50 protein-coding genes, 1 tRNA gene, 1 pseudogene and 2 riboswitches are annotated in these 47,156 nt (G+C 58.5%); of the genes and pseudogenes, 35 read left to right on the top strand and 17 right to left on the bottom strand.

Features of this window, described 5'->3' with window-relative positions:
* The 10 genes and pseudogenes from K6T64_RS09075 to phnW all read left to right on the top strand — a co-directional run.
* Positions 1 to 185, top strand: a pseudogene (locus K6T64_RS09075) (UxaA family hydrolase); the annotation flags it as partial.
* Between the two features lie 75 nt (positions 186 to 260).
* Positions 261 to 1,334 (top strand): MFS transporter, encoded by a 1,074-nt coding sequence (locus K6T64_RS09070; RefSeq protein WP_288009726.1) that lies wholly within the window; start codon positions 261 to 263, stop codon positions 1,332 to 1,334.
* Positions 1,331 to 1,537, top strand: a complete 207-nt coding sequence (locus K6T64_RS09065; protein WP_288009724.1) for a hypothetical protein — start codon at positions 1,331 to 1,333, stop codon at positions 1,535 to 1,537. The genes K6T64_RS09070 and K6T64_RS09065 overlap by 4 nt, the downstream gene beginning before the upstream one ends.
* Before the next feature lie 193 nt (positions 1,538 to 1,730).
* The gene (locus K6T64_RS09060) at positions 1,731 to 2,498 is read left to right on the top strand and encodes a DeoR/GlpR family DNA-binding transcription regulator (protein WP_288009723.1); all 768 of its coding nucleotides are present in this window, start codon (positions 1,731 to 1,733) and stop codon (positions 2,496 to 2,498) included.
* Positions 2,499 to 2,736: 238 nt separating this feature from the next.
* Positions 2,737 to 3,849, top strand: coding sequence for a 2-aminoethylphosphonate ABC transporter substrate-binding protein (gene phnS / locus K6T64_RS09055; RefSeq protein WP_288009721.1), 1,113 nt, complete (start codon positions 2,737 to 2,739; stop codon positions 3,847 to 3,849).
* The gene (locus tag K6T64_RS09050) at positions 3,815 to 5,035 is read left to right on the top strand and encodes an ABC transporter ATP-binding protein (protein WP_288009719.1); all 1,221 of its coding nucleotides are present in this window, start codon (positions 3,815 to 3,817) and stop codon (positions 5,033 to 5,035) included. Before phnS ends, K6T64_RS09050 begins: the two co-directional genes overlap by 35 nt.
* Positions 5,022 to 6,764, top strand: a complete 1,743-nt coding sequence (locus K6T64_RS09045; protein ID WP_288009716.1) for a 2-aminoethylphosphonate ABC transporter permease subunit — start codon at positions 5,022 to 5,024, stop codon at positions 6,762 to 6,764. Before K6T64_RS09050 ends, K6T64_RS09045 begins: the two co-directional genes overlap by 14 nt.
* 55 nt (positions 6,765 to 6,819) lie before the next feature.
* A complete protein-coding gene (gene phnX / locus K6T64_RS09040) occupies positions 6,820 to 7,638 on the top strand; it encodes a phosphonoacetaldehyde hydrolase (RefSeq protein ID WP_288009715.1) in 819 nt (272 codons plus the stop codon).
* Complete coding sequence (gene pbfA, locus K6T64_RS09035) at positions 7,629 to 9,002, top strand: (R)-1-hydroxy-2-aminoethylphosphonate ammonia-lyase (RefSeq protein WP_288009714.1); 1,374 nt, start codon at positions 7,629 to 7,631, stop codon at positions 9,000 to 9,002. Before phnX ends, pbfA begins: the two co-directional genes overlap by 10 nt.
* Positions 8,986 to 10,119, top strand: coding sequence for a 2-aminoethylphosphonate--pyruvate transaminase (phnW, locus tag K6T64_RS09030; protein ID WP_170085355.1), 1,134 nt, complete (start codon positions 8,986 to 8,988; stop codon positions 10,117 to 10,119). The genes pbfA and phnW overlap by 17 nt, the downstream gene beginning before the upstream one ends.
* A gap of 34 nt (positions 10,120 to 10,153) precedes the next feature.
* On the opposite strand, the gene K6T64_RS09025 is transcribed toward phnW, so the two are convergent.
* Positions 10,154 to 11,050 carry a LysR substrate-binding domain-containing protein gene (locus K6T64_RS09025; protein ID WP_288009712.1) on the bottom strand — a complete coding sequence of 299 codons (897 nt, stop codon included), beginning with the start codon at positions 11,048 to 11,050 and terminating at the stop codon, positions 10,154 to 10,156.
* 141 nt (positions 11,051 to 11,191) lie between these two features.
* On the opposite strand from K6T64_RS09025, the gene K6T64_RS09020 reads away from it, so the two are divergent.
* On the top strand, positions 11,192 to 11,599 hold the full coding sequence (locus K6T64_RS09020; RefSeq protein WP_232059822.1) for a CidA/LrgA family protein: 408 nt from the start codon (positions 11,192 to 11,194) through the stop codon (positions 11,597 to 11,599).
* Positions 11,596 to 12,267 carry an LrgB family protein gene (locus K6T64_RS09015; RefSeq protein ID WP_170086836.1) on the top strand — a complete coding sequence of 224 codons (672 nt, stop codon included), beginning with the start codon at positions 11,596 to 11,598 and terminating at the stop codon, positions 12,265 to 12,267. The genes K6T64_RS09020 and K6T64_RS09015 overlap by 4 nt, the downstream gene beginning before the upstream one ends.
* A 150-nt stretch (positions 12,268 to 12,417) precedes the next feature.
* On the opposite strand, the gene K6T64_RS09010 is transcribed toward K6T64_RS09015, so the two are convergent.
* Positions 12,418 to 13,284 (bottom strand): cupredoxin domain-containing protein, encoded by an 867-nt coding sequence (locus tag K6T64_RS09010; protein ID WP_100667436.1) that lies wholly within the window; start codon positions 13,282 to 13,284, stop codon positions 12,418 to 12,420.
* Positions 13,285 to 13,544: 260 nt separating this feature from the next.
* On the opposite strand from K6T64_RS09010, the gene K6T64_RS09005 reads away from it, so the two are divergent.
* Positions 13,545 to 13,739 (top strand): hypothetical protein, encoded by a 195-nt coding sequence (locus tag K6T64_RS09005; protein ID WP_288009711.1) that lies wholly within the window; start codon positions 13,545 to 13,547, stop codon positions 13,737 to 13,739.
* 145 nt (positions 13,740 to 13,884) lie between these two features.
* Here the strand turns inward: K6T64_RS09005 and K6T64_RS09000 are convergent, their stop codons facing one another.
* The 7 genes from K6T64_RS09000 to K6T64_RS08970 all read right to left on the bottom strand — a co-directional run bounded on the left by K6T64_RS09000 (position 13,885) and on the right by K6T64_RS08970 (position 20,915).
* Positions 13,885 to 14,454, bottom strand: a complete 570-nt coding sequence (locus K6T64_RS09000) for an FAD-dependent oxidoreductase (RefSeq protein WP_100667438.1) — start codon at positions 14,452 to 14,454, stop codon at positions 13,885 to 13,887.
* 112 nt (positions 14,455 to 14,566) lie between these two features.
* Positions 14,567 to 15,049, bottom strand: coding sequence for an arsenate reductase (thioredoxin) (gene arsC / locus K6T64_RS08995; RefSeq protein ID WP_288009710.1), 483 nt, complete (start codon positions 15,047 to 15,049; stop codon positions 14,567 to 14,569).
* Between the two features lie 110 nt (positions 15,050 to 15,159).
* Positions 15,160 to 16,218 (bottom strand): ACR3 family arsenite efflux transporter, encoded by a 1,059-nt coding sequence (gene arsB / locus K6T64_RS08990; protein WP_288009708.1) that lies wholly within the window; start codon positions 16,216 to 16,218, stop codon positions 15,160 to 15,162.
* Between the two features lie 16 nt (positions 16,219 to 16,234).
* Positions 16,235 to 16,612 carry an ArsR/SmtB family transcription factor gene (locus tag K6T64_RS08985; RefSeq protein WP_288009707.1) on the bottom strand — a complete coding sequence of 126 codons (378 nt, stop codon included), beginning with the start codon at positions 16,610 to 16,612 and terminating at the stop codon, positions 16,235 to 16,237.
* Positions 16,613 to 16,812: 200 nt separating this feature from the next.
* Positions 16,813 to 17,880 (bottom strand): nitrilase-related carbon-nitrogen hydrolase, encoded by a 1,068-nt coding sequence (locus K6T64_RS08980; protein WP_288009706.1) that lies wholly within the window; start codon positions 17,878 to 17,880, stop codon positions 16,813 to 16,815.
* A gap of 126 nt (positions 17,881 to 18,006) precedes the next feature.
* Positions 18,007 to 19,554, bottom strand: a complete 1,548-nt coding sequence (gene wsfD, locus K6T64_RS08975; RefSeq protein WP_288009703.1) for a glycan biosynthesis hexose transferase WsfD — start codon at positions 19,552 to 19,554, stop codon at positions 18,007 to 18,009.
* 146 nt (positions 19,555 to 19,700) lie between these two features.
* Positions 19,701 to 20,915 (bottom strand): Glu/Leu/Phe/Val family dehydrogenase, encoded by a 1,215-nt coding sequence (locus K6T64_RS08970; protein WP_288009730.1) that lies wholly within the window; start codon positions 20,913 to 20,915, stop codon positions 19,701 to 19,703.
* Positions 20,916 to 21,185: 270 nt separating this feature from the next.
* Here K6T64_RS08970 and K6T64_RS08965 point away from each other — a divergent pair, with 270 nt between their 5' ends.
* From K6T64_RS08965 to K6T64_RS08950, 4 genes are all read left to right on the top strand, one after another.
* The gene (locus tag K6T64_RS08965; RefSeq protein ID WP_170085365.1) at positions 21,186 to 23,585 is read left to right on the top strand and encodes a bifunctional acetate--CoA ligase family protein/GNAT family N-acetyltransferase; all 2,400 of its coding nucleotides are present in this window, start codon (positions 21,186 to 21,188) and stop codon (positions 23,583 to 23,585) included.
* Between the two features lie 234 nt (positions 23,586 to 23,819).
* Positions 23,820 to 24,131, top strand: coding sequence for a hypothetical protein (locus K6T64_RS08960; protein WP_288009700.1), 312 nt, complete (start codon positions 23,820 to 23,822; stop codon positions 24,129 to 24,131).
* Positions 24,115 to 25,566 (top strand): FMN-binding glutamate synthase family protein, encoded by a 1,452-nt coding sequence (locus K6T64_RS08955; protein WP_288009698.1) that lies wholly within the window; start codon positions 24,115 to 24,117, stop codon positions 25,564 to 25,566. The genes K6T64_RS08960 and K6T64_RS08955 overlap by 17 nt, the downstream gene beginning before the upstream one ends.
* Before the next feature lie 21 nt (positions 25,567 to 25,587).
* Positions 25,588 to 25,962 carry a DUF423 domain-containing protein gene (locus K6T64_RS08950; protein WP_100667446.1) on the top strand — a complete coding sequence of 125 codons (375 nt, stop codon included), beginning with the start codon at positions 25,588 to 25,590 and terminating at the stop codon, positions 25,960 to 25,962.
* A gap of 91 nt (positions 25,963 to 26,053) precedes the next feature.
* Here the strand turns inward: K6T64_RS08950 and pdo are convergent, their stop codons facing one another.
* Positions 26,054 to 26,701, bottom strand: coding sequence for a protein disulfide oxidoreductase (gene pdo / locus K6T64_RS08945; protein ID WP_100667447.1), 648 nt, complete (start codon positions 26,699 to 26,701; stop codon positions 26,054 to 26,056).
* Between the two features lie 201 nt (positions 26,702 to 26,902).
* Here pdo and K6T64_RS08940 point away from each other — a divergent pair, with 201 nt between their 5' ends.
* The 9 genes from K6T64_RS08940 to K6T64_RS08900 all read left to right on the top strand — a co-directional run bounded on the left by K6T64_RS08940 (position 26,903) and on the right by K6T64_RS08900 (position 33,407).
* A complete protein-coding gene (locus K6T64_RS08940) occupies positions 26,903 to 28,405 on the top strand; it encodes a carboxypeptidase M32 (protein ID WP_288009695.1) in 1,503 nt (500 codons plus the stop codon).
* A 140-nt stretch (positions 28,406 to 28,545) separates the two neighbouring features.
* The gene (gene pssA, locus K6T64_RS08935; RefSeq protein ID WP_197945572.1) at positions 28,546 to 29,115 is read left to right on the top strand and encodes a CDP-diacylglycerol--serine O-phosphatidyltransferase; all 570 of its coding nucleotides are present in this window, start codon (positions 28,546 to 28,548) and stop codon (positions 29,113 to 29,115) included.
* Positions 29,116 to 29,144: 29 nt separating this feature from the next.
* On the top strand, positions 29,145 to 29,909 hold the full coding sequence (locus tag K6T64_RS08930) for an SDR family oxidoreductase (protein WP_288009693.1): 765 nt from the start codon (positions 29,145 to 29,147) through the stop codon (positions 29,907 to 29,909).
* A gap of 434 nt (positions 29,910 to 30,343) precedes the next feature.
* A riboswitch (cyclic di-AMP (ydaO/yuaA leader) is annotated at positions 30,344 to 30,477 on the top strand.
* On the top strand, positions 30,478 to 30,780 hold the full coding sequence (locus tag K6T64_RS08925) for a hypothetical protein (RefSeq protein ID WP_100667452.1): 303 nt from the start codon (positions 30,478 to 30,480) through the stop codon (positions 30,778 to 30,780). It abuts the riboswitch before it with no gap.
* 121 nt (positions 30,781 to 30,901) lie between these two features.
* The gene (locus K6T64_RS08920; RefSeq protein ID WP_288009690.1) at positions 30,902 to 31,762 is read left to right on the top strand and encodes a galactose-1-phosphate uridylyltransferase; all 861 of its coding nucleotides are present in this window, start codon (positions 30,902 to 30,904) and stop codon (positions 31,760 to 31,762) included.
* A 48-nt stretch (positions 31,763 to 31,810) separates the two neighbouring features.
* Positions 31,811 to 32,083 carry a metal-sensitive transcriptional regulator gene (locus K6T64_RS08915; protein ID WP_013075952.1) on the top strand — a complete coding sequence of 91 codons (273 nt, stop codon included), beginning with the start codon at positions 31,811 to 31,813 and terminating at the stop codon, positions 32,081 to 32,083.
* A 26-nt stretch (positions 32,084 to 32,109) separates the two neighbouring features.
* Positions 32,110 to 32,331 carry a heavy-metal-associated domain-containing protein gene (locus K6T64_RS08910; protein WP_170085371.1) on the top strand — a complete coding sequence of 74 codons (222 nt, stop codon included), beginning with the start codon at positions 32,110 to 32,112 and terminating at the stop codon, positions 32,329 to 32,331.
* A gap of 70 nt (positions 32,332 to 32,401) precedes the next feature.
* A complete protein-coding gene (locus K6T64_RS08905; RefSeq protein ID WP_288009688.1) occupies positions 32,402 to 33,109 on the top strand; it encodes a TVP38/TMEM64 family protein in 708 nt (235 codons plus the stop codon).
* Positions 33,110 to 33,251: 142 nt separating this feature from the next.
* Entirely contained in the window at positions 33,252 to 33,407 is a 156-nt protein-coding gene (locus tag K6T64_RS08900) for a hypothetical protein (RefSeq protein WP_157935417.1), read from the top strand.
* A 331-nt stretch (positions 33,408 to 33,738) separates the two neighbouring features.
* On the opposite strand, the gene K6T64_RS08895 is transcribed toward K6T64_RS08900, so the two are convergent.
* Complete coding sequence (locus K6T64_RS08895) at positions 33,739 to 34,221, bottom strand: hypothetical protein (protein ID WP_288009687.1); 483 nt, start codon at positions 34,219 to 34,221, stop codon at positions 33,739 to 33,741.
* A gap of 138 nt (positions 34,222 to 34,359) precedes the next feature.
* Between K6T64_RS08895 and K6T64_RS08890 the strand changes: the two genes are divergently transcribed.
* A complete protein-coding gene (locus K6T64_RS08890; RefSeq protein ID WP_157935418.1) occupies positions 34,360 to 34,515 on the top strand; it encodes a hypothetical protein in 156 nt (51 codons plus the stop codon).
* 139 nt (positions 34,516 to 34,654) lie between these two features.
* Here the strand turns inward: K6T64_RS08890 and K6T64_RS08885 are convergent, their stop codons facing one another.
* The 3 genes from K6T64_RS08885 to K6T64_RS08875 are packed head-to-tail and all read right to left on the bottom strand — an operon-like array spanning position 34,655 to position 37,217.
* Entirely contained in the window at positions 34,655 to 35,518 is an 864-nt protein-coding gene (locus K6T64_RS08885; protein ID WP_288009684.1) for a MetQ/NlpA family ABC transporter substrate-binding protein, read from the bottom strand.
* Positions 35,519 to 35,557: 39 nt separating this feature from the next.
* The gene (locus K6T64_RS08880; protein WP_288009682.1) at positions 35,558 to 36,211 is read right to left on the bottom strand and encodes a methionine ABC transporter permease; all 654 of its coding nucleotides are present in this window, start codon (positions 36,209 to 36,211) and stop codon (positions 35,558 to 35,560) included.
* Positions 36,189 to 37,217: a methionine ABC transporter ATP-binding protein gene (locus K6T64_RS08875; protein WP_288009680.1), complete on the bottom strand. Its 1,029-nt coding sequence runs from the start codon at positions 37,215 to 37,217 to the stop codon at positions 36,189 to 36,191. Before K6T64_RS08875 ends, K6T64_RS08880 begins: the two co-directional genes overlap by 23 nt.
* A gap of 60 nt (positions 37,218 to 37,277) precedes the next feature.
* A riboswitch (SAM riboswitch) is annotated at positions 37,278 to 37,400 on the bottom strand.
* A gap of 246 nt (positions 37,401 to 37,646) precedes the next feature.
* Between K6T64_RS08875 and K6T64_RS08870 the strand changes: the two genes are divergently transcribed.
* Entirely contained in the window at positions 37,647 to 39,293 is a 1,647-nt protein-coding gene (locus K6T64_RS08870; RefSeq protein ID WP_288009679.1) for a universal stress protein, read from the top strand.
* A gap of 42 nt (positions 39,294 to 39,335) precedes the next feature.
* Here K6T64_RS08870 and K6T64_RS08865 read toward each other — a convergent pair whose 3' ends face one another.
* From K6T64_RS08865 to K6T64_RS08855, 3 genes are all read right to left on the bottom strand, one after another.
* On the bottom strand, positions 39,336 to 39,998 hold the full coding sequence (locus tag K6T64_RS08865; protein WP_288009677.1) for a response regulator: 663 nt from the start codon (positions 39,996 to 39,998) through the stop codon (positions 39,336 to 39,338).
* Positions 39,999 to 40,077: 79 nt separating this feature from the next.
* Entirely contained in the window at positions 40,078 to 41,205 is a 1,128-nt protein-coding gene (locus K6T64_RS08860) for a sensor histidine kinase (RefSeq protein ID WP_288009675.1), read from the bottom strand.
* Positions 41,206 to 41,464: 259 nt separating this feature from the next.
* Positions 41,465 to 42,232, bottom strand: a complete 768-nt coding sequence (locus tag K6T64_RS08855; RefSeq protein WP_288009674.1) for a polysaccharide deacetylase family protein — start codon at positions 42,230 to 42,232, stop codon at positions 41,465 to 41,467.
* A 191-nt stretch (positions 42,233 to 42,423) separates the two neighbouring features.
* Here K6T64_RS08855 and greA point away from each other — a divergent pair, with 191 nt between their 5' ends.
* The 7 genes from greA to K6T64_RS08820 all read left to right on the top strand — a co-directional run bounded on the left by greA (position 42,424) and on the right by K6T64_RS08820 (position 47,155).
* Entirely contained in the window at positions 42,424 to 42,900 is a 477-nt protein-coding gene (greA, locus tag K6T64_RS08850; RefSeq protein ID WP_100667464.1) for a transcription elongation factor GreA, read from the top strand.
* A gap of 99 nt (positions 42,901 to 42,999) precedes the next feature.
* Entirely contained in the window at positions 43,000 to 43,200 is a 201-nt protein-coding gene (gene cspE / locus K6T64_RS08845) for a transcription antiterminator/RNA stability regulator CspE (RefSeq protein ID WP_013075938.1), read from the top strand.
* A 271-nt stretch (positions 43,201 to 43,471) separates the two neighbouring features.
* Complete coding sequence (locus K6T64_RS08840; protein WP_288009672.1) at positions 43,472 to 44,482, top strand: ABC transporter substrate-binding protein; 1,011 nt, start codon at positions 43,472 to 43,474, stop codon at positions 44,480 to 44,482.
* A 12-nt stretch (positions 44,483 to 44,494) separates the two neighbouring features.
* Positions 44,495 to 45,364: an ABC transporter permease gene (locus tag K6T64_RS08835; RefSeq protein WP_288009670.1), complete on the top strand. Its 870-nt coding sequence runs from the start codon at positions 44,495 to 44,497 to the stop codon at positions 45,362 to 45,364.
* Positions 45,361 to 46,161, top strand: coding sequence for an ABC transporter ATP-binding protein (locus K6T64_RS08830; protein ID WP_100667467.1), 801 nt, complete (start codon positions 45,361 to 45,363; stop codon positions 46,159 to 46,161). Before K6T64_RS08835 ends, K6T64_RS08830 begins: the two co-directional genes overlap by 4 nt.
* A gap of 15 nt (positions 46,162 to 46,176) precedes the next feature.
* Complete coding sequence (locus tag K6T64_RS08825; protein ID WP_100667468.1) at positions 46,177 to 46,920, top strand: DUF881 domain-containing protein; 744 nt, start codon at positions 46,177 to 46,179, stop codon at positions 46,918 to 46,920.
* 160 nt (positions 46,921 to 47,080) lie between these two features.
* A tRNA-Asn gene (locus tag K6T64_RS08820) sits at positions 47,081 to 47,155 on the top strand.
* The last annotated feature ends 1 nt before the right edge of the window (position 47,156 follow it).

Below are 47,156 nucleotides of genomic sequence, written 5' to 3'. Positions count from 1 at the left end.
TATCGACGATGTCCGAACATATCGATGTGGACGTGAGTGGTCTGCTGCGCCGAGAAATCACCCTGGCCCAAGCTGCAGATCGTTTGATGGATATGGTGGTACGTACGATTAACGGCCGGCGGACGGCGGCCGAGGTCCTCGGTCACCGGGAGTTTTCTCTGACCAAGTTGTACCGGAGCGCGTAAGCTGGCGGGTGGACGGGCCTTCGGGCCCGTCTGGGCCGCATGTGTTCGAATTTTGGGGAAAGAAGGTGAATCGTTGTGCGTTCCCATTTTTCTGGCTACAAGGGATGGGTTTTGTTCCTGGTGTTTTCCGGCACGCTGATTAATGCCGTCGATCGATCGAGCTTGGCCACGGCCAATACGTTTATCGCCCAGGATCTGCACCTCAGTCTCGAAACCATGGGCTGGGTTCTTTCGGCTTTCGGTTGGACCTACCTGATCTTTAACATTCCGGCGGGGTGGTTGTCCGATCGCTTTGGCACCAAAAAAGTGTACGGCATCGCGGCCTTTGTGTGGTCTCTGGCCTCGGCCATGACGGGAATGGCCAAGGGGCTTGGCGTACTTTTATTCAGCCGGGGACTGGTCGGGGTGGGAGAAGCGGCGAATTTTCCCGCGGCGACCAAGGTGATCACCGAACACTTCGAGGAATCAGAGCGGGGGACGGCCACCGGGATTTATTTAGCGGGGCTGCGCCTGGGGTTTGCCCTCACCCCCGGGTTGATGGTCGGGCTCATGGTCGCGTTTGGCAGCAAAGCCCACCCGGACTGGCGGATGGCATTTTATATCACCGGTTTAGGGAGCCTGCTGTGGGTGGTGTTATGGATGTTTACCTACCGGGAGCACCGCGGGCCGAAGTCGGTGACGGGTGGGGTGGGCGGTGAGCAGAGGGTATTGGTAGGGGCATTGTTAAAATATCGTAATACTTGGGCCATTATATTCATAAAATTCTTCCAAGACTATCTGTATTATCTTTTTCTCACTTGGCTGCCGGGTTACTTGATCAAAGGGCGGCACCTCGATTTGGGTCACGTGGCCTTTTATGCCACCTTGCCGTGGATTGCCGGAATGCTCGCCCAGCCGCTGATTGGCATATTGTCAGATGCCTTGATTCGCCGGGGGTACAATGTGACAAAAGTCAAAAAGACGTTGATCGTGATTGTTCAGTTGGTGTCGGTGTCTGTCATCGGTGCCGCCTACGCTCAGTCCGCCGTTACGGCCGCTTGGCTCTTGGTTCTGTCCATGGCTGCGGAATCGGCCTCGACGGCAATCCTCTGGTCGATCCCTCAGGATCTGGCCCCCCGGGGGCGGCGGGATCCCTCGGAGGAATCATGAACACCGCTGGCGCCTTGGCGTCTATCGTAGCCCCGGCATTGACGGGTTATATTGCCCAAGTGTTCGGCTTTACCCCCGCCTTGGTGCTGGGTGGGCTCGTGATGGTCGCCGCGGCGCTGTGTGTGATCTTCTTCTTGAGGGGAATCGAGCAGTTGCCTTTTTCTTCGGAGTTGTACAAGACTCTACCCAATGCGGGGAAATAATACAACACCAGCAGGTTTACGCCGGGAAAAAGAAGGGGTTCCGCCAGAAAACTGAGTTGACCATACGTGGGGTAGGCCCGCCGGGCCTGCCTTTTCTTTTGCGACTACCGGACATTAATCTGTGCATTTTCGTGGCAACGTATGCTAAATTAGTGGATGGCTGACCATCCTGTCGGGAAGGGGGTTCGGGGGTATGCTGCAAGAACAGCGTTTTGAACTCATCCGCCGGCATCTGGAGGAACACGGTTCTTTGGCGGTGCAAGACTTGATCCAGCTACTGGGGGTGTCCCGGGAGACGGTTCGCCGGGATCTGCGGCAGATGGAGCAGAAGGGGCTGCTGACGAAGGTACACGGCGGGGCGGTGCTCAAGCAGGTGGGGGAAGAGCCTTCCTATGAAGTGCGCACCGTTTCTCACCGGGCGGAAAAGCAGGCCATCGGCCGGGCCGCCCTGTCCCTCATTGCCCCGGGGGACACGATTTATCTTGATGGCGGGACCACCATGCTGGAGTTTGCAAAGGTGTTGCGGCCGGCGGGATCGCTCACGGTTTTTACGAATAGCATCACCGTGGCAGCGACCCTGGCGACGACCTCTGCCAAAGTGTATGTGACCGGGGGGCTTTTGCGGGACGGGGAGATGTCATTGTCCGGGGCCATCGCCAACCATGTGACGGAGAATTTTTTTGTCGATACGGCTTTCATCAGCGCCGGGGGGATCACCATTGAGCACGGGGTGACCGATTATCACGTGGAAGAGGCGGAGCTCCGGCGCATCATCGTCGAACGGGCGGCAAGAGCGGTGGTGCTGGCGGACCACAGCAAGTTCGGCGTCACCGCTTTTACTCGGGTCGTTCCGCTCACTGCGGTGGATGTGATCGTGACGGACTCGGGTTTACCTGAGGAGGAGACCGAGGCGATCCGCGCCTTGGGGGTAGAGGTCATCCGGGGCGAGGTGAGCGGATGAGGTGGGATAGCACCCCCGCAAGCCTGTTGGCCGTCTGCCGGGGGGCGTCCGCCCCCCGTAACCCGAGGCTCCTTCAGCTCGGTGGTCCAATCCGCCCCTTTACCAACTTCCTGTCCAATCTTTACACAGGCATCACACACCCCTGGGCTGAACCTGCTATGCTGGGGGTGTGAAGTTGTGGTAATACGTGTTGTTATGTGTAAAGATGTGCAAACCATCGCAGGGAGGCGTGGTAAACGTGGGGAAACGGGCATGGAAAACGGGGTTGATCAGCTTGGCCTGTGCGTCGGTGCTCACCGCCTGTGGGGCGGGGGCTGGACCGGCAGGTCAGCCGGGAAGCGGGGGCGCGGGCAGTTCCTCCTCGTCCCTGGGGACTGTTACTTTGTACACGTCGGATGGCCTTGAAGACTATTACAAGGCGGTGATCCCAGAGTTTGAGAAAAAATACGGGGCAAAAGTGCAAATGGTCGCGGACGGCAGTGGCGCGGTGGTGAACCGCCTCAAGGTGGAAAAAGACAATCCCAAAGCGGACGTGGTGGTCACCATGCCGCCCTTCATCCAGGCCGCGCAAAAGGACGGCCTTCTCGAAGCTTATGCGTCTCCGGAGAGCGCCGCCATCCCGGTCGATCAAAAAGACAGTGCCGGACATTGGTATACCTTCATTAACAACTACGTCAATTTTGTCTACAATCCCCGGCTGACGTCCTCGCCTCCGTCGACGTTCCAAGATCTGCTGCAGCCGACATACAAGGATAAAATCGCCTATTCCAATCCGATTTCCGCCGGCGACGGCATGGCGGTGATCATTCTCCTCGAGAAGTTGTGGGGAGAAGACCAGGCCTTTTCCTACCTCAAACAACTGGAGCAAAACGTCAAATTTCACACCAAAGGCACCGGATACCTCGACGTGCTGATTAACCGTGGCGAGATTGCAGTAGCCAACGGCGACTTGCAAATGGACATGGCGGACAAGACTGTAGGCGGGCTGTCCCTATCACCGCTGTTTCTGAAACCTTCCCAGGACGCAAAACCCGTCACCTTCGCGGACCCCTATGTGATCGGCCTGGTGAAAAATGCTCCGAACAGCCGAGGCGGAAAGGCACTTATCGATTTTCTGCTCTCCAAAGAAGCTCAGGTCCATACCTATGATATTTACGGCATTCCCGCCCGTTCTGATGTGAGCCCGTCGGGAGACAAAGCCACGGCAGTGAAACAAGCGCTAAACGGGGTTCAGATTGTAACTATCGACTGGAATCATGTGCTCGATAACCAGAAAAAATGGCAGGACCGCTGGCAATCGGAGGTGCTCGGTGCCTATGGCAAGCAGGGCAGTGTCACGGCTCCCCAGTGATCCCCAGGTGTCATCCCGGAGCGATCCAGCCTTTGCGAGCGGTTTGGGTGAGCTCTCGACACAATCCGGGTGCGCCGGGATCGCCACCTGCGATCCAGCGTTTCACGCGGATCGGCGACAGGAGCCCCTGGGTGAGAAACACACCACCCAGGTGGCGTCGGCGGTTCCGGGATTGGCCCTCAAAAACGTCACCGTGGCGCACGGCCATCGGACGATCCTGCAAGAGATCGACTTGAGTCTCAACCAGGGTGAACTGCTCACGCTTCTCGGGAGCAGCGGATGCGGAAAGACGACGTTGCTTCGGGCTGTGGCCGGTTTGATCGATCTGACCACGGGAACGGTGGAGGTCGGGGGTCGTGATATTACCCGCCTTCCTCCCCACCGGCGAAATATCGCCATGGTGCATCAGCATTACGCCCTCTTTCCGCATATGACGGTGGCGGAAAATGTGGCCTTCGGCCTGCGGGAGCGCCGGATGCCAAGCCGTATCGTCAAGGAACGCGTCCAGTGGTACCTTCACTTGGTGAAGATGGAGGCTCATGCGGATTTCTATCCTTCGCAACTGAGCGGCGGGATGCAGCAGCGGGTGGCCTTGGCCAGGGCTCTGGTGCTCGAACCGGACGTTCTGTTGCTCGACGAGCCATTGAGTGCCCTGGACACCAATCTGCGGCAGGAACTTCGGTCGGAACTGCTCTCGCTCCACCGGCGATTTCCTGGGTTGACCATGATTTACGTGACTCATGATCGGGAAGAGGCGATGATCCTCTCCGACCGCATCGCGCTGCTCCGGGAGGGTCGAGTGGAGCAGGTGGGCACCCCTTCTGAGCTCTACGATCGTCCGGTCAGCCTGTATGCCGCCGCCTATTTGGGTGCGGTCAATGTGCTTCCGCCAGACTTCGTCCGTCGCTTTGCTCCAGGGCTTTTCGCTAAGATGGGGGATGGGTCCCGCTCCTTCGGAGTTCGTCCGGAATGTGTCCGTCTCGATCACAGCGCTAAACTCGCATTCACGGGCCGGGTCTCGGAGGTGGAGTGGGTGGGGGCGATTTGCCGGGTCAAGCTTGTCATTCTAGAGTTTCCGGAGTTGACCCTCAGCGCTGAGTTCCTGCGCCGGGGGGGCCTTCCCCGGCCAGGGGACCTGGTTCCCGTATCTTTCTCCCCGGAGGAGTGGATGGATGTTGGCCAGTAAGAGCCGGTTTGGTTGGCCACTGGCAGTGGCGGGACTCGTGTTTATCCCCTTGGTGGTCTATCCGGGGTGGATGTTGATTTCCCTTCAGGGGGACGGAGCCGGCGGGGTGTGGACCGAGTGGAGCACTGTACTGCACAGCGCGGCCCTATGGCGGACAGTGTGGTTTTCTCTGGGGTTATCCTTGGAGAGTACTGTCTTCGCCGTGCTCATCGGGGTCGGGGTGGCTGTGGCGATTCACCGCTCGCCCCCCGGCTTTGCCCGGTGGTTGGTGCGGAGTGTCGAGCTCATGGTGGCGTTTCCTTCGTTTCTGATTGCCTTTTCCCTGATCTTTCTGTACGGGTCCCAAGGGTCGATCACCGCGGGGGTTCAGCATCTGTTACACCTGTCGGGCCCGCCCTGGGATTTCTTGTACGGGAGGGCCGGGGTGGTGTTCGCCGAAGTGTGTTACTACATTCCGTTTATGATTCGGCCGACCTTGGCGGTACTTGAGAGAATGGACCCAGCGCTGCCCGAAGCGGCCGCCGGACTTGGGGCTCGGCCTGGACGGGTGTGGAGGCGGGTAATCCTCCCTATGGCGTACCCGGGTATTTCTGCCGGGGCGATCCTCTGCTTTTTACTCATTCAAAATGAATTCGGCATTCTGCTTGTCCTCGGCTCCCAACAGGTCCAAACGCTCCCCATGTTGATCTATAGCACGGCGATGATGAATTTGGATCTCCCAGCTGCCTCGGTGACCGCGACGGTCATGTTGGGGATGTCCCTGGCGATTTATGCCCTCTATCGCCAGGTGGAGCGCTGGAGCCTCGGGGGGCGGGGGGGTGTGTTCGGTGGAGGTGCAAAGGGGACGGGCGGGTCGGTCGGCAAATCCTCCGGCTGGGCGGCGTGGATTGCGACCCTCGCAGTCGTCATTGTATTTGTACTCCCCATAATGGTGGTTGTTGTTTCCGCCTTGGCCAGGACTTGGGTGGGGACGGTACTCCCGGAGGGGTGGACTTGGCGATGGTTTGCTGTGCTGGATGCCAGTGACTGGGCATCCCTCGGAGTGAGCATCGCGGTGGCAGGGGCGGTGGCCCTGTTGGCTACTGTCATCGGTACGGGGGCCGCTCTGCTGCTGCGGAGGCGCAGGGGAGGGATCGCTGGTTTGATCGACGCCCTGATCATGATTCCCGGCGCGGTTCCTAGTGTCGTGGTGGGTTTGGCCGTCCTGGCAGCGTATCATCAGAAGCCCCTGGATCTCTCGGGGTCCCCGGCGATCGTCATCCTGGTTCAGCTTTTTCTGGCTTTGCCCTTTAGTTACAGGATGTTGCTTGCCATTGCGGAAACGATGCCACCGGCCTTGGAGGAGGCGGCGGCAGGGCTCGGCGCCGGGCCCTGGCGGAGGATTCGGCGGGTGCAGATTCCGCTGCTGCTCCCGGGGATGCGGGCCTCGGCCGCCCTTGCCTTCGCCCTGTCCCTGGGAGAGCTCGGCGCCACGATGATGGTCTGTCCTCCGGGGTTTGCCACGGCACCGATGCAGATTCTGCAGTATATCCAGCGCGGGTATTATTACCAAGGTTCCGCTCTGGCCGTGTTGTTGTTGCTCGCCGGTTTTTTAGGACTGGCGGCGGTGGCGGCTCTGGGTGTGAATCGGCGATCCGGATGGGCGCTAGCCCGAAAGGGTCTGAGGCGGGATCGGAGAGCGGTGGACCGAGGTGCAGGGGACGGGGCCGATATCGGTGCGGTTTCGTGAGAGCGCTCGGGCGGGGATCTTGGCACATTATTTTGAAGAGAGAAGGGCGGAATGGATGAACCAAAGGTTCGAGGTCCAGGCCGTGGTCTTTGACTGGGCCGGGACGGTGGTGGACGATGGGTGCGTGGCCCCAGTGGCGGCGTTTCGAGATGTGTTTGGTCGCCGCGGGATCGAAGTCGCGGAGGAGGAGATCCGCCGGTTCATGGGATTAGCGAAAAAGGACCACCTTCGAGCGCTTCTCCGGTTGGAAGCTGTTCGCCTGCGATGGAGGGCTGCCTTGGGCCGGGAGCCCGGCGAAGAGGACGTGGACGATTTGTACAACGAGTTTGTGCCGATTCAGCGGGCGGTCCTCGCGGAACACGCCGATTTGATTCCCGGTGTCGAGTACACGGTTTTGCGGCTGCGGGAGCGGGGGATCCGAATCGGGTCCACCACGGGATACACGTCGGAGATGATGGAGGTCCTAGTTCCCGAGGCGGCCCGGCGGGGGTTTTGCCCGGACGCCGTCGTCTCGTCCTCGGATGTCCCCGAAGGTCGGCCGGCCCCTTGGATGTGTTATGAGAACGCCCTGCGACTAAGGGTATTTCCGATGGCGACCATGGTCAAAGTCGGCGATACCCCTGGCGACATGGAAGAAGGGCGAAATGCCGGCATGTGGAGCATCGGCATATTGGAGGGTGGGAGTGTACTCGGTCTCACCCGGGTCCAGCGAGAAAAGTTGCCGGAACTGGAATTGGAACGGCGCATGGGGGAGGCGGAGGCGGAGCTTCGACGTGCTGGGGCCCATTACGTTTTACGTCGGATCGATGAACTGCAGCGGGCGGTTGACGAAATTAACCAGCGACTGAGTCAAGGGGAGTGCCCATGCCAGTGATCGGCGATCGGAGCGAAGGAGATCTGAACCTGACACCTTTTGCCCGGGCGTGGAGAGAGCGCACCAAGACCGGGGCGGCGGGACCGATTCTTCGGGAGGATGAGCGGTATTTTGTCCATCAAGCCCTATCGACGCCGTGCCTGAATGCGATTCAGGCGTGCAGCGGGATTTATTTGGAAACGGCAGATGGCCGCAAAATCATAGATTTTCACGGCAACAACGTGCACCAAGTGGGATTTGGCCACCCCCGGGTGGTTGAGGCGGTAAAGGCCCAGTTGGAGATCCTGCCCTTTTGCACCCGGCGCTTCACCAACGTCAAGGTGGTTGAGTTGGCGAAAAAACTCGCCGACCTCGCCCCTGGGGATCTCAATAAAGTGCTTCTGGCGCCGGCGGCGACCTTGGCCGTGAGTACGGCGCTCAAATTGGCCCGGGCGGCGACGGGCCGCTACAAGACGTTGTCTGTGTGGGATTCGTTTCACGGGGCCTCCTTGGACGCGATTACCGTGGGAGGCCAGGCTCTTTTTCGGAGGGGGATGGGCCCCCTTTTGCCCGGGGCGGAGCACGTGCCCCCGGTGGACCCGTACCATTGTCCGCTGAAGGAATGCTCAGGGGAAGGATCCTGCGCATGCGCTGGGTACCTGGAGTACGTGTTGGCGAAAGACGGGGAGATCGGGGCGGTGATTCTGGAGACGGTGCGAAACACCGATGTGGTCATCCCACCTCCCTGGTACTATCAAAGGGTTCGGGAGGCTTGCGATCAGCATGGGGCGCTGTTGATCCTCGATGAAACGGCGGTGGGGTTGGGTCGGACCGGGCGGATGTTTGCCTTTGAACATTGGGGGATCGTCCCGGATATGGTGATCCTCGGCAAGGGGCTCGGGGGCGGCGTGTTTCCCTTGGCGGCCCTGGTGGTTCGGGAGGGGCTGGATGTGGCCGGGGAAGGGGCCGTCGGGCATTACACCCACGAAAAAACGCCGCTGGGGGCGGCGGCTGCGTTGGCGGTGATGGAGGTCATCAAGGAAGAGGGGCTTCTTGAGCGGGCCGTGGCGTTGGGGCGGCGCATGGGGCGGCGTCTGAAAAATTGGCCTCGGCAATACTCCCTGGTGGGGGACGTGCGGGGGATCGGCTTTCTTTATGGCGTGGAGCTGGTAAAGGATCGGCGCACCAAGGAGCCTGCCACGTCGGAGGCTGAAGCGGTGATGTATCGCTGCTTGGAGAAAGGGCTCAATTTCAAAGTTTCCCGGGGCAATGTGCTGACCCTCTCCCCGCCGCTAATTATCGGCGAAGAGGAGCTGGACCGGGCGCTCGACATTCTGGAGGAATCTCTACAGGAAGTGATGGTGGAATATGGATATCTCAGATGACAATCCCTACCTGCTCTTGACCCCGGGGCCCGTCTCCACGAGCCCTGGGGTCAGGCGGGCCATGCTCCGGGACTGGTGTACATGGGATGACGACTACAAGGAGCTGGTGCAAGACGTCCGGCGGCGTCTAACTTGGCTAGCGGGAGATGAGGATGGCGCTTACACCACGGTGCTCCTTCAGGGGAGCGGCACCTTTGCCGTAGAGGCGACCCTTGGCACGGCCATTCCACCCGGCGGGAAACTCTTGATTCTGGAGAACGGCGCCTACGGCCGGCGAATGGCCCGGATTTGTCGGGTGCTCAGGATTCCAGCGGCGATCGTTTCCGGGTCCGAGGTCCTGCCCTGCGACCTCGAGCAGGCGGAGCGAGTCCTCCGAAGGGACCCAGCCATTACCCACCTGGCCATGGTCCACGTTGAAACCACCACCGGGGTAATCAATCCATTGAAGGAGTTTGCGGATCTCGTCCGGACCTATGGGAAAATTTCCATTGTCGACGGGATGAGCAGCTTCGGCGGGATTGAGATAGACATTTCTGGGATGGGGATCGACTTTTTCATCAGCAGTGCGAATAAATGTCTGCAGGGAGTGCCGGGGCTGGGATTTGTGATCGCTCGCCGGGACGAATTGGCGGAGTGCCGGGGCCGGGCCCGGTCCCTGTCCCTCGATCTCTACGATCAGTGGCGGGAAATGGAAGAGGGGCGAGGCAAATGGCGATTTACTTCCCCGACCCACGCGGTTCGGGCACTCCACCAAGCCCTGCAGGAACTGGCGGAAGAAGGAGGGGTTCCGGCCCGGAATCGCAGGTACAGGGAAAATCAACGGGTGCTGGTCGAGGGAATGGAGAGGTTGGGATTTCGCATCCTGGTCCCTCGAGCCTTTCAATCGCCGGTGATCACCACGTTCTTGTATCCGGATGACAGGGATTTTTCTTTTCCGGACATGTATATGTTTCTGAAACGGGCGGGTTTTGTGATCTACCCTGGTAAACTGACGGATGTCGACACGTTCCGGATCGGGACGATCGGTACCGTGACGCCGGAGGACATTCAAGCCCTACTGGAGGCGTTGCGCCACTTCCAATCCGTGAGGTTGCGGAACTCCGCGTACCGGCCATAACGGCTTGGCCGGACCTTCGGGCCGCAAGGGTGTGTCACACTCCCGGGGCCTGGGCCTTGATCCGCTGCGCCAAGGTGACGAATCGGTGCACCAGGGGCGAATCGTCGTCCGCTCTCCAGGCCAAGGCCATGGCAAAGCGGGGGGCCGGGCCCGTAACGGGGCGGAACACCACACTTCTGCGCGGCACCGCGGCTGCACCGCCGGGAACCACGGCGACCCCGAGCCCCGCCGCCACCAGACCGATCACTGTTTGGAATTCCGTGGCATCTTGAACGATGTTCGGCTTAAACCCGCGTTGCAAACAAAGGTCCACCACGGAATCAAAAAGTCCCGCCCAAGTCTTCCGGGCCAGCATGACCAAGGGCTCACCCCGAAGATCGTCAATATGTACGGAACTCCGGTTTGCCAAGGCGTGTTCTTCGGGAATGGCGAGCATGGCCGAGTCTTCTTCGATCTGAGCGGTGTACAGGGAGGGGTCTCCGAGGGGCGGGCGGACGACCCCCACATCCAACTCTTCCCGATCCAATGCTTTCTCTTGTTGCGGGGTCGACATCTCCTGTAAGTACAGTTTGACACCGGGATACTGTTCCCGAAATGTTCGCACCAGAAGCGGCAGCATCCCGTAGGTGGCCGACCCCACAAACCCCACCCGGAGCCGCCCCGTTTCCCCGCGCTCAGCCCGGCGGGCTTCGAGGATCGCTTCGTCCAGTTCCCCGAGCACTTTTCTGGCCGCATCGAGAAAGGCCTGGCCGGCAGGGGTCAGCCGGACCCGCCGGCTGGTGCGGCTGAGCAGGCGAACGCCGATCTCGTTTTCGAGGCGCTGGATCTGTTGGCTCAGCGGAGGTTGGGTCATGTGAAGCCGTTCGGCAGCCCGGCCAAAATGAAGCTCTTCCGCCACGGCGACGAAGTACTCCAGTTGCCGAATTTCCATGGGTCCACCTATCTTTGTCAGGATATCTTTCATCGATTCGGATTACGAATTGATCATAGCAAAATGATATATTTGACGCAATATCCCGGACTCTTTAAGGTAAGGATATCCACTTTAAAGGGGGCGAAGGAGGTGGCCCGCATGTGGGCCCGAAGAATTGGGCAGGTGGGGCTTCTGGTGGCCATCTCGGCCCTGGGGAGTGCGTTGGCCTCGTGGTTGCACTGGTCGGCGATCCCTGGCTCGCTGTTGGGATTGGGGCTGTTGTACGCGGCGTTGCAGCTGGGGTGGTTGCCGTTGTCCTGGGTGGAGGAAGGGGCGAATTGGCTACTTCGGCATTTGCTTCTCTTCTTTGTGCCCTCCGCAGTGGGAATCCTGCAGTATACCGGGCTGTTGCGGTTCGAAGGGTGGGGGATCGCGACGACGATCGTCGCGAGCACCGCCTTGGTGATGGCGGTCACAGGGATCACCATCGACGGGGCACACCGGATCAAACAACTGGTACGGGCGTGGCGTATCGCCCGAAGAAGGGTGGGGAAAGCGTGCAGATGATCCTGTTCGGTCTCGTGTTGACGCTTTTTGCCTATTTTGTGGCCACCCTTCTGTATCGCAGGGTACCTAGGCCCTGGATGAACCCGATTCTGACCACGGCGCTGGCGATCATGGCCGTGTTAGTGGTGAGCCGCGTTTCTTATGCCGACTACGTCCGGGGAGCTCAGGTATACACCTGGTTGCTTCAGCCCGCCACCGTGGCTTTTGCGGTGCCGCTGTATCGGTATCGGCAGTTGTTGCGCCGATACGGTCTCGCCATGTTGGCCGGAGTTGCCGCTGGCTCCGTGAGCGCCGTCGTGTCTTCGGTTTATTTTGCCCGATGGCTGCACCTCGCCCCGGCGGTGGTGACCAGTCTGGTGCCGCGTTCGGTGACTACACCCATTGCCATGGACATTTCCCGCGTGATCGGCGGGGTCCCGGTGATGACTGCCGTATTCGTCATTGTCACCGGGGTGCTGGGCAGCGTGATGGGGCCCTTTGTCTTGCGCGTCTTACGCTTGCGAAGTCGGGTGGCCAGGGGGGCTTTGTTCGGGGTGGCGGCCCATGGTGTGGGAACCGCCCGGGCGTTGGAACTAGGGCCCCGGGAAGGGACGGTTTCCAGCCTGACCATGATTCTGACCGGGCTTTTGACAGTGGTGCTGGCCCCGTTCCTGGTCCGGATGTTGTAGGGGCCGTACTGTTTGGTGCCAAGATTAGGGATAACAAATGGCTGCCGAGTGTGGAAGTCCCAGACTCGACAGCCTTTACAACTCGTAAGTACCCATTTACCCCGCGACCTACTTCTAACAGCATTTTTTCTATTACCTGGGTCTCTTGACTCACTGGACTGTAATGTATCCCATCATGTAATTGTCGTGAGACATGGCCCATTGGTTATTTTCCCCGTCACACGGGAGACCGCATATCCACGTATATTTTCCGGGTTTTTGTGGAGTGAAGGTGGTCTTAAATACGGCTGGTTCGCCGGTACCCTGACTACCTTGTACGGGCACATTGACCCCTAGGGCGGAACTGATAAAGGGATGGCCCTTTTTACCGAGATTATAAATGGTTAACTCAACGGGCTGACCGGCCTTGACGGTAATGTCCCCGGGAGTGTAGGCATCGTGCAATTTTCCGTCCGGGCCGAGTTTATAATTTGGATTGATGACCAGGGAGATATGTTGAGTGTTATCGCTGGGCGGTGTCACTGTGACGGTCCCCTGCAGGAACCCCTTCTGTTTAGCGGCCCACTGGTCACGATCTCCCGATGCCACCCAGGTGTAAGTTCCCGGGCTCTGGGGGATGAATGAGTAGTTTGTGACTGCTGGATCTCCCTTTGTCGTACTTGCTTTGATGTTCACATTTAACCCCAAGTCCGCAGCTTTCATGGTCAAGGGAGTTTGCTCGTAATTGTATACTGTCAAGTCGACCGGTTTACCGGCCACCACTGTAAAATCGCCGTTGATAAAGGCGTCATGTTTTACATGATCCGAACCGAGCTTTGCGCCGGGCTCCACCACGAGGTATACGTGTTGTGCACTGGTGTTGGTTCCCTGGGTGCTTTGATCACGTGTGGCCGTGGTGTTCGGTTGAGAAGCTGGATTCTGTACGGCCGGGGCCGACGATTGGGCCCCACAGGCTGCGAGAGCTAGGGAGGAGGTAACAGTAAGAGCCAGCAATCCTTTTTTCCACACACGCTTCATGAAAGCTCGCCTTCCTTCCCAACAAGGGTGAAAGATGAAATCTTTTCCTCCCTTAGACTACAGTACGTATGGGAATAAAGGCAGGGTAAAACATCTCATTCTTTCGGGATACGAATGAACCCATCGGTATGGTATAAATGACCCAAAAACACGGCAGTGTTCATCGAAAGTCCGTTCAACGGCGGGTTTCATATGTTGGCCCACCGGCCGGTCCCTTCGCCACCGGAGTCCCCCGGGTTGGAAAGATTTGCGTGCGGAGGTTGACCGAGCGCACCCATGGGAGCGCCAACGGCATCGGAATGACGGACATTACCACCCGCGAGGCCTTGGACGCCATCGATTTTCTTCCGACCTACCCGAATGCGCTGACATCAACTGTTATCGAATCCGAGCCGGTGGTTGTCAGAAGCGGAAAAAGCATGTATCCGATCGGACGGCGCCGGGGAGGAGCATGATATTCGAACGCAGATTCCCTGGGAATGCCTTTTGGCGAACCGGACAATGGTACGACGCAGTTGGGTCGGTCGGGTCGGGGGCAACTGTCGGCCCCGGCCCGATCCCTCGGCGACCCTCCGGTTCACCTTATCTCCGTCCCCCGCTTTACTCCTTTGGCGTCAAAATATCGTGATCCACATAGCGCTCGCCATTTAGTTCACTGATCAGGTTAATGGCCACTTTGGCGCCATCTCCGGCAGTGATGATCGTATGTACGCTCACCCCCGCTACGGTGCCTGCAGCCCACAGACCCGGAATGTTGGTGCGGCCCTGTCCGTCCGTTTCGATGATCGTCTTGATCCGCGGCTCGGTGGCCGGTTTCGTTTTCAGACCAATTTTTTCCGCCAAATCCGTCCACAACCCGGTGGCGAGAATGACGTGTTTCGCGCTGTATGTTTCTTTTTCTGTTTGAATGTCGAATCCGTCGTCCGTTTTGCGAATATCCGTCACCTTGTCTTGGACCAACTCTGCACCAAAGTGAGCGGCCTGTTGCTTGCCGATCTCGATGAGATCCGGCCCGGTGATTTCCTTGACTCCGTAGTGGTTTTCAATCCAAGCACGCTTGGTGATGCTTTGGTCGCTGTCGATTACGATGGTTTTTTTTCCCGCCTTCGCTATGAACAAAGCCGCGCTGGCCCCCGCCGGGCCCGCTCCAATGACCGCGACGTCATACATGGTTGCACCCATCCTTTCGTAGGAACCGTTGTATCTTTCTGTGGGGTCTCCCAATGGAAATTATACAGGATTAGAACGGATGGGGGCAAAGCGACCGGAGGCGCGATGGGTCTCAGCGGGCTGCTGCCGCCACGTCCTTCAGCAACTCCTGTACTCTTCTCCCGATTTCGTCACGAACCCGCCGGAATGCGTCCTTGATTTCGTCGGGGCTGCCAGTGACTTTGGCGGGATCCGGCAAGCCCCAGTGCAAACGCTTCACCGTCGGGGGAGTCACCGGGCACCGCTCCTCGGCATCACCGCACAAGGTGATCGCCCAATCTGCCTGGGTTAGCAGCGTCGCATCGATGGGATCACTGGTTTGACCGGATATGTCGATGCCGACCTCCCGCATCACTTCCACGGTCATGAGATGGACGCCCCGGGGTTCGAGGCCCCCGCTGTACACCCGGAACCGATCCCCACCCAAATACTTCGCCCACCCTTCGGCCATTTGGCTGCGGCAGGAATTGCCGGTGCAGATAAAATATAAAATTGCCCGCTGTTCTTCGTTTTCTCGCTGACGTTCGCTTTCGCCCTTTTCCGCCCAAGAATTCATGAGTGCACCTCCGTATTCGCTGTGGGGACCCGGGTTTCCCTATCGGTCATTCCTAGGCGATGCCCATCGCCATCCCCGGGTCCTTCGCGTCTCATTTTTTCCTGTTCCTTTTAAGACCGGTCGCGTACAGGCCTTTCCCGTCTTCGCAATCGGTTTGCCACATGAACCAGCATCAACATCACCGGAACTTCCACGAGGGGCCCGATGACTGCCGCAAAGGCCTCACCAGAGCCAATGCCGAACACCCCGGCCGCCACGGCGATGGCCAATTCAAAATTGTTGCTGGCGGCGGTAAAGGCGAGGGTGGTGGTAACTGGAGCGTCTGCCCCGGCCTTTTGCCCGAGCCAGTATGAGATAAAAAACATCAGGACGAAATACAGCACGAGGGGTATCGCAATGCGCACCACATCCATCGGAATCTGAACAATCGTTTCACCTTTCAGGGAAAACATCACAATAATCGTGAACAGGAGGGCAACCAGGGTCAGCGGACTGATCCGGGGTACAAAGGCTCGATCATACCAATCATGCCCTTTCCACCGAAGTAGGGTGAATCGCGTTACAAGCCCCGCGGTAAAAGGGACGCCGAGGTATAAAAGAACGCTTTGGGCCACTTCGCCCATTGAAACTTGTACCGCCACACCCCGCAAACCCAGTACGCTTGGGAGGAAGGTTGCAAAAAGATAGGTATAGAGCGAATAGAACACTACCTGGAAAATGGAGTTCAGAGCGACCAGCCCGGCGGCGTATTCGCGGTTGCCGCAGGCCAAATCATTCCACACGATGACCATGGCGATGCACCGGGCCAGACCGATCAGGATCAACCCGGTCATATAGGCCGGGTGGTCCCGGAGAAAAAGAATCGCCAACCCGAACATGAGCAGAGGCCCGATGACCCAGTTTTGAAACAGGGAGAGTGCCAATACTCTCTTGTCCCGAAAGACCTTCGGGAGCTCCTCATAACGCACCTTGGCCAAAGGGGGATACATCATGAGGATCAACCCGGCGGCGATGGGAATGGAGGTGGTGCCGATTTGAAACTGTTGGAGCGCGCCAGTGAATTCCGGCACCCATGCGCCCAGGGCCACGCCTGCAGCAATGGCCAGAAGAATCCACATGGTCAGATACCGATCCAAGGGCGATAATCGTTTCTGGATTTGGTCAGCCATCACCGCACCTCTCTTTTCATTTCATTACGGCCGTCGGAGTAACGGCTGCCGGCGTGCCAGTTGCCGGCTCCGCGCTGCACATAGGGGCTGGCCCTCGGTCTGCCAACTCCTTCAAGGGGCCGTCCAGATCCGGCAACGGATCTATAGCTGCCAGTATCTCTTTGAGGCGTTCTCGGTTGAGGGAATAAAAGACCCACTGGCCTCGACGGTTCTCCCGCACCAAGCGCGCCGCCCGGAGTCGCGCCAAATGTTTGGACACCGCCGGTTGGGAGATCCCAAAGAGCGGTACCAACTCACATACGCAGCAATCCCGGACGTTGAGAAGAGCCAAGATCTGCAGCCGGGTCGGGTCTCCCAGCGCCTTAAACACATCGGCCAATTCTCGAATGTCCACGTCGATCCCTCCGGGATCCATTATAACATAACTATATGGTTATTGAAATTCTCGCATGCGTCAACAAACTATAGGAAGACCTCGCGCTGAGCTCAACAGAAAAGGTCCCGGGAGCAACTCCCGAGACCTGGGATTTCCTTGGTAATCACGCACGCGATATTCAAAGCACCAGTCACCGCATGGGAAATCGCCGCACAAATTTATTGTGACGGTTTTGTCCAAATCCCTTCTTGGATCAAGCGCTCGATGGTGGGACGAGTGACTTGGTCCCGATATTCTGCGTGTTTATACGGCGGGTGATCTAAGTAGAGATTCTTCGGGTAGATCTGGTGTTCGTAGATGATCGAATACTGCTCGGTTTGAAGATCCTTCATCCAGTTTCCCCAGTTGGCCCTACAGCGGTAGTGTCGGAGGGCTTCGATGTCAATGGTGGCCGCCACATAACCCGATCCGCCCCCGTAGAGGTGGCTTCCAATAATGCGGCCCTTGTAATCGACGACCATGGAACGCCCACCGAAGGTATCAATCGGGGTCGTGGATGTTTGTTCGAGGTAGTATGTACCGACGTTTGGGGCAAGGACATAGAAGTTGTTGTCGAGTGCCCGAGCCCGATTCTGGATTTCAAAGAATTCATTCCCTGTGGCGGGGTGCGGGTATGACGCACGGTAGACGATTTCTGCTCCGTTCATCGCCAGCCCCCGGGCGTTTTCCGGATAGGACCCTTCGTTAGCCATCATGACGCCGAGGTTGCCGATTTCCGTCCGAACCACTGGGTAGAAAGCGTCGAGAGTACGGCCGTAAAGTTCGATCCATTTGTCCCACACATCGTAGGGTGTCACGGAGTGCTCGACCGGATAAAGTGGCGCGACCTTATGATGTCGCAGGATTACCTCTCCATTTGGGTCGATCACAAATCCTACATTAAAATACATGCCGGGGAAGGCCTCGTGCCGAGCCTTGGCCTGGGCCATGATATAAATGTTCCAATGCCTGGCGACCTCCCCGAGATACTCCGTTTCCGGCCCAGGAATATCGATGGCCACCTCTTCTGCGAATTTCACATGTTCCGTGTCGAAAACCTCATCCGTAAACCCTTGCAGCGCGCCTTCTGGAATGACCACCAATCGTACCGGCAAATCCATGCCGGATAACCAAGTAGCCGCAGCGATCATCTCGCTAATGTGGTCCAAATTCCGTCGGATTTCCGCGCGCTTTCTGACCCCATAGATGGTCGGGACCAGCCCAACCGCGGTATACGGTTCTACCATCGCACAGCCCCCCTGTGAATGCTTGACCTTTGTTTGTATCCTATCATTTACATCATGTCTGAGTGGATTATAACACGAGGTGTGATTGATGGCCGTCAAGGTCGATACGTTTTCCCCGCTTCATGTTTATCCAGCCGTGGTTTCAGACATAATCACCCGCTGGCGCTTCCTCAACCGGATGGCCGACTCGATCTTGGCGATCGCCCACGAGCCCGAGATGAGCAAGGTCGTGTCCCACAGGAGATCGTACGTAAACAGGTGTTTGACAAGTTCGTTACGACCTTCGGCAAGATAGGGAATTGGAAACTGGATCACCGCCAGGGTGCCAACCCATAAAGCGAATTCTGCAAGCCGAGGACCACTATCCAACCCATCGACTGATCTGAAACCGCGAACACGCAGGCCCCGCACAGCCACAGCCCCGTAAACCAACCAATAACCGGCCAAGACCCATACCGAAGACGGGAACCAGTCTCTTTTCGTGTCACTCCAGACAGAAAAGCGGTGGGTCAGGGTCTTGGCGGGCATCCCGGATGACCGCTCGTAATTGCCGAGGTATGGCGGCCGCATCGCCAGGGCGGCCCGGTGACTCTGTTGCATCGCCTCGATGAACCGGTCGGGATGGGTGAGATAAAATCCAGCGATTTGGGTCCAACCGATCTTCCTGTAAAACCGCTCCCTGAACTCTCGCCCGCGAACATCGATGGGATGGCGGTCAAAATACGATGTTCCAGCCAACACGGCCAACCTGGCGTCGAGATGGAGCGACTGGAGATCCTGGACACGGGTCGCCGGATTCACCAGAATACCGTCGAACACGCTGTGGTACAGGTTCGCATAAGCGAAGGCCCGGGGCGTGAGGGCATAGGAAGCAGTCGCGGCCCCAACCACGACCGCCGCGCAAAGGACGGATGCGACCCGCCACAACCGGTCCTGCCTCAGATGTGCCAAGCGCACCGCGAACACCCCGAGAACCAGGGCCAAGGGCGCCATTTGTAGCTTGGCGGTGCCAAAAGCGACAGCAGCGGCGCCAAAGGCCACAAGTCCCCAGATTCTCGGCACCGGCCGGGTCAGTAAATCTAAGGTAAAAGCCAGGAGAAACATAAAAGAAACAAAAGAAACGGCTTCGCTGTACAAAGAGCGGCAGTAGGCCAGATAAGCGACATCGCAGTACACAATGATCCCTGCCAGGGCGGCGAACACTGTCGCCCACGGGGGCAGGACGCGGCGCAGGGCGCCTAAGGTGAAAAATGCGGCCACGGCCAGCAAAGCCGCGTAAAAAACGGCGAGGACCGACAGGTCGAACAGCGGGCGGCCGTATAACCATTGGCTGACGGCGATGGCCGGCTGTAGCAACAGAGCGAGGGAGGATGGGTACCAGGCGTGACCGCCTCCCACCACGCCGAAATACCGGTTGACCCAATTAAAATAACGCAGGTGCGGGTCAGTGGTGGTGAACGCCAATCCCACCTCGGGTTGGTACATGATGCGCTCAAAATCCCCGTTGTTCGCCATCCCGATCGCCGGCGGGGCGAGGAGAATCCCTGTCGCCAGGACGAAAACGAGGATGGCATATCCCCCGTCCACCCCCCGGGAAAACCGCCGCACTAACTGCGACGCATGGCGGGCAAACTTCAGGGAAACGGCAGAAAACAATGCGGCTGGTCGACCCATGGTCCTCGTCGTTCAACGTTCCTTTCTCGATCTGACGTACGGCACACTCTGAAAGTGTACCATAACAATGCGAGAAAGGGCGAGACAGAAAAATGGCGCCCGAAGGCGGCACCTGCCCGATCTTGAGACCCTGTCCCGATCTCAGGTCAGACCCAGCCCCGGGCTTTCATCGCCTCGTACACCCGCTGCATGGCGATCATGAACGCCGCCGTGCGGAGGTCCACCTGATGCTGATCGGCCGTTTGCCGGACTTGGCGATAGGCTTTCACCATGGCCCGCTGGAGGCGCTGGTTGACTTCGTCTTCACTCCAGTAGTCGTTGGTCAGGTTCTGGACCCATTCAAAATACGACACGGTGACGCCTCCCGAATTTGCGAGAATGTCGGGGATCACCATGATGCCTTGGTCGTGTAGAATCCGGTCCGCTTCAGGGGTGGTGGGGCCGTTCGCCGCCTCGGCGACGATCCGGGCCTTGATCCGCGGGGCGTTGGCACCGGTGATCACGCCCTCCAGGGCGGCGGGAATGAGGATGTCCACGTCGAGTTCCAAAAGCTCGGAGGAATCAATGCGCTGGGGACCGTAATCCAACAGGTTGCCGGCTTCCTTGGCCTGGATCACCCGAGGCAAGTCCAGGCCCGACGGATCGTACAGAGCCCCCTTGGAATCGCTCACCGCCACCACTTTGCATCCGAGATCCGCCAAAAGTTTCGCCGCCGTGCGCCCGGCGTTTCCAAATCCCTGGACAGCTACTGATGCCCCTTGCAGTTGGAGCCCGATATCTTTGGCCGCCTCCGCAATGGCGGTGACACAGCCCCGGCCGGTGGCGTCGCTTCGCCCCAGAGATCCGCCGATGACCACGGGTTTTCCGGTGATGACCCCCGGGGTGAAGGTGCCGTGTAACCGGCTGAACGTGTCCATCATCCAGCCCATCACTTGGGGATTGGTGTACACATCCGGGGCGGGTATGTCTTTGTCGGGGCCCACCACCTGGGCCACTGCTTCCATATATCCACGGCTCAACCTCTCCAGTTCTCCTTCGGAAAGGCTGTGGGGATCCACCGCAACCCCGCCTTTCGCCCCGCCGTAAGGCAGTCCCGCGACACCGCATTTGAAAGTCATCCACATGGACAAAGCCTTGACCTCGTCGAGAGTTACTCCGGGATGAAAACGGATGCCCCCTTTGGTGGGGCCGATGGCGTCATTGTGCTGAACGCGGTACCCCTCAAACACCCGGATCGTCCCGTCGTCCATCCTCACGGGAAAATGAACGATGAGCGCTCGTTTGGGCCTCTTCATGATCTCTACGGCGTTCCGGGGAATCCCGAGATGCTCGGCGGCTCGTTCGATCTGCTCCTGCACCATTTCGTACGGGCCTTGAGCATGGGTTGACGAGCGGGGCAGGGATAGCGACACGTCCACTCCACCTTCTTTTCCTGAAATTTGTGTTTGCGATTCTTACAGTATAACGTGACCCAACAGCACACTCAAGATGGCCATCAGAATTGTCATTGGACGTTCGCGGATCTGCCTCAGAGATGGACCGCGAGGATTTGTTTTTCTGTCAATGGTTTTCTGATACTGTATACATGGAGAGATGGTGGGAAAAACGGGAGATGCGGAGGCGGGAATGCGATGACAAGGGTCATTCTGCGAGACGGGCGAGCGGCGGAATTTCGACCCGCTCGGCCCTCAGACCGGGACACGGTGCGGCGTTTGTTTCAAACTGCCTCTCCGGAGAGCCTCTATTTTCGTTTTTTTCACGTGATCCGGGAGGTTCCCGATGAAGTGATCGAGGCCATGGTTTCCGCCGATGGCGTGAACGATGCGACCCTTCTCTGCATGGCCGGGGATCAACCCCTCGGAATCGGCACGTACAACCGCGTGGATGACGAGACCGCCGAGGTGGCGTTCTTGGTGGACGACCATCTGCACGGAAAAGGCATCGGGACGCTCTTATTGGAACACTTGGCGGAAATCGCTTGGCAAAACGGTTTCCGATTTTTTGAGGCCTATGTGCTGTACGATAACGAAAAAATGATGGGCGTTTTTCTGTCCAGCGGCTACGAGATCCGGAGCGAACATCAGTCGGGGGTCGCCCATCTCGTTCTCAAGCTCGCGCATACTGAACGGATCCGAGCCTTGCAGGAAACTCGGGAAAAATTGGCCACCGCTGCTTCCCTCGCCCCCTTTTTTCACCCCACCACTTTAGCGGTGGTGGGAGCATCCAGAGACCCGAAGGGCCTCGGCCATGTTTTGTTCCGGCACATCCTGGAGGGCGGATTCCAGGGAATCGCCTACCCCGTGAACCCCGTGGCTCGCTCTGTAGCCGGGGTGCGGGCGTTTCCCAGTCTGCAGGAGTTGCCTGAACCGGTGGAATTGGCGGTGGTGGCGGTTCCCCCCGACCAGGTTTCTCCGGTGGTGGACGACTGCGTGAAAACTGGAGTTCGGTCGGTGATCATCATCACTTCGGGCCTGCCCGAGGAGGAAGAAAAAGGGGTCCCCACCCCGGCGGAGTTGGCGGCCCGCTTGCGCCGGGCCGGGGCACGACTGCTCGGTCCGAACTCCTTGGGACTGGTGAGCACGGACCCGAACGTGCGGCTCAACGCCAGCTTTGCTCCCCGATTCCCCCGGCGGGGGGCCCTCGCCATCGCCAGCCACTCCGGGGCGCTGGGAATTACCATTTTGGAATATGCCGGCCGTATGGGGATCGGTGTCTCGAGCTTTGCCAGCATGGGGGTCAAGGCGGACGTGTCCGGCAACGATCTACTACAGTACTGGGAAGATGACCCGGAAACCGACATGATCGCCTTGTACCTCGAGTCCTTTGGAAATCCGCGGAAGTTCTCCCGGATCACCCGGCGGATTACCCGCAAGAAACCGATCGTCGCGGTAAAAGGGGCGAGCACCGAGGGCGGGACCGCCGTGTCTTTAACGGGCTCGGTGCTGCCCCGGGCCAGGGACGTGCTCGTGGATGCGCTTTTTCGCCAGGCGGGTATCATCCGGGTCAATACGCTCCAAGAGATGTTCGATGTGACGGCGCTTCTGGCCTCGGCGCCGCTCCCCCGGGGAGACCGGGTGGCCATTGTAACGAACACCGCGGGCGGGGCGGTGATGGCCGTGGATGCCTTGCACAACGAGGGATTGCGGATGGCGGGAACCCCGGTGGATTTGGGGACTGTGGCCCTGGCCGACGGGTATCGCAAAGCCCTGCCGAAGCTGCTGCACGACCCCGCCGTGGACGCCGTTCTGGTACTGTTTACCCCTGTCGGGGTTTCGGATGACCGGGAAGTCGCCCGGGCCTTGGCGGAGGCCCTACGGGAGGCGGCGTCGGACCCGGCGGTAGGCGACTTCACCCCCAAGCCCGTCGTGGCCAATTTTCTCATGACCGAAGACAATTTTGTCCACGCCATCGACGCCGGTGTCCAGCGGATTCCGGTGTACCCTTTTCCGGAACAGGCGGTACGGGCTTTGGCCAAGGTGGCCGCGTATGGGGCCTATCGGCAAAAACCGGTGGGGCGGATCCCGGATTTGGAAGGGGCGGACACGGGCCGGGCCCGGCAGATCATCCGCGGGCATCGACCGGATGCGGCGGAGAGGGCCCGGGTGGTGGAATGGATGCCCCGGGAGCTTTGCAATGAGGTGCTTGATGCCATGGGGATCCGGCGGAGTGTGGGGGTGGCCGGGGCGGCGATGTGGTTTTCTGTGACGGCGGAGTTGGACCCGCTGTTTGGCATGATCTTATTTGTCGGTTCGCCCTCCGCCCGCACGGTGCGGATCACGCCCCTCACAGATCTCGATGTCCAGGACCTGTTGACGACGGTGGCCGGCCCCGACGGGCCCCCGGCGGACTCCCCGGCCCGTCACGCGGCGGCGGACATTATCCTTCGGGTCTCCCGCTTGGTGGAAGAAGTCTACGAGATCACCAAAGTGGCATTGACAGATGTCGGCGTGTCCGAAGATGGATGCTGGATTGGCGACTGCCAAATCGCGGTGGGAAGACGTCAAGACGCGGTGGGTGGCCAGGCCGGTTGACACTCTGGTTCGATGCCGTACCGACGGCAGATTCCCCACAGGGTGTCCCCCCGCCTGACGATGTCTATCTCCACCCAGATCCCTCTTTCCCTTCAGTTCCGGCCATTTCGATCTCGTTCCAACACAGCCTATTCCAGGGAAAAAGGCTGGGTGCCTGCCTCGAACGGGTGAATGATCCCCTTGGTCAAGGCGAAGACTACCATCGGAGTAAAAAACCTACAAGGGGGACCGCCGATGACCCGTTTTAACGAAAAAGATGTAGAGCAATTCCTGGCCTACGTCAAAACTGAACTGCGGCGCGTCGAAACGGCTGCCGGCACTCTTGCCATGATTGAGCGGAACCACCACCAGCGCTTAAGCGACTATGACGACGTCGTACTCAGGGATATCGCCGTGGAAGAAGATAGTGCCGCTAAACGCCTCGGGGCCATCAAAGAGATGTGTCTCGCTGCCTGTCAGCGAATCGACGACCTCCTCCAAGGCCACGTTCGTCCAGAGGCTGTCGCTGCCGGGGAGGGGAGGGAGGAACGTGCTCCGGTTCATTGAGAATTGGATGCGTTCCATCGTCAATGAAATGGTCGACAAGGCCCTGACCCGAATTGTGCGGGATCAGTACACAGAGAACCTTTTTGAAATGGTTCCCGTCACAGGAAAGATGGGCCCAGTATCCATGGCGGAAACGGCCATGCGGGCCACCCAGGGTGCAGCCCCTTCCCGCCCCCTCGGCAGTCCGGTGCATTTTTCGCCTTGGGAAAAATTAATTTTTAACCCGGTTCATTTGACACGCCTCCCGACTCCGGAAGAGGTGGGAATCGAGACGGCGACGGTGATTGGTCCGGCGGCCAGGTATCCCCTCACCCTGTCCATTCCCATTGTGATCGCGGCGATGTCCTTTGGAGGCGCCTTGAGTAAGCGGGCAAAAATCGCTCTGGCCAAAGCGGCCTCCCAGATCGGCACCGCGACCAACACCGGCGAGGCGGGGCTCCTTGAAGAGGAGCGGGAAGCGGCGGACCTGCTGATCGGCCAATTCAACCGGGGCGGATGGATGAACCGACCCGAACAGTACAGACGCCTGGATGCCGTTGAGATTCAACTGGGACAGGGAGCCCAGGGGTCGGCCTCCCAAAGGACGGCAGCCCACAATATTGGGGAGGATTACCGGCGGGTCTTTGGCCTGGCCGAGGGGCAATCCGCCGTCATCCACTCCCGACTGCCCGGAGTTGACCGGCCTGAAGATTTTGTGGCCCTCGTGCAGCGCCTCCGGGCTGAGACCGGGGTTCCGGTGGGGCTCAAAATCGCCGCCACCCATCATCTCGAAGAAGAGATGCAGATCGCCCTGGAAGCCGGGGTGGATTTTATCACCATCGACGGGGCCGAAGGAGGCACTCACGGAGGGTCGCCGACCCTGCAGGACGATGTGGGTTTGCCGACTTTGTTTGCCGTTTCCCGGGCTGCGGATGTCCTGGTGCAAAAAAAGGTCCGGGGTCGAGTGAGTTTGCTGGCGGCTGGAGGTCTCATCACCCCCGGGCAGATGCTCAAAGCGCTGGCCCTGGGAGCGGATGCGGTCTACGTGGGAACGGCGCCCCTTTTTGCCATGGTGTCAGACCAGATGGTGGAAACCCTGCCTTTTGAGCCGCCCACCAGTCTGGTGATTTATACAGGCAAGCTGACCGATCAACTGGATGTGGACAAAGGGGCTCACAATGTCGTCCGGTTTTTGCACGCCTGTATGCACGAGATGGAGAGTGTGGTGCAATCCCTGGGGAAGACGGCGGTGGCCGATGTGGGCAAATCGGACCTCACGGCCCTCGACCCCTTTGTGGCTTGGGCGGCGGGCGTATCCTGGGGCTGGGTGTCCCCCCAGCGCCAGGCTGGATTGTTTGGGGCCCGAACGGTGGAGGGGGCGCCTTGTTTCCCCGCACGGCCTCCACTACAATGGGAAGGAGCGCAAACCGGTCCGGCACCGGGAGGGTTGCAGTAACGGGAGTGGGGGGAGAGGAGTATGCTGCGGGTTTTTGTCATCCTCGGGAGTATTGGAGCTTTCCTCTCGGTGGCGCTGGGAGCGTTCGGCGCCCACGGGCTTCGCGGGAAGATTTCTGACGCCATGTTATCGATTTACCAGACGGGGGTCCATTATCAGTTTCTTCACTCACTGGCCCTGATCCTGGTGGCGATTCTGTCCGAACGGCTGTATGCGACAGGTCTTGTCGCGGGAGCGGGAATCTTGTTTGTGGTGGGGATCGTGTTGTTTTCCGGAAGCCTGTACGCCCTGACCTTGAGTGGTGTTTCCTCCTTGGGTTTCATCACTCCCTTTGGGGGACTCGCCTTTTTGGCGGGCTGGATTCTGCTGATTCTGGCGGCGATTCGGGGAGCCTGAATGGCGCCTGGCACCACCAAAAATCCCCGGGACGGGCGACTCGCCCGTCCCGGGGACCCAACAACATTGCAGGGCCGGCCCCCGGCTGATTTTAGGCTTTGGTCGCCACGGCCAGGACTTGATCCAGGAGGACGGCTTCCGGGACAGCGCCTTCGATGGAGTCCAGGTCGTTGATGACCGTCTTTGGCACGCCGTATACGTCGAAGCGGTTTGCCCAGTCGGGGAACTCCGTAGCCTCGATCATGTGACCGCGGATATGGGCGTTCTCGAAGGCAAACTGATGGGCCAGGTGTACGGCGCTCGGGCAGTACGGACAGGTCGGGGTGACGAAGACGTTCAAGGTCACGTCTTGGTCGATGGTGGCCAGTTTGGTTTTGGTCTCTGCTTTCAGGCCCGAGTCGCCCCGGGAGATCATGAGGATCGCTTCGAGGAAGGCGGCGAACTCGTAGCCTGCCGGAGCGCCGTAGAAGCGAATCCCGTAATCCTGTCCGGATCCGCCGAGGATGGCCAGAGTGGGCGCTTTGTCGACCCCGATCTCCTTCGCCTTGTCTTCGTCGGTGTACAGGTTGAACACTTCCAGGGTGAGCTTGTCGGACAGGTCGGCGACTTCCTGCAACAGATCTTTGATCTGCGGGCAGGTCGGGCAGTCAATGGACGACTCAAAGAAGCGCAGAACGACAGGTTCGGTCATCGCGGAGAACCGCTCCCGAATCTTTTGCCGATCTTTTTCCGGAATCATCACAGTTACGCACCTCCGTATGCACTCCGCATTGATGCGGTGTACCCGTAAGGGTATTATCCGCTTTTAGTGGCCAGGTGTCAAGGCGACGGGTACCATCTATCTTTCAGTATGCACGTTCCGCACCAAAATCACCAGAGGGTGAGACCACATAATTTCTCCGAACCAAGGTGGCCGGGCTCCGACCAAGGAGGGATTGTATTGACAAAGATCCAGTCGCCGTTTGAAGACTATGTCCGTCGCATCCAACATTTTCAGGAGGCGCTGTCCCTCATGGCTTGGGATCTGCGGACCGGGGCGCCGAAAAAGGGGGTGGAAGCCCGGGCGGAGGCCATCGGGACCTTGTCGGACGAGGTGTTCGGCCTGATGACCTCGTCGCGAATGGGAGAGTTTCTCGAAGCGTTGGAGGCGAGGGCCTATGGGCTAGACGGGAGAACCGCCGCCCTCGTTCGGGAGTGTCGCCGGGAATACGACCGCAACCGGCGCATTCCCCGGGAGCGATACCGAGCTTTTGTCGTGCTGACGGCGAAGGCGGAGTCCGCTTGGGAAGATGCCAGGAATCGGAATGATTTTGCCCTCCTTCAACCGTATCTCGAGGAAATCGTTGCGATGACCCGGGAGTTCGCCGGATACTGGGGCTACGAGAAGGACCCCTACGATCCCCTCCTCGACCTCTACGAACCGGGGGTGCGCACAGCCGAGATCGACCCGCTGTTCGCGACGCTGAGAGAAGCCACCGTCGCCCTGGTGGGGGAGATCGCCGAGTCTGGGCGAAGGCCCGATCCCGGGGTTTTCGCTCGTCCGGTACCGGTCGAGACCCAGCAGAGAATCTGTCGATGGGCGCTCAAGACCATCGGGTATGATTTTGACCGGGGGCGCCTCGATGAAACGGCCCACCCCTTTCAGATCACGTTGAATGCCGGAGATGTGCGGGTAACCACGAAGTATATCGTCGAGGATTTTCGCAGTGCGTTGTTCAGTGCGTTTCACGAGGGTGGTCACGCGCTTTACGAGCAGGGGATCGATCCGGACCTAGCGGGAACCCCCCTTTACGCCGGAGCATCCCTCGGGGTCCATGAGTCCCAGTCGAGGTTTTGGGAGAATGTCGTGGGCCGCAGCCGGGCCTTCTGGGAGCACTATTATGGCGAACTGACAAAGAGGCTGGGTCCGGCGTGGAATGATTTGGATATTGAGACGTTCTATGCGGGAATCAACGATGTCCGTCCCTCTCCCATTCGTACCGAGGCGGATGAGGTCACCTACAACCTTCATATTCTCTTACGCTATGAATTGGAACGGGCTCTGATCTCCGGGGATTTGAAGGTGGCCGATCTGCCGGAGGCCTGGAGGGAAAAGACCCGGGCGCTTTTGGGGTTCGAACCGAACCGGGACGCCGACGGTGTTTTGCAGGACGTGCACTGGGCGTCAGGGAGCTTTGGTTATTTTCCGACTTACACATTGCGAAACGTGTATGCGGCGCAATTCTGGGAGGCCATGGATCGGGACCTGGGCGGCTTCGACCGGCGGCTGGCCGAAGGGGATGTGGCGGCCGTGCGGGAGTGGTTGAGGGAAAAAGTTCACCGGCCCGGGAGGGAGCTGCAACCTCACGAGGTGTTAAAGAGGGCGACGGGCACCGACCGGCCGGCCGCCGAGCCCCTCCTCCGGTACTGGCGTGAGAAATTTGGCCCTCTGTACGGGCTATGACAGGGGAGCTTTGGGGATCATGCAGGTCAAAACGCTCATGGACGCCCTTCCCCGGGATACAGTACAATGAGGGCGCGGAGGGGTCGGAGCAGGTTGGAATCCGCCCCCTGCGCCGTGAGTATGCCTGGGGGGGCCTGAGGGTGCGACGAAATCCCGTACGAACGGAGCTGCGGATCCGGCGGGTACCGCCGAATCCGACCCGACGTTGGCTGAAATATGCCGCGAACACGATCACGGCCGCCAATCTGTCCCTCGGGCTGTTGTCGGTACTGTTGTCGTCCATGCATTTGTTTCACTGGGCTGCCGTGGCGTTGATGGTGGCGGTGCTGTTTGACCGCCTGGACGGCTCCACGGCCCGGCGGTTGGGGATTGCAAGCGATTTTGGCCGGGAGCTGGATAGTCTGAGCGACCTGGTGTCTTTCGGGGTGGCCCCGGCGCTCTTGGTGTATACCCAGGTGTACATGGAACATCTGCCGCTAGTGGGTGGGGCGTTGTCCATGGTTTATGTGCTCTGCGGCGCACTGCGGTTGGCTCGGTACAATGTGCAACGGTTCAGCGGGGGCTTTCTCGGGGTGCCCATTACGTTTGCCGGCGGTGTGCTCGGGTTGCTCAGTTTCGTCTCGAGGGATGTACACCTTCTCGGGTTTGCGGCGGCTGAGATTCTCTTGTCTGCGCTCATGGTGAGCAAGATTCCAATTAAGAAATTCTAAGGGATGAGACGCGATCGGAGGGAGCGGGCTTGAAAGTCTTGGTGACCGGGGGGATCGCCGGTCTGGGTCGAGCCGTGGCTGAGCGATTGGCCCGGCGCGGCCATGACGTGGTGGTGACCTACCGGCGGGATCGCGCCGAGGTGGGAGAGCAGTCCGACGGAGGTCTCAAAAAGACGCGGAGTCTTGGTGGTGTGCGGGCGGTTCAATGTGACGCAGGGTCCAGGCAACAAGTGGATCGGTGGTTGAGCCGGGAACACGATTTTGACTGCTGGATTCACGCGGTTGGACCGTTTCGGGTCAAACGGACGCCTCTGGCGGACACCGCAGCCGGGGAGTGGGAGGAGCTCGTCGCCGGCAACTTACATAGCGCGTACTGGCACGCCCGTTGGCTGATTCCCCACATGCGGGGAAATCATTTTGGGCGGGTCATTACCTTTGGGTATCCCCAGATCGAGGGCGGGATGCCTTGGGAAGGGCGGGGGGCGTACGCTGGCGCCAAGGCGGGGTTGCTTTCGTTTACCCGGACTTTGGCCGCGGAAGAAGCCCCCTACGGGATCACGGTCAACATGGTGTGTCCCGGAGATATCCGAGATCCATTTAAAGAAGGGGCGATCGTCGACGCCAGAAACCAGGCGGGTTTGTCCACGGTAGGTTCTACACCCGCCGGTCGACCCGCCACTGGAGAAGACGTGGCCCGGGTGGTTGAGTTTTTGTGTCATCCAGATTCGGACATGGTTACCGGGAGTGTGATTTACGTGACCGGAGGGGTGCAGTATTTTCCCTTCACGTATTGATGGGGCCAAATGGTGTCGATGGTGGATATTTTTGGAGGAGCGCCGGGATTCACTTTTGCGAACGTGATTTTCGTGACGGTGGGGTGGGATGATCAGCGGGTCCAAACAACGTATGATAAACCGATGGCCCAAAGGGGACGGGAGAAGTGCGGCCGCGGTGCCGGATGGCGGTCCGCACCCCCTGTAAACTGAGCCCAAGTACGAGTCCTGCGAGCAACCAAAGCCACGGTTTGCGGTGGGTCATTCCTCTCCCTCCGGTTGGATATCGTGAGTGCAAGGATGGCGGTTGACTGAGCATATATTGTGCAGAGCTGCAGAATTTATTTGAAGGGCGCCGATGAGCGCGTCACGCCGTGGTGTCGGCGGAATTTTCAACAGAAACCGGCGTTGCTGTTTGTGCGGGATTGGCATACAATAATGATGTGCCCCGGGGGGGTCATGATGCGCTGAGTTCCGGACAACGGAAGCGGGGGACCCAGGACTTTGGGGTGAATCCGGCCAAGGCCGGTAGGGTGGCTCTCGACCCGAACCCGTCAGCTAACCCCGTAAGCGAAAGGAGAGTGGGTGGGTGTTGCAGGAAAGGGTCAAGGACCCGAGGTGTGTTCGGGTGTCGATCCGGCTGGGGGACGGACATGTTCCGTGGATCCGGCTCAATGAGAGGCGATTCGAATTGCCTTTTGGGTCGATCCGCTTAGTGGCGCGTTTAGTCGGTGTGAATTTGAGAAACAACCCCGACCTGCGGGAAGTGGAGGTCGGGAATCCCCACGGCTTGCGGGGGAAAGCCGACATCGGCTCCGTCATTGAGGCGCTTCGCGAAGTGATCCTGGCCAGCGGTCGATCCATGGAGTTTTCCGCCATGTTGGGCGTCTAGGGCGAGAACGGCGCCGATTCGGATACAAGCGAGACAGAATCGGGGAGGCACGTAAAAGGGACCGCTTGCTGGCGGTCCTTTTTATAAGGGATCACCTCGGCGAAAGAGGGAGAGGGTCGACATGAACCACGTCCGGTTCCATGCCATCACGGGGGATCCAATTCTATACATCGATCACCGACGGAAACCCAATGGCTACATCGATGGGCATTGTCCTTTCTGTCATCCCTCTGAATCGATTAAACAGGTTTATCCTGTGGGGGATGACGCCATCAGTGTGTGGGATAATCTATACCCGGTAGTGCCGGAAGGGATGGCCCAGGAATTGGTGGTGGAGAGCCGGGTGCACGACCGGATGCTCGGCCAACATTCTGCAGAGGCCATTGCCGTGCTGCTGTGGGTCATCCGTGAGCGGATGAAACATTTATACGACCACCCCGGGGTCGTATACGTATCCATGTTTCGCAACTGGGGAAGACAATCGGGGGGTACACAACCGCATCCCCACAGTCAATTATACGCTCTGCCCTTTGTCCCTCCGGCCATCGAGCGGGAGCGGGAGGGGTTTCAAAGGCTGCATCGGGCGGGTTGTTGTCCGATCTGTCGCGAGATCGACGGGATGGTTCCCGAACGCCTGGTGGCCGAGAATGAATGGGCGATGGCCTTTGCCCCTTACGCCTCGATGCACCCTTTTGAAATGTGGGTGACTCCCCGGCGCCACGTGGGGGCTTTCGAATCGATACCTGACGATGTCCTTACGGGTATGGCGGCGGTATTGCACCAGGCGGTGGGGGCACTGGAGAAGGCTATTGATGGACGGGCATACAACATTATTTTGTGTCACGACCGGGACGAGGATTATCACCTTCGCTTCTTGGTGTTTGCGCGGATTTTCACTTCCTCGGGATTTGTCATTGGAACCGGGGCGGGGATCAACGGGCTGGATCCCGAACGGGCCGTCGCTTTGCTTCGAGGCGTTTGATTTACGATACTCGGGTATGGTAAGATAGCGCCGAAGGTGGTGAACCGGTTGCACGGGTACGCCGATGTCAAGGACGAGCTGATCCAGCGTCTCCGCCGAATTGAAGGACAGGTGCGCGGGGTTCAGAAAATGATTGAAGACGATCGGTACTGCGTAGATATTCTCACCCAGTTGGCGGCCATTCGAGCGGCTGCCAACAAAGTCGCACTGACGGTGCTTGAAGCGCACACCCGTGGGTGTGTAACCCGGGCCATTCAGTCGAACGGCGGGGAGGAAGCCATCACGGAACTGATGGAAGCCGTTGAGTTCTTTACGAAATAAATTTTTGGGTGGAGGTCGGAAGCAAGTTGGAGACAAAAGTCCTGCATATAAAAGGTATGTCCTGTAGTCATTGTGTACACGCCGTGAAGTCGGCCTTGTCTGCCTTGGCCGGAGTTCACGAGGTGGATGTGGATCTTGATAAGGGTAAGGCATTGGTGAAGTTCGACGGATCCAAGGTGGGAGAACCTCAATTCCGCGAAGCCATCGAAGAGGCCGGGTACGAATTGACGGGTATGTCGGACCACTAACAGCGCCGACCCAAAACTTCACAAAACCTCAATTGTAGATCGGGGAGGAATGGCGAAAGGAGGACCCGGGGTGGTGCGAGAAAGTCGTCGGTGGGTGCAAGGGCTGATCCTCGTGGCGGTGCTGATCCTCGCTGCAGGATGGGTGCATCGAGGGCTCGGCGGCCACCCTTCGCCCAACCCCGGGGACTGGTTCACTCACCTGAGGGGTTTTGGTTATATGGCCTGGGGGGCGGCGGCCGCATTGGTCGTCGCCCACGCTGTTTTTCCGTACGTCCCCTTCGTGGTCCTGGCCGGGGCGAATGTTGCTTTGTTTGGCGCGCTTCCGGGTTTTTTGATCAATTGGCTAGGTATCGCCGCAGGAGCGTCGCTGTTGTTCTGGCTCAGCCGCGGGATTTTGCGCGGGTGGGTCCGGCGCAGGTGGAGGGATAATCCCCTCGCCGAGCGCCTGGACCGGGCAGCGGCCTCCAAAGGATGGATTTTGGTGGCGCTCACCCGGTTGGTTCCGGTCATCCCGTCATCGGCCATCGATGGGCTGGCGGGAATCTCTGGAATGATGTATCGGTCGTTTCTTGTGGGGACATTGCTCGGGACTTTTCCTATGATTGCCGTCGAGTCTTTTTTTGGAGGAGCTTTTTGGAGACCGGAGGGCGTTGTATGGTCAAGGGCTCTCCTCGGTGGAGTGGCTTGGCTGGTTTTGGTTGCGGGAGGGCTCTGGATGGGCCGGTCGGTTTTTACACCCGGTAAAACACGGGACTCCCGGAATGGGCCCCGAACCTGAGACTGGAGTGAAGGCTCAGTTCTTTTGGGTGGGCCGGTCCCCGGTCATTGTCTAGATCGTGCCTTTTTTCACAAAAGCGCGGGTTTCCTAAGGATGAACCTCTGGGTTGCGGGGCATATTGGATGCCAGGAGGTGAATCCGCGTGGAACAGGACCGCATCAAGGAATTGGAACGAGAGAAGGAGTCTCTGCTCGATCAGTGGATGTGGGCGGATCGGGCCGAGCGGGTCAGGATTCTGATTCGTCGGATGGAACTGCAGGATATGTTGGAAGACTTACAACAAACGACGGGTGGATGAAGGTACCGGGCTGAAGCGGGGTTTCTCCGCCTCGATCGTCGTTGACACAGGAAACGCCGTGGGGATCCCATGGCGTTTTTCACGTACGACAATTCCCTCGGTTATGATACACTGGTTCGCACAGAGACCTCTCTCCGTCGACGGTTTCCCGGGTGGGACGCGACGAGGAAAAGGGGGAAATGTCGTGCTACGGGTGGCACTGATAGCCCCTTAACGGCACAGACTCATGAACCGGACATCACCGCTCTGCTCCGGGTGTGCGATGTTACAATGTGCCCTTAGTCACCAATGTGGCCACAGCGGAATTGGTTCTTCGGGTCCTGTTTGAACATCAATCATCGAGCTGAAGGGCGGATGTCCAGAACGCTTCACCCACCGATTCCCGGGTTCGGGTCACGGCCACCTGCAACTCGGTCGCGGTTCGCTCGTGCCAAGCGCGAACAGAAGTGATCCACCGCCGGGCGTCTTCTTTCGCTTCCGCTGCAGCCATGCGCTGGACGGCTTCCCCGGCCAGGCGGTCGTGTTCTGCCGCTTTGTGCATGCTGTGAACGGCAATGGCGACGACGGTGGCGTGGTGATCTCCGGCTAAGATGCGGCGGACGCTTCCTTTCGCCGTGATCCGGTGATAGGAACTCTCATAAATCTCCCGATAAAACTCATCGAAACCCGGCAGGTCCTTCGTCACGGCGAAAAGTTTCATCTGTCGACTGACGGAGCAGAGCACGGCGAGAGCATATTCGCTCGCCGTCAGATGGTCCAGTACCCGGGTAAAGACGACATGTTCCACGTGGGGGTGTTGAGGCAAGGGTTCCATGGTGGGGCCACTCCTTTCCTGCGTTTCATGTCGGCACTGTAGCCTATGCAAACCGGGCATCTGTTGACTCCCTGGATTAGCTCGTCAATGTGCGGGTTAAGCTAGGTGTGTGACCGCGTTTTATGGAGGGGGATAGCCGTGAAGCCGCGCACAGAACAATCGGTCGATCGCCGGGATTATCGATTCTCGCAGCTTCCGCCTCATGTGTTGGAGGAGTTGCAAACTTTTGAGGCCAAGCTTTCCTCAGAGCTGGGGAAAGAAGTGATTCTGATTTGTTACGACGATCCACGGTGAAGGTCGGGCGGCGGCCGCCTGGGACGCGATCCCCTTTCGGGGCGCGGGTCCCAGGCGGCCTGTTTGCTCTCTACCGTCCGCCCAAGATCAAGAGGAGTTTTGAACAGCCATACAAAGGCGTAAAGGAATCGTTAACCGCCTACTGTAACGCAGGAGCCAAGGCGGGGGCTGGGACCACAGCCCCATGATACTTTTGTTCGATAAACTGTTTTACGTCGTCTGAAGTGAGGGCTTGGGCCAGCTTGACCAACTCCGGTCTCTTTTCATCCCCTTTGCGGACCACGAGGACGTTCGCGTACGGCGAATCGGCGCTCTCCAAAAAGATGGCGTCTTTGGTGGGATTGAGGTTGGCCTGTAGGGCGTAGTTGGTGTTGATGACCGCTGCCGTGACGTCGTCCAAAGCCCGGGGGAGCATGGCCGCATCCAACTCCCGGATGGTTAAATTGCCCGGCTTTTGTACAATGTCTCGAACGGTGGCCGTGACCCCGGCTCCTGGTTTCAGTTGAATGACTCCCGCCTTAGCCAATAATGCCAAGGCCCGGCCGCCGTTTGTGGCGTCGTTGGGAATGGCCACCGTCCCCCCCTGGCTTTTCAAGTCGTCCACAGATTTGATTTTCTTGGAATAAATCCCCATGGGTTCAATGTGGACTTTGGCGATCCACTGCAAGTCCGTTCCTTTTTGCTGGTTGAAATTGTCGAGATAAGGAATGTGTTGAAAATAATTGGCGTCTAGCTGTTTGTCCACCAATTGCGGGTTGAGCTGGGCGTAATCTGAAAAGGTCACGACTTCTAGCTTAATCCCTTCCTTGGCCAATGTTGGCTTGACATGTTCCAAAATCTCGGCGTGGGGGACGGCCGTCGCTCCAACTTTGATAACTTTTTCCCCGCCCCCCTGTTGGCCGGTGTCGCTGGGTGAACCCGATGTTCCGGAAGATCCGCACGCGGTTAAGGCTAGGGCCAAGGCGACGGTCAGAAACGGCAAAGCTCTTTTCAACTTTTTCACGGTGAAAGACCCCCTTTGTTTGGATACAGACCTTATGATCTAACGGCGGGTGAAACGAAGGACCAGGCGATCTCCGCCCCATTGCAGAAACTGGACAAAAACGACGAGGAGGGCGGTGGTCAGCAGCATGACACCGGTGTCGAACCGCTGATATCCGTATCGGACCGCCAGGTCCCCGAGCCCTCCGCCGCCGATGGCGCCGGCCATAGCCGAGTAGCCGATGAGGTTCACGGCGGTAATGGTGATGCCCGCCAAGAGCCCTGGCCGGGCTTCGGGAAGGAGGACCTTCCAGATGATCTGGCCGGTGCGGGCTCCCATAGCCTGGGCCGCCTCGATGACTCCCCGGTCGACTTCCCGCAGGGAAGTCTCCACGAGCCGGGCGAAAAATGGGGCCGCCGAGGCCACCAGGGGCGGGATGGCGGCGGTGACGCCGATGGATGTGCCCACCAGCAGCCGGGTGAACGGGATCATAAGGATGAGCAGGATGATGAATGGTATCGAACGAACGATATTCACCACCGCCCCTACGATCCGGTACAAACCGGGCATCGGTTTGAGGTGTCCAGGTCCCGCGACGACGAGAAAAATCCCCACGGGCCCACCCAGCAGGACCGAGAACAATACCGACAGTCCAATCATGTAGACCGTATCGAGGGATGCTTGTCCGATTTCACCCCATAGCCCCGGATCCACCTGAATTCACCTCCTTCACCCATGCCCCCCGATCCTGGAGGATTCGTATGGCTCTCTGCTTCGCCTCCTCGGGCCCCACAAGGGCCACGATGAACCGACCGTAGGGAATGGTTTTCATCCGGTCCACAGATCCCTGAAGAATTCGCACATGTACCCCGGTTTCTTCCGTCACCTCAGAAAAAACGGGCCGCAAAGCAGAATCTCCCACAAAGAGACACCGCAACAACTGTTCGTCTTGCGGCACCCCGGGGAGGTCATCGGTATCGGCACCGCCCATTTGCCGGACGAATTCGGTGGTGACTGGATGTTTCGGCCGGAGAAACACGTCCACCACACGTCCTTCCTCCACAATGCGCCCTTGGTGCAGCACGGCCACGCGGTCGCAAATCGCGGTGACGACGTGCATCTCGTGGGTGATGACCACCATTGTGAGGCCCAGGGACCGGTTGATGCTGGCGAGCAGTTCCAGGATCGAATCGGTGGTTTGGGGATCCAGGGCAGAAGTGGCCTCATCGCACAGGAGCACTTCCGGCTGAGGGGCAAGGGCCCGGGCGATCCCCACTCGTTGTTTCTGGCCGCCGCTCAGTTTGGATGGGTATTGATCCCGGAGCTCCCACAACCCCACCAGCCGGAGAAGCTCTTCCACCCGGCGGCGGCGACGTTCTTTTGGCCAGCCCGCCAGCTCTAGCGGGAACTCGATGTTTTCCGCCGCCGTGCGAGAGGACAGCAAATTAAAATGTTGAAACACCATGCCTATCTTTTGTCTCTCGGTTTGCAACTTCCGGGGGTCCAGATTTGTCAAATCCTTGCCGTTTACCGTGACCCGGCCGGAAGTAGGGCGTTCCAGGAGGTTGATGCACCTTACCAACGTGCTTTTCCCCGCCCCGCTGTGACCGATGATCCCGTAGATCGTGCCCTTTGGAATGTTTAAGTCGATGCCGTCCAGGACGCGCACGGCACGGCCGCCGATCGTAAAATCTTTGGATACTCCGTCAAGTTCAATCATCGATCAATCTCCTAGCACAAAAAATCCCTTTCGCGTCGCGAAAGGGCCCCTGAACCGGCCCTCTCATCTCCCGAAGCGCCATGGGCTTCGCAGGATTTAGCACCTGACACCCCGCTATGGTCAAGCGCGGTGTTGGTTGCCGGGCTTCATCGGGCCAGTCCCTCCGCCTGCTCTCGATAAGAGGTTGTAGTAATCTCTGCATTTCTTTGATACGATAAGGACAAGTTCGAATCTCAGTGTAATGAATGGCGATGGCGGCGTCAAGAGGGAGGGGGAAATAGTTCATTTGGACTACATCCGTTAGCTCAGGTTCACCAGGGCAAACTGGTCGGTGTCAACCTTTCTCGGTGGTGGCCGATGGGGTAGACTGTAGACGGTTACTAAGAATAATTTGCAGTGGACCTCCTAGGGGAACGGGAATGGTTGCACATGAAATGGTTCGATGCATTGAACCCTCTGTCCTCCATTTTTGACTTGATGTCCGGGGCAAGGGTTGGAAGGTCCCGGCGGGTGGCGTATCTCGCGGCGAAGATCGGGCTCGGGGCAGGCTTGGGCCTCCGGGAGGCACGAACGTTATATTTTGCCGGATTGTTGCATGACGTCGGCGCTCTCGTCGGTCCGTCCGGGGATTTCAAGCGGCGGGATCCAACCTTCGTACCGGTGGCCTCCGCACAATGGGTTCGGTCTCTGGACTTGGACCCGTGGACAGAAGTGTTTGTTGGGCAAAGTTGGGAAAACTGGGACGGTTCGGGTGTGCCTTTTGGGCTCCGCGGTCGTGAGATTTCATTGGGAGCGAGGATTGTGCGGGTGGCACGCGAGGCGGCCCAGGTAATGGACCGGGCGCCGATGGATGTCCCTTTGGCCGAGCGACTGGCCCGGGTTCGCGCAATCGGGCAGCGGGCTGGTGAGGTTTTCGATCCGGATGTGGTCCGAGTTTTTGAAGAACTGCTTGGGCACCCAGAAGTTGTCCTAGATGCGTTTGGTCCGTATTCTCCTTTTGTGTTGTTGTCAAAACGGCCTGCCGGGGACGCTCCGATGTCGTCAGAAGATGCGGTCAAGCTGGCGAGAATGTTTGGACGGTTGGCCGGCGTCTTGCGGGGGACTCCGAATCACGCGGAGCGGGTGGCAGGTTGGGCGATGAGCTTGGGGGAAGAGATGGGGCTGTCGGAGCGGGACCTCTATTCCCTCAATATTGCTGCTTATTACCACGATGTGGGATGGCTGGTGGGGAACCCAGGAGGGACGTTTGGCGGCGATGTGCAGGAGGAGCGCGAGCGGCTTCACTCCTATTACACCCAGGCTTTTTTGCAGCAAATACCCGGCCTGGAGGGTCCGGCGATATGGACCGGCCAGCATCATGAGCGGATCGATGGCACCGGGTACCCTGGAGGCCTCGCCGGCGAGATGCTGAGTCTGCCTTCTCGAATCCTTCAGGTGGCTGAATTTCTCGTTGACCAAGAAATGGCCCTTCAGGGGAAGGAAGGAGCCGGGGTCAAGAGGCGGTTGGCGCGCCTCCTGCACGCCGAGGAGCTAGCCGGCCGTTTGGACGGGCCGGTGTGTCGGGCGGCCATGAAAAGGGTGTCTCACGATCCTGAGCCAGCCAGCCGGGATCAGGAACACTTCTATCATCTGTCGAGCGAGGTGTCAGAGATGAAAAAGGTTTTGTTTGCCACGGACGGTTCTGAGGCGTCTAAGAAAGCGGAACAGATGGTGGCGGATATCTTGTCGAAGTGGACGGAGGCAGAGGTGACGGTCCTCTACGTGTCCCAGACAGTGCCCTACTACTATGAAGCCACTCCGGACCTCTTGGCCAATTTGTCCCAGTACGAAGAGTCCTGGGCGAAGCAGATTGAAGAGACCGTGATGAACACTTTTAAAGACTACAAGGATCGGGTGCGCTTCAAGCATCTGGTCGGACATCCGGCAACGGCGATTTGTGATGTTGCGGACGAGGAGAACGTCGATCTCATTGTGGTGGGGACCCACGGCCGGGGTGCTATTGACCGGGTTCTTCTTGGCAGTGTGAGCCACGGTGTGTTAAATCGGGCCAAACATTCGGTGTTGGTGGTTCGCTAATCCCACGAGGGCGCGGGGGCGGACGTTTTGAGTCTGCCCCCGCTACTCGTCTGAGGGGGGAGTGTCCGGTGGGCGGATGCCCTGGCGAATGGCGTAAGCGGCAGCCTGGACGCGATTCGTCAGATGGAGTTTGCTGAGGATGTTCTGGATATGATTGCGCACGGTGTGTTCACTGATGAACAACTGTTTAGCAATCTCCCGGTTGGAGGCCCCGGTGCTCAAATATCCCAGGACTTGGAGTTCCCGGCCTGTCAAGGGGTCAAGGACTTCCTCAGGGGTAGCTTCCTTGTGGAGTTCTGCCATGATCCGGGCGGCGAGCAGACCCGGGATCACCGCTTCCCCCGCCGCGACTTTCTGGATGCTGGAGATCAATTCGTCGGGATCGACGTTTTTCAACAGGTATCCGTTGGCTCCCGCTCGGATGGCTTCAAAAAGATCGTCGTCCTCCTCGGAAACGGTGAGGATCAAGATGCGCACCTGGGGGTCCATGGCTCGCAGCCTCCGCACGGCCTCCAGTCCGCCCATCACCGGCATACGAATGTCCATCAGGACGAGGTCGGGATGCAGTTCGGCATAAAGTTCCACCGCTTGTTTTCCGTTTGAAGCTTCTCCGACCACCGAAAGATCTTCGGCAGTTTCGAGGATTGTTCTCACCCCCCGGCGAAACAGAGCGTGATCGTCGACAAGGAGCACACTCACCGGCATCTTTCGTTCCCCTCTTCCTCTGGCGTCTCGGGACGGGATCCTGATCCCCGGGCCGGCATCGGCGCCACAGCGGCCCCGATTAACCGGCTTGCTTGACAGCGTCTTCATGGGATATGTCCTGGAACCAATGCAGCTCAACCCGGGTCCCCGTCGGGTTCCGGCGGGAAATGGTCAAGATTCCACCCAGGGATTGGGCTCGCTCCCGCATGGCCTTCAGGCCAAAGTGACGACCGGCATTCTCATGATCCGCCCATCCCTGATTGAAACGATGAAGGACGTCCTCGGGGATTCCGCACCCGTTATCTTCGATGATGACGCTAAATTGCTGACGGTAGGGCCCCACCGGACAGGCACCGAGGGTCATCCACACTTTCGTGGCCCCGCTGTGCTTGCGGACATTTGCCAGGGCTTCCTGTACGATTTTGGTCACCTGATCGCCAATATAAGGGTCGCAGGTGTCCGGAAATTCGAGCATCGCAACTTCGACGGGGATCCCGGACCGCTGCTGGAATTCGGCCAGCCATTTGGACAAAAAATGTTTCAGATCCTTTCCCGCGTGAATGGTGAGGTCATAAAGCACGTGCCGCAATTCCACAAAACTGTCGTGGACCACTTCGGTGACATCCCGGAGTTTATCCTGGGCTTCTGCGACCCGACCCTGGGCGAGCAGCGACTGGACCAGTTTGAGCTGCATATGAGAGTAGGCGATATCCTGCACGACACCGTCGTGAAGGTCCCTGGCCAGGCGCTCTCGTTCCTGGAGCGTAAAGTACATTTCGTCGCGTTTTCGCCGCTCTTCTTCTAAGTGTCGGCGTTCCCTGAGGTCTCGAAGGCTCATGAGGAAGTAGCGGCGGTTGCCGGCTGGAATATACGAGTAGGAGACAGCGACGGGGATCACATCACCCTGTCGGGAATGGATGTTCATCTCCACGTAGCTCAGCGGCGCCTTGGTATTTAATACGCAATGACCGAAGCACAGTGGCGCCAGGGCGAGATTCTCATCCTTTTCGTTGCGGCATTGTAAAAGTTCGGCACATGTGTCTGGGAATTGTTCGGTTTCGGCAAGCCCGACGAGTTCCCTGGCTGCCCGGTTCATAAAAACGATCCGGCGCTCCTCATCCGCCACCACCAAGCCATCCGAAGCGTGTTCCAGTAAAGCGTGGCAATACAGGGCCGGGTTATCCCCTTGTTCCTTCCTGTCACTCATCTTCATCGCCCCCCGTTCCCGACCGCCTGTGCCGAAAATACGTCCGTTTCGGCACACTTCTTTTTCAATTACTAGTATACCAGGTTTCTACCGGGGAGCAGGGAGAAAGAACTGGGGAAATCCGAACCTTCTCCAAAAAAAATAGTCCCCTTTTGGGGACCTAGGCCACAGAATCTTCAAAGGGGGTCTGAAAGGAGTATAACACGTTTTTCCGCGTTAAAGCAACAGAGTTTAGAAAAGGTTGGAGTTCCGCGATGGATCATTCTTCGCTTAAAGTCACGAATTGATAGCCTTGTTTCTTGAGAAAATCCAGTAGACTATCTAATGCTTCCAACATTCGGGGCTGATTGCCGCCACCGTCGTGAAAAAGCACAATCCTTCCAGGGCCCACTGTGTCTTTGACCACCGCTGTGATAGCCGTGGCATCCCGGCCGACGACCCAGTCCCTCGGGTCCACAGACCACATGGCGATGGGATGGCCGGTCTGGGCGGCCGCCTGCAGCACGGTGGGGGTCAATACGCCTCCCGCCGGGCGAAAATAATGGGGCCATATTCCGGTGATGCGCGCAATCACCTGATCGGCCCGTCGGATATCGGCGGCGACGGAATCTGGGGACATTTTGTCCAGACGGGCGTGAAGATATCCGTGATTCCCCAATTCATGACCCTCCGCCGCAATTCGTTTAACGATGGAAGGGTGTTTTTCGCAATGAATGCCTGTGAGAAAAAACGTGGCCCGAACCCGGTGCTTGCGAAGGATGTACAGGAGCTGCGGGGTGTAGATGGGGTGAGGACCATCGTCGAAGGTCAGGGCGATGCACTGGCCACTGTGTTGGACGGTACGGATGGGCGCGTTCTGTCCAGGGATCGAACCGTTCGCGGAAATGTTCCAGGATTGGCGATCGTTGGGATCGACCATTCGGGCGAGCGGATGGTGGCTTAGAAATGTCGGCGCGACGGCCATAAAAGCGACTGCCGTCAGATATAAAGATCCCAGCGGGCGACGTGATGTGTTGCGAAACAACATGACGGGTCCCCTCCGGGCTCTTGAGTACGCCACATAGTGTAACCGGGCTAGCGACTGGCTATGATCCCGCTGATTGAGCCGGACCTTCCCGAATGAACCTGTGGCCGGTTTGGCATTTTCCCGGAGTTGTGAAACAATAAAGGGAAAGGCTTCGAGGTGTCTCGAGCGGGAAATCAGGAGGTTGGAGTACGGTGGAGCAGGAACAAGCGGCGTATATGACCGAAGAGGGATTACGCAAGCTCAAGGAAGAGCTGGAATGGCTAAAGACCGAGAAACGGGCGGAAGTGAAAGAAAGGCTCAAGATCGCGCGAAGTTACGGTGACCTGTCTGAAAACAGCGAGTATGATGCGGCAAAAGAGGAGCAGGCCTTTGTCGAATCGAGGATTCTCCAACTGGAAGACCAGATTCGCCGGGCGAAGATCATCCGGGCGGAGGACAAGGTGGAAGGAGTGGTATCCATAGGTTCCACGGTGACCATTCGCGAACTGCCGGATGGTCCTGAAGAGACTTACACCATTGTGGGAACTGCCGAAGCAGATCCGGGTAAATTTCGGATATCGAATGAGTCGCCCATCGGGGCTGGTTTACTCGGGCGCCGGGCAGGGGAAGAGGTAGGCATTCAGACACCGGCCGGGGAGATCATATTCCGGATTTTGCGCATCCGTTGAATGACGCATAGAAAAATTTTTGACCGTCTGCCAATTCCTCTGTGCAGGGGTTGGTTTGTATGTTATGATGAGGGCATAAAGGCGCAAGGAGGCAGCTTCGTGAAAGGCAAAGTCAAGTGGTTCAATGCGGAGAAGGGTTATGGTTTCATTACGCCGGATGACGGCGGGAAAGACGTGTTTGTGCATTATAGCGCGATTCAGGAAGAAGGGTTTCGTACCCTCGAAGAGGGCCAAGACGTCGAGTACGACATCGTGGAAGGTCCGCGGGGCCCTCAGGCAGCGAATGTCGTGAAGTTGTAAGAGCAATTGATGAATGTGCGGACGGGAAGCCAGAAAGGTTCAGCCACTGGCCTTAAGGCCAGTGGCTGTTGCTGTTTTTTGCGCCATGGCGCATGGGCCTGGGGGAAGAAACATATCTTTTTGAGGGCGTGCAAGAAAATAGGTTGACCGTTTTTCGGTAGACTGGTGTATAATCGGCGTAAGTAACAGTTTCTAAATTAGGGGGTAAATCTCCACAAAAAGAAGTCGGCGGCCTTCCAAGCGGCCGATCGACGGGAAAAGGGGGCTCAACATGGAGCGAATGAAAAATAGAGGGTGGTTGTTGGCCGGGGTCGTAGCCATGACCATGGTGGTGACGGCCTGTGGAGCTCAGAACAGCGCTGGAACTACGTCTGGCGGTTCAGACGCAGGGAAAGTCAAGAAAATCGGCATCATTCAAATAATGGATCACCCTGCGCTGAATGCCGCCCGAGACGGATTCATTCAAGCGTTGGCGGATGCGGGGTATAAAGAAGGGGAAAAGGTCACTTTTGATCGACAGAACGCCCAGAATGATCAGTCGGTGGCAAAAACAATCGCCGACAAGTTTGTCCGGGACAAGGACGATTTGATCCTGGCGGTGGCCACGCCCTCGGCTCAGGCTGTATACAACGCCACGAAGACCATTCCCATCGTCTTTACTGCCGTGACGGACCCGGTTAAAGCCGGTTTGGTTCAGTCCCTCGATCATCCGGGAACGAACGTCACCGGTACGTCGGATGCGGTGCCAATCGGTGAACAATTAAAACTGATTCAACAGATTCTCCCCCATGCAAAGAATGTCGGATTCCTGTACAATCCTGGGGAACCGAACTCTGTGGTGCAATTGGATCAGGCGAAGCAAGTTGCGCCGCAGTTCGGTTTTAACCTCATCCCTCAACCGGTTTCAGGGCTCAATGATGTAAAAGTGGCCACCGCGCAACTTACGGGCAAGGTGGATGCCATCTACGTTCCCACGGACAACACGGTGGTCTCTGCCATCGCCACGGTGGTCGCCACGGCCAAAGAGAAGAAGATTCCCGTTTTTGGTTCAGAGGAAGGTCAGGTGCAGCAAGGTGCTCTGATCACCAAAGGAATCGACTATAAGAAGCTGGGCTACCAGGCGGGGCAACTTGCGGTGAAGATTCTGTCCGGCGCCGATCCGAAAACCTTGCCCGTGGAGACGGCGAAAAATCTGGGCGTTGTAGTCAATCTCAAGACGGCCCAGGATCTCGGCATTACGATTCCCGATTCGCTACTTCAAGACGCCAAGAAGATCCAATAGGGGCGAATAACGTTGTTGGACATTCTACTCACCGCGGCAAGAGAAGGATTGCTGTTTGGCATCATGGCCATGGGGGTCTTTCTAACCTTTAGGGTTTTAAATTTTGCCGATCTCACCGTGGACGGCACTTTCGCCCTCGGGGCAGCGACGTACGCGGCCGTGGTGATCAGCGGTGGGTCTGTGTGGCTCGGGATTGCTTTGGCCCTGGCGGGGGGGTTTGCCGCCGGGGCTGTGACCGGTCTCTTACACACCAAGGCGGGGATCACTGGGCTGCTTAGTGGGATTCTCACCATGATCGCCTTATACTCGATCAATTTGAGGATTATGGGCCGGCCGAACATCCCGCTGCTGAGCGGGCAGGGGATTTTGGGGGTATTCGAGCCCTTGGGCCTCTCGCCGGACGCCAGCGCTTGGGTTGTGTTCGTGTTGTTTCCAGGGGTGGTGTTCGTCCTTTTGGTGTGGTTGTTTCGCACCAAATTCGGTTACGTGTTGCGGGCCACCGGGGATAATATCCAGATGGTGAGGTCCCTCGGTGTGAATCCCGAGCGGATGGAGGTGTGGGGGCTGGCGCTCTCCAATGCCCTTGTCAGCCTCTCCGGTGCATTGGTGGCACAGTATCAAGGGTTCGCGGACGTGGGGATGGGTATCGGGACCATTATTGCCGGCCTGGCTTCGGTGATCATTGGCGAAGTGTTTGCCGGTTCCCGGGGCTTGGAGTGGCTTTTGGTGGGTGTTTTCCTCGGGACCTTTGTTTATCGGTTGAGCATTGGACTGGCCCTGGTCCTTGGGTTCGAACCCACCGATTTGAAACTCCTCACGGCTATCATCGTGTTTCTTGCCTTGACGTTGCCGGCTGTTCGGAAGAAGGTGCGGTTCTCGTGATCGAGATCGAAGGCTTGCATAAAACGTTCCATCGGGGAACCGCCGACGAAGTGGCCTTGTTCAGAGATTTTTCGTTACGGGTCGAATCCGGAGAGTTTGTCACGATCATCGGAAGCAACGGAGCCGGGAAGTCGACATTGTTGAATTTGATTGCGGGAAGCATCCCACCGGATGCGGGGCGGATTGTGGTCAATGGCCGGGATGTTGGAAAAATGCCCGAGCACCGGCGCTCAGCTTTTATCAGCCGGGTTTTCCAAAATCCGGCGCTTGGCACGTCCCCTTCACTGACGATCGAGGAAAACCTTTCCTTGGCCGTGAATAAAGGCCGACCTTTCGGCTTAGGATTTGCAAGAGACCGCCGGAGACGGGAGCATTTTAAAGAACGTTTAGCGTCTTTGGGCCTCGGGTTAGAAAATAAATTGGATATTAAGGTGGGGGTTTTATCAGGGGGACAGCGCCAGGCTCTGGCGTTACTGATGGCCACGGAGGTGAGCCCCTCCCTGCTCCTCCTGGATGAGCACACCGCTGCATTGGACCCTAAGACGGCGGGAATTATTATGGAGATGACGAAGAAGCTGGTGGAGGAGCACCGGATCACGACCCTCATGGTCACGCACAACATGAAAAATGCTTTGGACTACGGCAACCGTTTGGTCATGCTCCACCAAGGTTCCGTGGTGGTGGACATTGGTGGCGACGCAAAACGGGGGCTTACCGTCGCGAAGCTCATGGAGCTGTTCGGAGAGGGCTCTGCCTTGTCCGATCGGATGGTGTTCGCGGAATTCAGTGAAGTCTAATCGGGGTGCGGGAACATGACCAAAGAATCCGGGGGCCGGCTGCCGCAATCCGGAGTGGCGAGGGAACTCAGACAGAAACTGATCCTGTACGTGTCCCTGGCGATGGTGTTTTTTGTATTGGGCTGGCTTCTCACCGTCCAGTATCGGTCGCTCCATTCGGGGGGCAATACGGAAGTTTCCCAAGACGCGAGCGAAGTCGCCCACCAGCTCGAAGCCGTAAAAGCCCGGAATCAACAGCTGGAGTCCCAAGTTCAGGATGTCCAGAAACAGATTGATGGGATCGAAAAACAGTATGGGGGAAACCTCGCATCATTCGAACAGATGCGCATGGACATGGACCGGGCGCGGATTCTGGCCGGCGCACCAGTGAGCGGCCCTGGGGTGACGGTGACGTTGGACAATGGTCGAGGGACTCAAACAGGGGGCGATAGACAGGCGGCGATCGTCGAGGAATGGGACGTCGTGCGCCTGGTCCAGGAACTTTTGGCCGGCGGGGCTGAAGCGGTGGCGGTGAATGGTCAGCGTTGGGCCATCGTCGACAGTCCGGCACCGGATTCTGCGCCTGTCCATCTTCACGCCCCTTATCAAATTCAGGCTATTGGGGATCCAAGCGTGTTGATGACGGCGCTGTCGATGCGGGGCGGCATCTTGGACTGGCTTCAGCAGAGGGGGCTCACAGTGTCCGCGCCCAAGGCGGTCAACACCCTTCACTTGCCCGGCTACGATGGGCGAAGATGGACCTTTGACATTCGGCAATAAGGTTTTTGTCGGGGGGCAGGTCCGGGTTGGTTGGCATGGCCTGGTTGCGGCGGGGTGCGAGAAGAATTTCCCGCGCGTACAAATACCCCCTTGTCAAAGACGATGGAGTTTGATAAAGTGTATCTTGTCGCCCGGAGGCGATGGTGTTACAATCGCGCTTTCCTCGGTAGCTCAGTGGTAGAGCGTCCGGCTGTTAACCGGGTGGTCGCAGGTTCGAATCCTGCCCGGGGAGCCAA

The organism is Kyrpidia sp., from assembly GCF_023512215.1.
In the GTDB taxonomy this organism is placed as follows: domain Bacteria; phylum Bacillota; class Bacilli; order Kyrpidiales; family Kyrpidiaceae; genus Kyrpidia; species Kyrpidia spormannii.
The sequence above is the reverse complement of the archived record's forward strand: the minus strand, read 5'-3'. Positions and strand labels throughout refer to the sequence as shown.

What these genes read in the sequence shown, in the direction of transcription:
- K6T64_RS09065 (WP_288009724.1), top strand. Translation starts at nt 1,331, where the DNA reads ATGAACACCGCTGGCGCCTTGGCGTCTATCGTAGCCCCGGCATTGACG.
- K6T64_RS09060 (WP_288009723.1), top strand. Translation starts at nt 1,731, where the DNA reads ATGCTGCAAGAACAGCGTTTTGAACTCATCCGCCGGCATCTGGAGGAA.
- K6T64_RS09050 (WP_288009719.1), top strand. Translation starts at nt 3,815, where the DNA reads ATGGCAAGCAGGGCAGTGTCACGGCTCCCCAGTGATCCCCAGGTGTCA.
- K6T64_RS09045 (WP_288009716.1), top strand. Translation starts at nt 5,022, where the DNA reads ATGTTGGCCAGTAAGAGCCGGTTTGGTTGGCCACTGGCAGTGGCGGGA.
- phnX (WP_288009715.1), top strand. Translation starts at nt 6,820, where the DNA reads ATGAACCAAAGGTTCGAGGTCCAGGCCGTGGTCTTTGACTGGGCCGGG.
- pbfA (WP_288009714.1), top strand. Translation starts at nt 7,629, where the DNA reads ATGCCAGTGATCGGCGATCGGAGCGAAGGAGATCTGAACCTGACACCT.
- phnW (WP_170085355.1), top strand. Translation starts at nt 8,986, where the DNA reads ATGGATATCTCAGATGACAATCCCTACCTGCTCTTGACCCCGGGGCCC.
- K6T64_RS09025 (WP_288009712.1), bottom strand. Translation starts at nt 11,050, where the DNA reads ATGGAAATTCGGCAACTGGAGTACTTCGTCGCCGTGGCGGAAGAGCTT.
- K6T64_RS09020 (WP_232059822.1), top strand. Translation starts at nt 11,192, where the DNA reads ATGTGGGCCCGAAGAATTGGGCAGGTGGGGCTTCTGGTGGCCATCTCG.
- K6T64_RS09015 (WP_170086836.1), top strand. Translation starts at nt 11,596, where the DNA reads ATGATCCTGTTCGGTCTCGTGTTGACGCTTTTTGCCTATTTTGTGGCC.
- K6T64_RS09010 (WP_100667436.1), bottom strand. Translation starts at nt 13,284, where the DNA reads ATGAAGCGTGTGTGGAAAAAAGGATTGCTGGCTCTTACTGTTACCTCC.
- K6T64_RS09000 (WP_100667438.1), bottom strand. Translation starts at nt 14,454, where the DNA reads ATGTATGACGTCGCGGTCATTGGAGCGGGCCCGGCGGGGGCCAGCGCG.
- arsC (WP_288009710.1), bottom strand. Translation starts at nt 15,049, where the DNA reads ATGAATTCTTGGGCGGAAAAGGGCGAAAGCGAACGTCAGCGAGAAAAC.
- arsB (WP_288009708.1), bottom strand. Translation starts at nt 16,218, where the DNA reads ATGGCTGACCAAATCCAGAAACGATTATCGCCCTTGGATCGGTATCTG.
- K6T64_RS08980 (WP_288009706.1), bottom strand. Translation starts at nt 17,880, where the DNA reads ATGGTAGAACCGTATACCGCGGTTGGGCTGGTCCCGACCATCTATGGG.
- wsfD (WP_288009703.1), bottom strand. Translation starts at nt 19,554, where the DNA reads ATGGGTCGACCAGCCGCATTGTTTTCTGCCGTTTCCCTGAAGTTTGCC.
- K6T64_RS08970 (WP_288009730.1), bottom strand. Translation starts at nt 20,915, where the DNA reads ATGGTGCAGGAGCAGATCGAACGAGCCGCCGAGCATCTCGGGATTCCC.
- K6T64_RS08965 (WP_170085365.1), top strand. Translation starts at nt 21,186, where the DNA reads ATGACAAGGGTCATTCTGCGAGACGGGCGAGCGGCGGAATTTCGACCC.
- K6T64_RS08960 (WP_288009700.1), top strand. Translation starts at nt 23,820, where the DNA reads ATGACCCGTTTTAACGAAAAAGATGTAGAGCAATTCCTGGCCTACGTC.
- K6T64_RS08950 (WP_100667446.1), top strand. Translation starts at nt 25,588, where the DNA reads ATGCTGCGGGTTTTTGTCATCCTCGGGAGTATTGGAGCTTTCCTCTCG.
- pdo (WP_100667447.1), bottom strand. Translation starts at nt 26,701, where the DNA reads ATGATTCCGGAAAAAGATCGGCAAAAGATTCGGGAGCGGTTCTCCGCG.
- K6T64_RS08920 (WP_288009690.1), top strand. Translation starts at nt 30,902, where the DNA reads ATGAACCACGTCCGGTTCCATGCCATCACGGGGGATCCAATTCTATAC.
- K6T64_RS08895 (WP_288009687.1), bottom strand. Translation starts at nt 34,221, where the DNA reads ATGGAACCCTTGCCTCAACACCCCCACGTGGAACATGTCGTCTTTACC.
- K6T64_RS08875 (WP_288009680.1), bottom strand. Translation starts at nt 37,217, where the DNA reads ATGATTGAACTTGACGGAGTATCCAAAGATTTTACGATCGGCGGCCGT.
- K6T64_RS08870 (WP_288009679.1), top strand. Translation starts at nt 37,647, where the DNA reads ATGAAATGGTTCGATGCATTGAACCCTCTGTCCTCCATTTTTGACTTG.
- K6T64_RS08865 (WP_288009677.1), bottom strand. Translation starts at nt 39,998, where the DNA reads ATGCCGGTGAGTGTGCTCCTTGTCGACGATCACGCTCTGTTTCGCCGG.
- K6T64_RS08860 (WP_288009675.1), bottom strand. Translation starts at nt 41,205, where the DNA reads ATGAGTGACAGGAAGGAACAAGGGGATAACCCGGCCCTGTATTGCCAC.
- K6T64_RS08855 (WP_288009674.1), bottom strand. Translation starts at nt 42,232, where the DNA reads ATGTTGTTTCGCAACACATCACGTCGCCCGCTGGGATCTTTATATCTG.
- K6T64_RS08840 (WP_288009672.1), top strand. Translation starts at nt 43,472, where the DNA reads ATGGAGCGAATGAAAAATAGAGGGTGGTTGTTGGCCGGGGTCGTAGCC.
- K6T64_RS08825 (WP_100667468.1), top strand. Translation starts at nt 46,177, where the DNA reads ATGACCAAAGAATCCGGGGGCCGGCTGCCGCAATCCGGAGTGGCGAGG.